This window comes from Streptomyces mabaensis, assembly GCF_053763515.1.
On the sequence record NZ_JBSOPZ010000020.1, the window covers coordinates 1 to 56104 of the forward strand.

Here is a 56104-nt window from a genome sequence, read left to right on the forward strand (position 1 = left end):
CCACCGCGGACACACCGCGCTCGCAGGCAAACCACCCGCCAGCCGCGTCCCCAACCTCACAGGGCAATACAGCTAGGTCGTGCTAGTGGGTACGCTCGATGGCGTGACGATCGCTCAGGATGACCCCAGACAGCCCTACGAACAGGCAGCCCAGACGCTGCGACGAGAGATCACGCAGGGCGTCATCAAGCCCGGCCACAACGTCGGTTCCATCCGGAAGTTGGCTGAGCGTTTCGGAATCTCGCCCACAACGGTTCAGCGCGCCCTCGGCCTCCTCCGCGAGGAGGGGCTGATCACCACCACCGGACGCGGCAACTACGCCAGGGACCCACAGCAGGCCCCCGAGGCCAGCGGCGCCGGCAACGGCGGAGAGCTTTCCGAAGTCCTGCGGCAGCTCGAACATGTCACCTCCCAGCTCTCGGATCTGCGCCACCGGGTGGAGCGGCTGGAAGCCGATCGGTCCGGTCACGCTGTCGAGAACAAGTAGGCCGCATTCCGCGCCAGTTCACAGCGGACAGCGGTTAACAGTCGCTGCGTGTTAACTGTTAACTCCCCACGTCAGCCCAGTTATTGGGGATGATGGGAGTCCGGCGCATCGCCTGACTCTGGGGAAGCGATGAAGACGAAGCTACAGGCAGCCCGCAAGACGCGGGGGTGGTCCCAAGCTGAGCTGATGGACGCGATGGGGGACGCTGCCGAACGACTCGGACTGGAGTTACCTGCGCAGTCAAGCCTCAAGACTCAGGTCTCCATGTTCGAGAACGGGCGACGGGACCCCGGCTCGGACTACCAAGCAATCTTCTGTGAGGTCTACCAGGCCACTCGCGTGGAACTCGGCCTGGCCCTGGAGACGGCGCCATCGCAGCTCGACGCCTTGCCCACTTTGCCGAGCCCGCGCGCGCTCGCCCCCACGGTCACCCCGGAGATTGTCGGCTACCTGCAATCAGTTTGGGTACAGCATGCGCAGGCGGAACCTCTGGTCGGCCCGCGGTTCCTGGTCCCGGCCGTGCAGAGTCAGGTTCCCCTCATTGAGCAACTGTGCATGGACGCATCAGGCCCGATCCGGAATGACGTGCTCCGTGTCGGAGCACGCTACGCCGAGTTCCTGGGTTGGCTGTACCAGGACACCGGGGACTCCCAAGCAGCGATGCTCTGGACGAACCGCGCGCTGGACTATGCCTACGAGTTGGACGACCCGACGCTGAGCGCTTACGTCTTCCAACGGCGCAGCAACATCGCCGCTGAAGCGGGCCAGGCGGGCTACGCCATAGGACTCGCCAACGCCGCACTCAAGCAGGCGCAGAAGCTGCCCCACCAAGTCCACGCCGTTGCGCTGCGAGCGCGTGCCAACTCCTTCGCCTTGCTGGGCGAGGCGGACGACTCCGCCCGAGCCCTCGACGAGGCTCGCACGCTGGCTGACCTGGGCGGCGACGAAGAGGGCCTCGCCCCGTACTGTTCCGTCGCGTACATCGACATGGAAGCAGCGAGCTGCGCCATTCAACTCCGCCGGCCGCAGGAAGCCGTGAAGACGCTGGAACAGAGCCTGACTCACTGGCCTGCCGAGCAGCAGCGGGACCGCGGGCTCTGTCTCGCTCGGTTGGCCACGGCGTACGCACAGCTCGGGGATGTAGAGGGCGCCTACAACGCCGGATCTCAGGCGGTGAGCATCGCGCAGGCGACGGGTTCCGCCCGCATCCTCGCAGAACTGGGGCGCCTTCAGTCGCACCTCGCTCCTTGGCGAAAGCTGGTGGAGATTGCGGAACTGAACCGCCTCGTGGGCACTATGAAAGGGACCTGAGCCGGACTGAAGGAGCGCTGTGAACCTGCTGCCCACGATCACCACCGCTGATGTTCAGGAACAGTCACCGCGTGTGGCCGTGCTCCCGATCGGGTCGTACGAGCAGCACGGCGCCCACCTGCCGCTCATCACCGACACGGCGATCGCATGCATCATCGCCCGGGAGGTCGCCGCCGCGTACCCCGTCCTCATGCTGCCGCCCGTAACCATCGCATGCAGTCACGAACACGGGACGTGGCCCGGCACCGTCAGCATCAGCGCGCGCACCCTGCATGCTGTGATCACAGATATCGCCGACTCGCTCGAAGCCTCAGGGGTGCGAAAGCTCGTACTCGTCAACGCCCACGGCGGCAACTACGTGCTCTCCAACATCGTCCAGGAAGCCAACCTCACCGAACCGCGGATGAGCCTCTTCCCGCAGAGCCGCGAGTGGAATCGAGCGCGCGAGTACGCAGGGCTGACGACAGACGCCCACGCCGACATGCACGCGGGAGAGATCGAGACCTCGATCCTGCTCCATGCGGAACCTTCCCTCGTGCGCCCCGGCTACGAGACAGCGGACCACGACGGCGGCGAGCGGTCGTTCCTCCTGACGCTCGGCATGAAGGCGTACACCGAGACTGGAGTGATCGGCTTCCCGTCGAAGGCCACCCCCGAAAAGGGCAAGGCCGTGCTGACCAAGCTCGTAGAGGGTTTCGCCGAACATCTGCGAGTCCTCGACGTCTGAGATGGCGACGAAGTCCCCCCTTGCAGCCAACTGAGATCCAGACGAGGCCGCAGCGGACGCGCCTGGACGGTCCCGCGCACAGCGCAGGCGCGCGCCGGACAGGGGCACAGCCTGCGATGCCGGCCAGCGTGCGGCCCTCTGATCACGCTCGACCCCAAACCGGGCAGGACACGAGTCAGCCCGCTCCGCCGCCCAGAAGGTTCACTGGCCGCGAGTCTCAGGGTTCCCCTCATAGATCAGCGCCCATCGGCTTTTCCGGTCCCCTTGCCCTCCCTGCAACACGACACGATTCTCATCCTTCAACAGATGCAATGCATACAAAGCTTGTCTTTCAGAAAGACCCGTAACTTCCTGGATATCACTCATGGCAGCAGGGCCGTCCGCCAGGTACTTGACAATCTTCTCTGCATTAGATCTGCGTGCTCCTCTTGCCCTAGGAGTTGCAGCAGGTTCATTGCCAGGGTAAGCAGCACCCGGCACCTCTTCGGCTTCAGGCATCGGCCGGTCAGAGTCCAATGGAAGCCGCTGCTGCTCCGCAGTTCCTCCCGGAATGAGCTTTCCAGCCAACTGATAGACACGCCCGCCACGCTCCCCTACGGCCTCAGCGACTCCTGCATCTACGAGACCAGCGAGAATATTTCTTGCCTCCAACGAGTCCATCGGAAAGGCATCACGCAGGGATTTGTTAGACCAGCGAACCCCGTGGCGCATAGCGACCGCGGCATGGCGCTGGATATCACTCAGCGGCGCCGACGGCCGCAATGATGCCAGCCATTCCAGGTCCGCAGGTGCCAAAAGTGTGTGGTTCGGAACACGTACGGCAAATCGCACGCCTTGATCATGGAACCGAGGAGGAACCATGCCTGCTTCCCTCAGACTCCGCAGAACCGTCGGAATCCCTGAGGCCAGCGCTTCAACGACGCGCTGATCACGGGAGTATCGAACATTTTGACAGATGCGCGTGAGGTAACCGTTACGGGCCGACGTCACCCCTGTCTTACCAAGGCGATCAACCGTCAAACCCCAGAGACCACCGGGGTTACTGAGTACAAGTTGACTGTTCTCCAACTTGAGCGTGATCGCCTCACCCAGAGCATAAGGGCCAAGATCACGATGTATGAGCGCATTCGAAATCAGCTCACGAACCGCCTCGATCGGATATTCTGACTCGTCCCGCCCATGCCCATCATGCCCAAAACGGACACGGGTCCTTGTATTCCTCTGGACCCATCTCAGCGCCTGATCCAACATCAAGGGAATCGGCCCGTCAAACCTTTTAGTGTCGACAGCCCGCGTTCCCACAGGGTCATTCGATCCCGGAACCACACTGGCTTGGATTACAAGATTGGGAAAGTATTGCTGCGGATAGATCCCAAGAGCCAGCAGCCCCGCCATAGTCGGGATTCTTTCGGGCCCCGACACAACTCCAGTACGGAACAAGATTTCAGAATCGTTTAGGCGCGCAAGGGCTGCAGACGTCGACTTGCAGTTATCGACATACGAGGAGATCAACGTCTCGTCAAGATCTTCGACCGTTGCTCCGGGTACGGTGCCTTGATCGAATCGCGGCGTGTCACGGTTCGCGATAAACGCCTGCTCTTCAATTGAAGAGAGTTCATAATCCCCGTCATAAGACCTGAGATAAGCCTTTCCCGTCCCCTTGACCCGGCAAGGCTTCATAGAAGTGGCGAGTTCATCAATCTGGGCCGCGATAATTTTTCGACCTTCAAAATCGAAGCTCCACGCTAGCGGGTTGATCGGCGGGTCGATTCCATTACGAGCCAGTCCGGCAAGAGCGGATTTGCAGGAGGCTACGTCATAGACGCCCACGGAGCCGAAGTTATCGCTCTCATCCAAACCAAAGATGAGCGTGCCGCCGCCAGGGGTATTAGCGAATGCGGAAAGGGTAGGCGCAAGTGTTTGAGGGAAGCCGCTTGCCGCCAGCTTGACCTCAACCTCGGCAAGGTCGCTTCCCTCGCTGCGCAGGTCCGCGATGATGGTCGTCAGCTCAGCCATATCCACGGCTCAAACCTACAAGAAGCCGTTGTAGGTTTGCCAGACCTACAAGAAGCACGGGACCGCGACTACAGGGCGCCTCAGAGTGTCACAACTCGACTACGCCGAGGCAAAGGTTCCACCAAGCAGTGGGCTGGAACGGGCTCCCGCTACTACGCTCCGTCACCGTAGGTGCAGCGTAGCGACGGAGCGTAGTAGCGGGAGCACCAGCAAGGACGAGTGTTCGTCACCTTGAGTAGTCTGTGCTCAGCCCGGTCCAGCAACCGGGCGCCGCTAGCAGCCTCATCTACAAGCAAGAGCGCTGATGTAGGTGTGTAGTCGCATGCGCTTCGTACTCTGCCAGCGGGAGGACGACGGCAAGCGAACCGGCCGCATGCTGTGGAGGCGCCCCAAGCGGCACGTCCGGTGTAAGCGGGCCGACCGGCCGGAGGACGCCTCTGAAGCTCTGCCCGTACCCGCCGATGCAGGGAGAAACGCCCGGACCGATCAAGGTCCGGGGAGCCTGCTCTCCGAGCCCGTACCGCCCTCTTGCCGGCCTTGCACTGGGGGCCAAACGGGGGGCCAAACACGGCGGACATCGCAGAACTCGTCTGGACGGTAACGGACGATGGGCTCAGTGAAAACGCAGGTCCTGTCCAGCGGAGCACATGTCGTGTGGGGGCGTGATCGCGTTCGGGACGAAGAGGTCGTGGGTTCAAATCCCGCCACCCCGACAGTTGAAACACCAGGTCAGGGGCCTGATCCGCGAGAGCGGGTCGGGCCCCTGAGTGGTTCCCGGACATCGTTGGGAGAGATCCGGGACAGGCGAACGCGCTGCACGCCGTGCGATGGCGAATCAGGGGCCTCCCCCTCGCCGGAATCGGTTGCCTCCTCCCGGCGGCGGTCGTCGGTATGTCGCGTCTGTTCACGGTCTGGCCCGGCGAGTGGTCGAGCCATCTGTCAGTCATCGACGACTTGGACGAATGGCAGCGAGGGGGTCGCGGCGAGGGTCTTCAGCGCGAGTCGGTCGGTGCGGGCCGGGGAGCCGAGGCGGTGGACGAGGATCCAGCGGCCGTCGTCGTGTGCTGCGGCCACGGCGGAAGAGCCGCGGGTGGCTCCGTTGTGCCACAGGGTCGATGAGCCGCGGCGCCAGGTGGGGGCCGGGGGTCCCAGCCTGCGGTCGACGAGCAGGCCGACGAGGAGGTCGGCCAGGGTCCGGCAGGTGGACCACAGGCCGCCCGCGGGCAGGATCGGTCCGGTCAGAGTCCACAGGGGCCGTGGCCGGCCGAACAGGTTTCGCGCTATGAGGCGCCGGTCCTCCGGGGGGAGTGCCGTCATCGCGCCTGCCTCCAGCCCCAGGGGGAGGAGGACGTACTCGTCCACCAGGTGCTGGAAGGTGAGTCCCGTGGCGGTAGTGAGGGCATGCCCGAGAACCGCGTAGCCGAAGTTCGAGTACTCCTCATCGCCCAGCCGTCCCGTCGCCAACTGGTCCAGGCGGCCCAGTGATGCACGCAAGGCCGACTCCGTAAAGCCTGCGTACGGGTCGTTGGGAGGACTCGAGAGCCCGGAAAGCAGACGCGGTAGACCTGAGGTGTGCTCGGCGAGATGCCGGAGGGTGATGGCCGTTCCCTTGGGCACCTCGGTCAGGCATTCCTCCAGCGGTGTGTCGAGGCTGAGGGCTCCCTCCTTCGCCAGCCGGATCAGGACCGTTCCGGTGACGACCTTGGTGAGAGAGCCGATCTCAACGAACCGGTCCGCATCGTGGCCATGGGTGACATGGTCACGAATACCGGCGCCGCCGAGAAGGCAGGTCGGGGTCAGCATGTTCCACTGCTCCTGTCAGACGAGTTCACCTTCGGGCACGGCCTCGTTGTCGTCCCGCTGCTTTCGCCGCCTCTTCGTCGGCAGGATCGAAGACGAGACCACAGGCGATCATGATCATCACAAAGCCTGTAGGAAGCGGGTCAGGACCAGGGGGCGGAGCCAGGTGGGGAAGCCGGAGTTGGCGGCGGCTGTCAGGGCCTTGGCGTCGAGGGCGCGGAAGCGCGGGTCCTCGGACCGCTTGAAGGCCGCCTCCGTGTACTGCACGGCGAAGACCTGACCGGCAGTAATGAAGCCGACCACGACCAGGACGGCCGGCTCAAGGATGTACGACGGGGTTCGACCGGCCCCGATGCCGGCGATGTTGAGCGTGGCGAGCGTGGTGAGCAGGGCTCCGATGCCGAGAGCGAGGGCGAACTCCCAGGGCTGTTCCTTGAACGTCTCGCCGGCCCGCTGGGCCGCGCCGCCATGAGTCCAGACCGTGACGGAGATGACGAAGGAACAGGCGGCGAGCAGGAGTTGGAGGGTGACGGCGAGGACGACGGGCGCGATCCCCGGTGTCGGGTGGGGCGGGGAGCGGCGGGTGGGCGACTGGGGTCAGCCGGCGAGGGCCACGGCGGTCAGGGCGAGGGCGGAGGCGCCGAAGACGATCGCGTGACGGGCCTTCTGCAGGAGCTGGACCCAGGAGGGGAAGGCACCCTCGGCGGCCTTGAGGAAGGCGGCGACGTCGACGCGGGCGAGCTCGGGGTCACCCTTGCGGCGGAAGGCCGCGTCGACGGACTTCACCGCGGTCAGGTTGCTGTGGACGATCAGAACGTTCATGACGATCACCGCGCACTGGAAGATCCAGGTCAGGGTGGCGGCCCAGGAGCTCTGGGCCAGGTTGAGCGCGGACAGGACGGTCATCACCGTCGCCACCGCGACCGGGGCCCAGGTCTCGTGGCCTCCTGCGTCGAACCGCAGGCCGTTCTCCTCCAGTACCGCGGGGCGCACGCCCTGCCTGGTCAGCTCGGCGTCCGCGCTGGCCGTGGCGGCCGGGCCGAACCGGTGGCGAACCAGCGGGATGCTCCTTCTCGCGCGGCATGCGGCCACGATAGGACACACAGCCACCATGCCTGAACTTAGTTCAAGGAGCCGTGGTCAGCCTGCTCGGCGCTGGGCGTTTCTGCGCCACAGGGCCAGCAGGGCCGGGGAGTCGCTGGGCGCCGGCCGCGTCGGGCACACGTCGAAGTGGCTGATGCGGCAGGTGTCGGACGGGGTCGCCCTGCCGAGGTTCACCGCCGTGCCGTCACCCGCGATGCGCCAGCGCTTGCCGGCCGGGATCGTGCCGACGGGCCGGTCGCCCGGCTCGATCATCACCCACCGGCCGCGAAGCGTCCGGTGCCACTCGGCTTCCGCCCCGCAAGCGGCGCACGTCGTTGCGCCCGAGGTCCGGGCGTCCGGAACCGTGGTGCTGGTCCGGCCCGCGTACGCCACCGCGTCGGAGACGGCGGCCAGGACATCGCCGAGGAGCACGGGAGCCCGCGGAGTGGCTGCCTCCACCGGCCGCCGGCAGTCGTCGCAGACGAGGAGATGGCCGTCGTCGCTCCACGGCCTCGCGGTCCCGGTGGATCCGCACTCATCACATCGATGCCCCAAGACCACGAACACCACTCCCACGCACACCGCAAGCAGCCGACATCGCCAATTCTTCCATCACTTGACAGTCGTCAACGTTCAACTGTTTACGATTGGCGCCTCGTTCGTCACTTCAGAATCGTTCGTCACTTCAGAGGAGATACATGCGCAAGCGCGCAGCCTTTGGCCTGGTCGCCGCCGCCACCGTGTTGGGTGGCTTCATACTTCCGGCCGCGTACGCCGACGAGACCGTCGGCGACATCCAGATCACCAACCTCGCCGTCAACGGCGGCAAGGACATCGTGGTCGCCACGGCCGACAAGACGGTCACGGTCTCGGTGACCGCCACCGACCCGTCGGGCATCTGGGACGCGGACTTCTTCCTGTGGCGCGGCGCCGACCTGGACAACCCCGACGGCTACATCACGCCGAACGAGGACACCACCGGCGCCGACTGCGTCGCCTCCAGCGCGACCACATCCACCTGCTCGAAGACGTTCACCTTCGAGCCGGACTGGTGGCTCGCCAACGCCGACGCCGGCACCTGGAAGGTCGGTGTCCAGGCGTGGGCCAACGACGACAGCCGGGTCGAGAGGGACGTCTACCGGACCATCCGCCTCCAGCGGCTCTCCCAGTTGACCGTCAACGCGAGCCCGGAGCCGGTCGTCAAGGGCAGGACCCTCTCGGTCACCGGCAAGCTCAGCCGGGCGGACTGGGACACCAACACCTCCCCGGGTTACGCCGCGCAGCCGGTCCAGCTCCAGTTCCGTAAGGCCGCGAGCAGCACCTACACCACCGTCAAGACCGTGAACACCTCCAGCACGGGTGGCCTGAGCACCACGGTCGTTGCGTCCGAGGACGGCTACTGGCGCTGGAGCTACGCCGGCACCACGACCACCGCGGCCGTCAAGGCGACCGGCGACTACGTGGACGTTCAGTAGGCGACGCCTCCGCGCAGAATGGGGGCATGACTGAGATCACCGGTTCGACGCCGTCCCCGACCACCGCCACGCCCATCCCCGACCGGCCCATGCCCGACTGGGAGAAGCGCTTCCGGGCGCCCCGGGTGGGGCTGCCCGAGTGGGCGGAGGACGCGCCGGACCGGTCGCTGTTCGTGTCGAACGCGACCGGGACGTACGAGCTGTACGCCTGGGACCGGGCGACCGGCCGGCAGCGGCAGGCGACCGACCGGCCGAACGGCACGACCGACGGGACACTGTCCCCGGACGGCGAGTGGATCTGGTGGTTCGCCGACACCGACGGGGACGAGTTCGGGGTCTGGATGCGCCAGCCCTTCGCAGGCGGGGACGACGAACCCGCCGTGCCGGGGCTGGCGCCGTCGTACCCCGCCGGTCTGGCGATCGGGCGGCACGGCACGGTGGTGGTCGGTCGTTCGACGGACGAGGACGGCTCGACCATCCACGTCGCACGGCAGGGCGAGGCGCCGGTGGAGATCTACCGGCACCGGGAGTCGGCCGGGGTCGGCGACCTGTCGCACGACGGGACCCTGATCGCGATCGAGCACACCGAGCACGGTGACGCGATGCACTCCGCGCTGCGTGTGCTGCGGCTCGGCGGCACCGCGGTCGCGGAGCTGGACGACAGCAAGGGCGGCACCAAGGAGCTGGGGCTCGAGGTACTGGGCTTCGCGCCGGTGCACGGGGACACCCGGCTGCTGGTCGGACACCAGCGGCGCGGCCGCTGGGAGCCGATGGTGTGGGACGTGGCCACGGGTGAGGAGACCGATCTCGCCGTCGAGCTGCCGGGTGATGTGAGTGCCGAGTGGTATCCGGACGGATCGGCGCTGCTGATCGCGCACAGCTTCGAGGCGCGCAGCGAGCTGTGGCGGTACGAGCTGGCGACCCGTGAGCTCGTACGGGTCGAGACGCCGGCCGGGTCGGTGTCCGGCGCGAGCGCCCGCCCCGACGGCACCGTCGAGTACCTGTGGTCGTCGGCGGCGCTGCCGTCGGAGGTCCGGTCGACCACGGGTGCGGTGGTGCTCGACGCCCCGGGCATGAGGGCGCCGGGGTCCGTGCCGGTCGAGGACGCGTGGGTGGACGGGCCCGGCGGCCGTATCCACGCGCTCGTACAGAAGCCGGCCGGAGCCACCGGACCGTTCCCGACCGTCTTCGAGATCCACGGCGGGCCGACCTGGCACGACAGCGACGCGTTCGCGGCCGGGCCGGCGGCGTGGGTGGATCACGGATACGCGGTCGTACGCGTCAACTACCGCGGCTCGACCGGCTACGGGCGGGAGTGGACGGACGCGCTCAAGCACCGCGTCGGCCTGATCGAGCTGGAGGACATCGCCGCGGTCCGGGAGTGGGCGGTGGCCTCGGGGCTCGCCGACCCGTCGAAGCTCGTTCTGGCGGGCGGCTCCTGGGGCGGGTACCTGACCCTGCTCGGCCTCGGTACGCAGCCGGAGGCGTGGGCGCTGGGGCTGGCGGCCGTCCCGGTCGCGGACTACGTGACCGCGTACCACGACGAGATGGAGGCGCTGAAGGCGATGGACCGCACACTGCTGGGCGGCACGCCGGAGGAGGTGCCGGAGCGGTTCGAGGCGTCCTCGCCGCTGACGTACGTGGACGCAGTGCGGGCACCGGTCTACATCTCGGCCGGCGTGAACGATCCGCGCTGTCCGATCCGCCAGGTCGAAAACTACGTGGACCGGCTGGCGGCGCGGGGCGCGGTGCACGAGGTGTACCGCTACGACGCGGGGCACGGCTCGCTGGTGGTGGAGGAGCGGATCAAGCAGGTACGGCTGGAGATCGACTTCGCGGCCCGGCACCTTCAGGGATCCCGGCTGCAGGGCTGACGGCGGCGCCTTCCCGTCGCCCGTCGGCGCAGCCGTCCCGGGGCCCCGGCCCCGGGCGGGGGCGGGCGGGCCCGTACCTTGGTGGTGTGTACCGGTTTCTGCTGACCCCGCGGTGGTGGGGGATCAACCTCTTCGTCGTGCTGGCCATCCCCTTCTGCGTGTTCATGGGGTCGTGGCAGCTCGGCCGGTTCGAGGACCGCGTCGAGTCGCACCGGGCCGCCGGGGACAAGCCGGCCGCCGACGAGCGGAAGGCGGCCGCACTGGAGTCGCTGCTGCCCGTCGACAAGAAGACCTCCGGGCGGCTCGCCACGGTTTCCGGGCGGTACGGCGAGCAGTTCCTCGTGCCCGAACGGCAACTGGACGGCAGGCGCGGGTACTACGTACTGACCCTGCTGCGCACCGACGGCGGCAAGGCCGTCCCGGTGGTACGCGGATGGCTGCCCGGCGAACCCGCCACGGACCGGGTGCCCGCGCCGCCCGCCGCTGAGGTCACGGTGACCGGTGAGCTGCAGGCCTCCGAGAACTCGGGGACCAAGGGAGTCCACACCCGCGGCGGACTGCCGAAGGGGCAGGTCGGGATGATCAGTGCGGCCGCGCTGGTGAACCTGGTGCCGTACGAGGTGTACGACGCGTGGCTGACGCTGCCCGGGGTACCGGAGAATGCCCCGGGCATGCGGCCGGTGCCGGCGGCGGCCCCGCAGGGCAGCGGGCTCGACCTGAAGGCCTTCCAGAACCTCGGGTACACCGGCGAGTGGTTCGTCTTCGCCGGCTTCGTGCTGTTCATGTGGTTCCGGCTGTTCCGCCGCGAGGCGGAGGCGGCCAGGGACGCGGAGCTCGGCCTGCTGCCCGAGCAGGCGCCGGCGGCCGGGGCTCCTGCGCAGGAACGCGAGCGCGACGCGGCGGTCTGACCGGCGAACGGGCTGAGGGGCGTGCGGCTTGGCTCGGGCCCCCGCCGGACGCCCCCTAGGGCGTGTATCGAAAGTATTCTCAGGAGATCGTCAGGCTGCCCGGCTACGGTGCGGGCATGGTGAATTTCGTGCTGGTTGCAGGTGCACGGCTCGGGGCGTGGGCGTGGGGCGAGGTGGTGCCGTATCTGCGTGCGGCTGGTCACGGCGTCTATCCGTTGACGCTGTCCGGTCTTGCTGACAAGCGGGGTGTACCGGCGGGGCAAGCGACTCACGTCCAGGACATCGTTGCCGAGGTAGAACGCCAGGGTCTGCGTGACGTAGTCCTGGTGGGTCACAGCTACTCGGGCATCCCGGTCGGTCAGGCCGCGGAGCGGATCGGTGACCGACTGGCCCGCGTGGTATTCGTCGACTCAAGTGTTCCAACTGACGGCGAGTCGTTTGTCTCCGCCTGGCCGGACGGCGGGGCGGCAGTGGAGGCATCGATCGCCGAGAACGGAGGGTTTTGGCCGCTCGCGCCAGCTGCTCATTACGACGGCGAAGGTCTCACCGATGAGCAGATCGCACGCCTCGTGCGTGGCTCGACGCCTCACCCAGGTGCCACGCTGACCGAGCCCGCTGTGCTGGCGGGGCCGCTCGGTGAACTTCCGGCGACATACATCCTGTGCGTGATGCCGGGGGCCGAGCCCGACGACGCCGAGCCCGACGACGCCGAGCCCGACGAAGATGTGGCTGAGCTGCTGAACAGCAAGTGCTGGCGGCTGGTCAAGATGGACACCGGCCATTGGCCGATGTTCTCCCAGCCGCGCGAGTTGGCGCAGATTCTCCTCAATGCTGCCGTGGAGTGAGAGCACCTCCATGCCTGCGGGCTTGTTTTGGACGCGCTTGATGTGTGCTGGTCACAGCCATTCGTCGATGGCCGCTATGAGGACGGTCGTCTCATAGCGGACCGCTAGCTTGTCGTATCGCGTGGCGACGGCGCGGTACCTCTTGAGGCGGTTGATCCCACACTCGACCGCGTGGCGCTCACGGTAGTCGACTGGGTCGAACTTCGGCGGCCGGCCGCCGCGCGAGCCACGCTGCTTGCGGTGACGTGCCTGGTCGACCTTGTCCGGGATGGTGCAGCGGATCCCCCGGCGACGCAGGTAAGCGCGGTTCTTGCGGGAGGCGTACGCCTTATCAGCACGCACCCGATCGGGACGGACGCGCGGCCGGCCCGGCCCGATGCGGGGCACGCGGACCTTCCTCAGCACGGGTTCGAACTGCGGCGAGTCGCCGCGCTGCCCGGCCGTTACCACGATCGACATGGGCTTCTGGCCCTGCTCGACGGCCAAGTGCACCTTGGTGGTGAACCCGCCGCGCGAGCGTCCCAGTCCATGATCACCGGGCTCGGTGAAGACACCACCCGGCGGTTCCTTCTGAAGGTCACCCTGCTTCCGGGCTCCAGCCGCGTGCTGATGGGCGCGGCACACCGTGGAATCGACGCTCAGATCCCACACGATCGCACCCTTCGCATCAGCCAGGGACTGGAGCCGGCTGAAGACCCGGTGCCAGGTGCCGTTTCGCTGCCATCGGCGGAACAAGTCATAGATCCTGCCCCACGGGCCGTACTCGACGGGCACGTCCCGCCACGGAACGCCCGTTCGGACCCGGAACCGTATGCCGTCGATCAACTGTCGCCGGGGCCAGACAGGCGGCCGCCCCGCCTTCGTCCCCGTCGGCAGCAACGGCTCCAACACCGCCCACTGTTCATCAGTGAGATCACCCCGCCCCATGAACGAAGATCATTCATGGAGAAAGATCCACTTTCGATACAGGCCCTAGGACGCCTCCAGTACCCCGGTCCGGTAGACCGTGCCCGCGCACGCGTTGGGGATGACGGCGGAGGCGTTCGGTCCGCCCGGGTCCGCGGTGTGCGTCACGGAGACGCTGCCCTCCGCTGTGCTGCCGCCCGGCTCCTCGACGCCGCCCTGCGGAGCCGCGTTCGTACTGGCCTCCGAGGCGCCTGTGGTGCCCGAGGCACCGTCCGTCGGAGTGGGGGTGGGCGAGGGGCCGGTCGTGGGACAGGTCTCCGAGGGCACCCAGGCGAACTGCACCTCGTACGCCATGGCCGGCTTCAGGATCAGTCCGCTGGCCTCCAGCGAGGGGTCGGGCAGTCCGGCCGCCGCGTCGCCCGCGGTGTGGTCGACCACGGTGATCTTCGCGGGGTCGGCCGCGCCGTTGGCCGAGACGGACACGATGCCGTCGCCGCTGACCGTGCAGTCGCTGCCGGAGATGTTGGAGATCCGGAAGGAGCCGTAGACCTTGCCGTCCGCCTCGGGGCCGCGCGCGACCGCTGAGACGACTCCGAGCTGGTCCGCGCCGCAGTCGGGCGAGGTCACGGCCGCGGTGCCGGTGGGGTTGGTCTCGCCGCCCGTGGTGGCGCCGCCGGGGTCCTTCTCCGTGCCCTTCGTCTCGTCCTCACGGCCTGCGTCGTCCTTGGTGGTGGACTGACCGGAGGGTGTGCCGGGCCGCGGCTGCCCCTCGCCGGCACCGGTCTCGTCGCCCGTGCCGCCCTGCGCCTGCTCGCCGTGGCCGGCGATGGAGGGCCGGTCGTCCGCGGCGTCGGAGGAGGCGGCCACGTGCACGAAGGCGGGGATGGCGGTGCCGATGAACAGGGCCGCTGCGGCCATCCCGACGACGACCTGCCGCTTGCGGGCGCGCCGTGCGGGGACGGCGTGCCGCAGGTGGTCGAGCGCGCCTTCGGTGGGCTTGATGTCCTGTACGGCACCGCGGAGCATGTTCCGCAGGACGAGTTCGTCCGCACCGAGGTCGCCCGCGCCCCGGCCGTCCGTACCCGCAGACTCGGCCGTACCCGCCGGCTCGGCCGTATCCGCCGGCTCGGCCGTATCCGCCGGCTCGGTCGTATCCGCCGGCTCGGGGGACGGCCTGGCCGCCGGTGTCGGGGTGGTCTCCGGACCGTTGCTCACTGTGTCGTTTCCAGTCCGGTCGTCCTCGGGCCCGTCCGGGCCGTACCGCTCGTATCTCTGCTTGCTCATGCCGTCGCCTCCATGGCGACGCGCAGTGCCGCGATCCCGCGTGAGCCGTAAGCCTTCACCGAGCCCAGCGATATGCCGAGCGTCTCGGCCACCTGAGCTTCCGTCATGTCCGCGAAATACCGCAGCACGAGCACCTCGCGCTGCCGGCGCTGCAGCCCGCGCATGGCCTTGATCAGCGCGTCGCGCTCCAGCTGGTCGTACGCGCCCTCCTCCGCGCTCGCCATGTCCGGCATCGGCTTCGAGAGCAGCTTCAGCCCGAGGATGCGGCGGCGCAGCGCGGAGCGAGAGAGGTTGACCACGGTCTGCCGCAGGTAGGCAAGGGTCTTCTCCGGGTCGCGCACACGGTTGCGCGCGGAGTGCACCCGTATGAACGCCTCCTGCACGACGTCCTCGCACGAGGCCGTGTCGTCCAGCAGCAGTGCGGCGAGGCCGAGGAGCGAGCGGTAGTGCGCGCGGTAGGTCTCGGTCAGATGGTCAACTGTGGTGCCCGCAGCCATGACGTCCTCAGCGCCCTCGCGCTGTGACGGTATGCGGGCGGGCCGCGTGGCGGGCATGGGGGCGATCACCGGCATCCCGCCGGGCGCACGAGGGCGCCGGAGCGGACGCACGGTCGCGCCCCGCACCGGGACGGCCGCAATGTCGAGAATGCCGAGAACTTCTGCCACGCCTGTTGGACACGTGTCCCCCCGTCAGGGTTGTACGCGCAAGGCATCGCTTTTGACGATGCGTTGAAAGCCCTCATGCGTACCCGTTCTTCCCCAATGCCCCAGTTGTGCCGTGCGTCGAAGTGGCGACCGCAAAGACGCTCCCCGCCCAACTGCCGGTTGCGGTTGGCGGGGAGCGAATCGTCGAACACGATGACGGTGTAGTACAAGTGGTTCAGACCAACACCTTGATCACAGTCTTTCCAAGCCTGCGATCACGAGACCTTCACAGATCTTACGAAGACTTCCGGTCAGCCCGCCGAGATTTCGGCGGCCACCAGTTCTGCGATCTGAGCCGTGTTCAGAGCGGCACCCTTACGCAGATTGTCCCCGCACACAAAAAATTCGAGCGCGCGGGGGTCGTCCAAGGACCTCCGGATCCGCCCGACCCAGGACGGATCGGTCCCCACCACGTCCGCGGGCGTGGGGAAATCGCCCACTTCGGGGTCGTCGAAGACCACGACACCCGGCGCGGTGGAGAGGATCTCGTGTGCGGCGGCGACCGTCACGTCCTTCTCGAAGCGCGCGTGCACGGTCAGCGAGTGGGTGGTGATCACCGGGACCCGTACACAGGTCGCCGTCACCCGCAGGTCCGGCAGATCCAGGATCTTGCGGGACTCGTTGCGGATCTTCAGCTCCTCGGAGGACCAGCCGTCCGCCTCCAGTGAGCCCACCCACGGCACCACGTTCAGCGCCATGGGCCCCGCGAAGGGGCCCGTGTCGTCGCCCACCGCCCGCCGCACGTCGCCGGGCGTCCCGCCCAGCTCCGTACCGGCGACCAGGGAGATCTGCCGGCGCAGCGTGTCGACACCGGCCCGGCCGGCCCCGCTCACCGCCTGGTACGAGGAGACGATCAGCTCGTCCAGCCCGTACTCGGCGTGCAGCGCGCCGACCGCCACGATCATGGCCAGCGTCGTGCAGTTGGGATTGGCGACGATGCCGCGCGGGCGCATCCGTACGGCGTGCGGGTTGATCTCGGGGACCACCAGCGGTACGTCCGGATCCATCCGGAAAGCCGCTGAATTGTCCACGACGACCGCGCCCTTCGCGGCGACGACCGGCGCCCACTGGGCGGCCACCTCGTCGGGCACGACGAACACCACGACGTCGCCGGTGCCGATGCCCTCGAAGGCGTCCTCGCCGAGCGCGACGACCTCGGTCTCCACGCCCCGTACGACCCGCTTGCCGCCCGCCGAGCGCGGCGAGGCGATCAGCCGGATCTCACCCCAGACATCGGCGTGCTGGGACAGGATCCCGAGCAGCACCGCGCCGACGGCTCCGGTCGCCCCGACGACGGCGAGCGTCGGGGCGGACCGGGCTCCGGTCATCGGCCGGTGCCTCCGTAGACGACGGCCTCGTCGCTGTCGCTGTCCAGGCCGAAGGCGGTGTGCACGGCGCGGACGGCCTCGTTGACGTCGTCGGCGCGGGTGACCACCGAGATACGGATCTCGGAGGTCGAGATCAGCTCGATGTTCACGCCCGCGTCCGAGAGCGCCTCGAAGAAGGACGCCGTGACACCCGGGTTGGTCTTCATGCCCGCGCCGACCAGCGAGATCTTGCCGATCTGGTCGTCGTAGCGCAGCGACTCGAAGCCGATCCCGTCCTTCGCCTTCTCCAGGGCGTCGATGGCCTTGCGGCCCTCGGCCTTGGGAAGGGTGAAGGAGATGTCGGTCAGGGCGGTGGTGGCCGCCGAGACGTTCTGGACCACCATGTCGATGTTGATCTCGGCATCCGCGATGCTGCGGAAGATCGCCGCGGCCTCGCCCGGCTTGTCCGGCACCCCGACGACGGTGATCTTGGCCTCGGAGACGTCGTGGGCGACTCCGGAGATGATGGCGTGCTCCACCTGCTGGTCCCCTTGCGGCTCGTTGCTGACCCAGGTGCCGCGCAGTCCGGAGAAGGACGAGCGGACGTGGATCGGGATGTTGTATCGGCGTGCGTACTCCACGCAGCGGTGCAGCAGCACCTTGGAACCGGAGCTGGCGAGCTCCAGCATGTCCTCGAAGGAGATCCAGTCGATCTTCTGGGCCTTCTTCACGACCCGCGGGTCGGCGGTGAAGACACCGTCCACGTCGGTGTAGATCTCGCAGACCTCGGCGTCCAGCGCGGCGGCCAGGGCGACGGCGGTCGTGTCCGACCCGCCACGGCCGAGGGTGGTGATGTCCTTCTTGTCCTGGGACACACCCTGGAAGCCGGCGACGATGGCGATGTTGCCCTCGTCGAGGGCGGTGCGGATCCGGCCCGGCGTGACATCGATGATGCGCGCTTTGTTGTGGACCGAGTCGGTGATGACGCCGGCCTGACTGCCGGTGAACGACTGGGCCTCGTGGCCCAGGTTTTTGATCGCCATGGCCAGCAGGGCCATGGAGATCCGCTCTCCCGCGGTCAGCAGCATGTCGAATTCGCGTCCGGCAGGGATCGGGGATACCTGCTCGGCGAGATCGATCAACTCGTCCGTCGTGTCGCCCATCGCGGATACCACGACGACCACCTGGTGGCCGTTCTTCTTGGCATCGACGATTCGCTTGGCGACGCGCTTGATGCCTTCGGCATCGGCTACGGAGGAGCCTCCGTACTTCTGCACGACAAGGCCCACGTGCGCTCCTCGCTCAGTCCGTATCTTCCGGGGCCAGCCCCGGGCGGCCGCAGTCCTGCGGTCGGCTCAGTCTATCGAGCGGGCAGAAACCGCCCCACGCGTATTGCATCGTGAGATGTCCCGCTCACGGTGCAGTCGCGGGGAAGCGCCTGCCCGCTCGGTGGGATCCCCTGCCCCATACCGGCGCGCCCAAGCGGAACGTGGCCCATGTCACGCGCGAGCGGCTCCGGCGCGCAGGCGGCCCGACGCGGCCGCCTGTCCGTACTAGCGGGACTCCCGCAGGCCCAGTGGGGCTCCGATCTCCTCCGCCATCACCCGGCCCGCCTGCTCGGCGAGGTCGTCCTCGGTGATGTCCTCGTCCGTGTCCAGGCCGTCAAGGGCCTGGAGCGGCTGGTCCAGGCGGACGTGCGCGACCAGGGCCTGGAGCGCGCGCAGGGCGGCCGAGGCGGTCGAGCCCCAGTTGGAGAGGTACGAGAACTGCCACCACCACAGCGCCTCGGTGGTGCGGCCCGCGCGGTAGTGGGCGAGACCGTGGCGCAGATCGGTGACGACATCGGCCAGGTCGTCGGAGATCCGGCAGGGGACGGGGGCCTTGCGCGGCTCGTACGGGTCGAACACCTCGGAGTACACGTCGACCGGGTCGAGCATCCGCGCGAACCGCTCGCGCAACTCGTCGACGTCCGGCTCCGGGCCGAGGTCCGGCTCGTACCGCTCGTCCGGGACGATGTCCTCGTGCGCGCCCAGCCGGCCGCCGGCGAGCAGGAGCTGGGAGACTTCGAGGAGCAGGAACGGGACCGCGCTGTCCGGTTCGTCGCCCTTGGCCACTTCCGTGACCGCGACGATGAAGGACTCGATCTGGTCGGCGATCTGGACCGCGAAACTGTCCGGGTCCTGCGACACGGCGTGCAAGTTTGCGTCAGACATCGAGAAGTCGTCTCCCCTCGAAGGCACGCCCGAGCGTGACCTCATCCGCGTATTCAAGGTCGCCGCCCACGGGCAGGCCGCTGGCGAGCCGGGTGACTTTCAGGCCCATCGGTTTGATCATGCGGGCGAGGTACGTGGCCGTGGCCTCGCCCTCCAGGTTCGGGTCGGTGGCGAGGATCAGCTCCGTGACCGTGCCGTCGGCCAGCCGGGCCAGCAGCTCGCGGATCCGCAGGTCGTCCGGGCCGACGCCCTCGATGGGGCTGATCGCGCCGCCGAGCACGTGGTACTTCCCGCGGAACTCGCGGGTGCGCTCGATCGCGACGACGTCCTTGGGCTCCTCGACCACGCAGATGACCGCGGGGTCGCGACGGACGTCCGCGCAGATCCGGCACTGCTCGGCCTGCGCGACGTTCCCGCAGACCGCGCAGAAGCGGACCTTGTCCTTGACCTCGAGCAGCGCGTGCGCGAGGCGGCGCACGTCGGTCGGCTCGGCCTGGAGGATGTGGAAGGCGATCCGCTGCGCGCTCTTGGGACCGACGCCGGGCAGCCTGCCCAACTCGTCGATGAGGTCCTGGACCACGCCTTCGTACAACGGAACGCCTTTCTCGTACTGCTCGTTTGTCGTACTGCTCGTTCGGGGTGGTGCGTATTCGTGTGCTGCGTACGGTAGTTGCCGGACGCCCCGCTCAGAAGGGGAGGCCCGGCATTCCGCCCAGACCCTGGGTCAGCGGACCGAGCTTGTCCTGCTGAAGCTGCTGCGCGTTCTCGTTCGCGGCCTGGACCGCGGCGAGCACCAGGTCGGCGAGCGTCTCGGTGTCCTCCGGGTCGACCGCCTTCGGGTCGATCACCAGGGCGAGCAGCTCGCCGGAACCGGTGACGGTGGCCTTGACCAGGCCGCCGCCCGCCTGGCCCTCCACCTCGGTCTGGGCCAGTTCCTCCTGGGCCGCGGCGAGGTCCTGCTGCATCTTCTGGGCCTGCTGGAGCAGCTGCTGCATATTGGGCTGGCCACCACCGGGAATCACGGTTCACTCCGAGGCTGTTCGACGACGTCTGTATGGGTGTTCTTCGGTGAAACCGAGCCTACGTGCTCACCGGGCACCGCGCCCTACACCGTAAGGACCAACTCTTTCGAGTGAGAGGCCGGGGACTCCTCTACCTGATCAAGACCTCCGTGTGGGCGGAAATACCGGGATTTCCGGCCCATGGCCCACCATTCGGCGGTAGGAAGTGCATGCGCACCAGTACGCACACGCGCACCACCACACGTCAGCGCAGGCAGAGGGAGTGCCGGGTGAGTCAGCCGGACATGCAGCCCGAGAGGCCGCCGCGGGAACCCCGGGAACCCTGGGAGTCCCGGGAGTCCCGCGAACCCAGGGGCCCCCGGGAGGAGGGCGCGCCGAAGGCGGCCGACCTGACCGGCCGGCCCTTCCCCCTCGGGGACTGGGGCGAGCCGGCGGAGCGCCTCGACGAGCTGTACCGGTGGGTGGAGGGGGACGCCCTGCGGACCGCCGAGTGGTACCTGACCGACCGTGCCTGGAAGCGGCGGGGTGCGCGCGCTCTGCGGCTGGGGACGGCGGCCGGGGCGGTCGCGGGGGCCGCGCTGCCGCTGCTCGATCTGACCGGCACGCTGGACGGGGCGTCGGGTTTCGGTTATCTGTCGCTGCTGCTCGGGGCGGCCTGTATGGCCTGCGACCGGTTCTTCGGGCTGACCTCGGGGTGGATAAGGGACGTGGCCACCGCGCAGGCGGTGCACCGGCGGTTGCAGGCGTTGCAGTTCGACTGGGCCTCGGAGAGCGTGCGCGAGGTGCTCGGCCCCACCGAGGGCACCGCGAGCGAGGCCGCCGAGCGCTGTCTGACCGTGCTGCGGCGCTTCTCGGAGGACATCAGCGAGCTCGTCCGCTCCGAGACGGCGGACTGGATGGTGGAGTTCCGGGCGGGCCCCGCGCCGCTGATGATGCAGTCGCTGAGTACGGGTGGGTCCCGTACGGAGAGTGGACAGCCCTCCGGCCGCTTCGCGCTGCCGCCGGGGACGCGGCCCAGCATGCCGCGGCAGCGCCCGCCGGAGTCACCCCGGTGAGCGCTGCGCACGGGCGCGTCAACTGAAGATGATCATCGAGCCCTGACCCAGACTGCGGGTCGCGGCCGCGTGCAGGCCCAGCCAGACGTGCCGCTCACGGGCGAAGGGGCTGTCGTCGTACGGAATGGGGCCCGCCGGTTCCTCCAGCGAGGTGGGGCGCTGCGGGGGCGCGGGGGCGGCCGGCGGTTTGGCCGGGTCGATGCCGATGGCGGGGGCGACGAACTCCAGCTCCCGCAGCAGGCCCTGGGTGGAACCCAGGGGGCCGCCGCCGGCCAGCAGTTCCTCGTTGCCGAGGGGGGAGGCGAAGTCGACCGGGACATAGGCGCCGGCGTGGTCGTAGTGCCAGACCAGGTGGGACTGCTGGGCCGTCGCCTCGAACATCTCCAGCAGCTGTTCGTAGTCCCCGCCCAGCTCGTCGACGGGCGTCACGGCCAGCCCGCAGATCTGCAGCAGGTACGCGCGGCGCAGGAAGTGCAGCGCGTCGTAGTCGAAGCCGGCGACCGGGGCGACGTCGCCCGACAGGCCCGGCATGTAGGCGAAGACGGGAACGGACGGCAGCCCGGCCTCGCCGAGTGCCTTGTCGTACGCGGCGATCTCTTCGGCGAAGGGATTGTCGGGGCTGTGGCACAGCACGTCGACGAGGGGGACCAGCCACAGGTCACAGGCCAACGGGGCTCCTATCGGGGGCCTCGGGGGTGGTCCCCCGGGAATGTCGCAGCGTTCGCGTCGTGCGCTGGTCGGGACAGCGTAGTGCTCCGCACACGCTGCGCGAAGAGGGCGGCGGCCCTCGCTTGGACCACGCACGACCGACACGCGAGCAGGTGAGACGCGTGCTGGGCCCGCGGGCCGGGGCGGGGCTTGCGGGCCGTTGGGTCAGGTCGTGCTCACGGGCGGGGCGGGTTCCAGACCCGCCGCCCACGCCAGCGCGTGGTCGTTGTACGCCCGTACGACCAGACGTACCGCCTCCCCGTCGCCCCGGTTCACCGCGTCCACCAGCTCGCCGTGGCCGTTCCACAGCACCTCGTCGAGCCGGCTGTGGCGGCGCAGGTACGGGACGGCGAACACCCAGCACTGGACGCGCATGCGGTGCAGGAACTCGGAGATGTACACGTTCCCGGCGAGCGCGCCGAGCTCGCGCCAGAAGCGCAGGTCGTAGCCGACGAGGATGTCCAGGTCCCCCGCCCGGGCGGCCCGCCCGGCCTCCTCGGCCCGCCGCCGTACGGACACCAGCGCCGCGCCGCGCCCGGCGCCCCCCGCGTGCTCGGTGATCCGCCGGAAGATCCCGTCGACGACCAGCGACCGGGCCTCGACCATGCCGCGGTAGTCGTCGACGGAGAAACTGTGCACCCGGAAGCCGCGGTGTTGGTCGGAGTCGAGCAGCCCCTGCGCGGACAGATCCACGAGCGCCTCCCGCACGGGGGTCGCGGACACCCCGTACTGCTCGGCGATCTGCTTCACCGTGAATTCCTGCGCGGGCCGCAGCCGCCCCGCGAGCAGTTCCTCGCGCAGCGCGTCCGCTATCTGCTGCCGCAGGGTGTTGCGGGTGACAGCTCCGCTGCCGGCCATGGGGTCCGTCTCCTTCGTGGGTTCGGGACACCATAGGCCAGGCAGCGGAATCGGTCTGTGACGCGATGCGCAGTGCCGTCAGGGGGCCGGCAGGAGTGCCGGCAGGGGCGCGGCCAGGGGTGCGCTCAGGCCGTGTGCGCGTCCGCCGCCGTCAGGGCGTCGTCCAGCAGGGCCAGGCCCTCCTTCGCCTCCGCCTCCGTGATCGTGCAGGGCGGCACGACGTGGGTGCGGTTCATGTTCACGAAGGGCCACAGGCCGCTCTTCTTGCAGGCCGCCGCGAACTCGGCCATCGGCGCGTTGGCCGCCCCGGAGGCGTTGTACGGGACCAGCGGCTCGCGCGTCTCCTTGTTCCGTACGAGCTCCAGCGCCCAGAAGACACCGAGGCCGCGCACCTCGCCCACCGACGGGTGCCGCTCGGCGATCTCGCGCAGGGCCGGGCCGATGATGTCCGTACCGATGCGGGCCGCGTTCTCGACGATGCCCTCCTCCTCCATCACGCCGATGGTGGCGACGGCGGCGGCGCAGGCCAGCGGGTGGCCCGAGTAGGTCAGGCCGCCGGGGTACGGCCGCTGGTCGAAGGTGGCGGCGATCTCCGCGGAGATCGCGACGCCGCCCAGCGGGACGTAGCCGGAGGTGACGCCCTTGGCGAAGGTCAGCAGGTCGGGGGTGACGTCCCAGACGTCGGCGGCGAACCACGTACCCGTACGGCCGAAGCCAGCCATCACCTCGTCGAGGATGAAGACGATGCCGTACCGGTCGCACAGCTCGCGCACGCCCGCGAGGTAGCCGGGCGGCGGGGTCATGATCCCGGCCGTGCCCGGAACGGTCTCCAGGATGATCGCGGCGATCGACTGCGGGCCCTCGAAGGCGATGGTGTCCGCCAGGTGCTGCAGTGCGCGCTCGCACTCCTGCTGCTCGGTCTCCGCGTGGAAGGGCGAGCGGTACAGGAACGGGCCCCAGAAGTGCACGACACCTGCCGAGGCGGTGTCGGAGGGCCAGCGGCGCGGGTCGCCGGTCAGGTTGATCGCGGCGGCGGTCGCGCCGTGGTACGAGCGGTAGGTGGAGAGCACCTTCGTACGGCCCGTGTGCAGACGGGCCATGCGGATGGCGTTCTCGACGGCCTCGGCGCCGCCGTTGGTGAAGAAGATCTTGTCGAGGTCACCGGGAGTGCGCTCGGCGATGAGGCGTGCGGCCTCGGAGCGCGTGTCCACGGCGAAGCCCGGCGCGAGGGTGCAGAGCCTGCCGGCCTGCTCCTGGATCGCGGCGACGACCTTGGGGTGCTGGTGACCGATGTTGGTGTTGACCAGTTGGGAGGAGAAGTCGAGGTACCGGTTGCCGTCGTAGTCCCAGAAGTACGAGCCCTCGGCGCCGGCGACGGCCAGGGGATCGATCAGGCCCTGGGCGGACCAGGAGTGGAACACGTGCGCGCGGTCGGCGGCCTTGACGGCGGCGCCCGCTCCGGGATCGGCGTGAGGGGTCATGGCCACAGGCTAAGAGTCCACAGGGTGGACAGGACATCGGCGTCATGTACGGGGGTCGGGGGCTCGCCGCGACAGTGTGTCGGCCGAGTGCGCCGCGGCCTCATCTTGACAGCATGCTGTCTTTTTGACAGGATACTTACATCGGCATACGGGGGCCGCAACCAAGGAGCTGCCATGACCAGCAAGACCGTCTACCTGGCCGTCTACCCCACATTCGCCGACTGGGAGACCGGGCACACCACCGCGCACCTCACCCAGACGGGCTACGAAATCCGGACCGTCGGAGCCTCGCTCGACCCCGTCAGCACCATGGGCGGCGTCCGCATCCAGCCCGACGTCACGCTCGACGACGTCCGCCCCGAGGACGGCTCACTGCTGATCCTGACCGGCGCGCAGCTCTGGGACATGGGCGACGAGCTCGCCCCCTTCGCCCGCAAGGCGCGCGAGTTCCTGGCGGCGGGCGTCCCGGTGGCCGCGATCTGCGGGGCCACGGCCGGGCTGGCCCGCGAGGCACTGCTCGACGACCGCCCGCACACCAGCGCCGCGGCCGGCTACCTGGCGGCCACCGGCTACCAGGGCGCCGGTCACTACGTCGAGGCGGACGCGGTCACGAGCGGCGACCTGATCACGGCGGGCCCGACCGAGCCGGTGGCGTTCGCCCGCGAGGTGTTCGGCAAGCTCGGGGTGTACGAGGGGGAGGTGCTGGACGCCTGGTACCGGCTCTTCCACAACTCGGACCCGAGCGCGTACGAAGTCCTCATGGCCGCGGAAGGGGCAGGCGTTGAGTGAACCGACGAGAGATGCAGTGACAGACCGGATACAGCAGGACCTGCTCAGCCGGACGGCGCTCGACGTCTTCCGGCTGAACGGCCAGTTCCTCTCCGTCTCCGAGGAGCTGGCCCGGCCCGCCGGGCTCACCGCGGCCTGGTGGCAGGTCCTCGGCGCCGTACTGAACGAGCCGCTGCCCGTCGCCGGGATCGCCCGCGCGATGGGCATCACCCGGCAGAGCGTCCAGCGCATCGCGGACCTGCTGGCGGACAAGGGCCTCGCCGAGTACGTACCGAACCCGGCGCACCGCCGGGCGAAGCTGCTGCGCCCGACCGAGGCCGGCCGGGCGGCGATACGCAGGATCGGCCCGGGCCACGCGAAGCTGGCGGCGCGGCTCGCGGGCCTGCTGGGCGAGGACGCACTGGCCGAGACGGTACGGGTGCTCGAGCGGCTGTCGAAGGCGATGGAGGCGGTCGGCGAGCCGGCGGCCCCGACGGCGGGGGCGGGGGCCGGGGCCGGGGCGGGAAGAGCTTCGTAGGTCGGTTCCTGACCTGTGGGGCGAGCGGTGCGCGGCACTATCCTCGACCCGTTGAGCTTGTCGTGCACGGGGGCACGGGAGCCCGGGGGAGGGACTGCACAGCCATGGAGAAGACGGGACCCGGCGACCCGCAAACTATTGGCGCCTACCGGCTGTTGGCCCGGCTCGGCGCCGGCGGCATGGGCCAGGTCTATCTGGCCCGCTCCGACCGCGGCCGTACGGTCGCGGTCAAGCTGGTACGTGAGGAACTCGCCGCCCAGGAGGAGTTCCGCGCCCGCTTCCGGCAGGAGGTCCAGGCCGCGCGCCGCGTGGGCGGCCAGTGGACCGCGCCCGTCCTCGACGCCGACACCGAGGCGCCGGTGCCGTGGCTCGCGACGGGGTACGTCGCCGGGCCCAGCCTCCAGACCGTCGTCTCCGCCGACCACGGCCCGCTGCCCGAGCGCTCGGTACGCTTTCTCGCCGCCGGACTCGCGCACGCCCTGCGGGACATCCACGCGGCAGGCCTCATCCACCGCGACCTCAAGCCGTCGAACGTCCTGGTCACGATCGACGGACCGCGCGTCATCGACTTCGGCATCGCCCGCGCCCTGGAGACGGTCACCGACGGCGGCCTGACCCGTACCGGCGCACTGGTCGGCTCCCCCGGCTTCATGGCCCCCGAGCAGGTGCGCGGCACCCCGGTCACACCGGCGTGCGACGTGTTCTGCCTGGGTTCGGTACTGGCGTACGCGGCGACCGGCACCCTGCCCTTCGGCGCGGCCGACAGTGGGGCCCACGCACTGATGTACCGGATCGCGGAAGAGGAACCGGACCTCTCCAGGCTGCCGGAATCGCTGCGGGATCTGGTGCGCGACTGCCTGCGCAAGGACCCGGCCGCGCGCCCCACGACGGCCGACATCCTCGCCCGGGTCGGCGCCGACGACACGGTGAGCGACGGCCGGGCCCGGGAACCCTGGCTGCCGGCCGCACTGGTGGCGCAACTCGGCCGCCACGCGGTGCGGTTGCTGGAGACCGAAGACGCGGGCCCGCAGCCGCCGTCCCAGCCGGCCCGGCCGCCCCAGGCGGCGCCTGCCGTGCACGCGATGCCCACGGTCATCGGCCCGCCGGCACCCCGGCCGGCACCCCCGTCGCCCCCGCCGTACGGGTACGGCCCCACGCCCGCGTACGGCCCGCCCCCGACCCCGGAACCCGCGCCGCGCCGCGACCGCTCGACAGCGGCGCTGGTCGCGGTGGCGCTGGTGGTCGCGCTCGCGGCGGGCGGCGGTGTGTACGCGGCGATGAGCAAGGCGGGCGGCGACGACGGGAAGAGGGAGCCGACGGCCTCGGGGACAGGAACGGGCACGGGCACAGGCACGGGCACAGGCACAGGCACGGGGACGACCGACCCGAAGCCGGGGTCCGCGACCCCGGCTGCGTCACCGGACCAGGAGGGTTCGGGTGCCGTACCGGCCGAGTACATCGGCACGTGGCGGGCCACCTTCGGCGGCGCGGACGGCCTGAACACCCGCGTCCTGACGATCAGCCAGGGCGACGTGGGCGATACGGTGATGCACCTGACGGGCCAGGGCCCGAACCACGACTGCCGCTGGTCCGCCACCCTCCGCGCCCCGGGCCCGCCGCTGAAACTAGGCCCCTCGACGGTCACGTTCGGGGACGCGGCGACGTGTTCGCCCGGCGAGTGGAGCCGGCTGGACATGCCGGACGGACGGACGCTGGTACGCGAGCTGGTGGGCAGCGGCGGCGAGCCGGTCACGTACACGAAGGTGGGCTGAGACAGCGGACTCCCCCGCGTTCCGCGCGGACCTGACCGGACGGGTACAGGCGCTAACCGGCGAGGTCGATGGCCGCCGTCTCGATCAGCTCGACGACCGGGACGGGTTGCGAGGCCAGCGACGCGTGGCCGGCGTCGAGTTCGATGAGCTTGCGGGGTTCCATCCGGGCGGCCATGCGCCGCTCGTTGTCGGGATGGATCATCCGGTCCTGGCCCGATACCTGGTACCAGGTCGGCTTGGTCCGCCAGGCCGGCGCGGTCACGGTGTCCCCGAAGGTCGAGGCCAGCGGGGCCTTCTGGGTGACGGCCATGACCAGGGCGTCGTCGGCGCTCAGGTCCTGGCAGAAGCTCTCGTGGAACTTGTCCTGCTTGACCCACAGGTAGCCGTCGGAGTCGGGGGCGAGGTTCTCGAACGCCGCAGGCGGCATCTCCTGGCTGAGCTGTCCGGGACTCTCTCCCGCGTCGGGCGCGAACGCGGCGATGTAGACCAGTCCGGTGACGTTCGGCAGGTCACCCGCCTCCGTGATGACCGCACCGCCGTAGGAGTGACCCACGAGCAGGACGGGCCCGTCCACCTGCCGGACCATCTTGCGGGTGCGCTCGGCGTCGTCGGCCAGGGAGGTCAGCGGGTTCTCCACCGCGAGCAGCGACCCGAAGCCGCGGTTGTGCAGCTCGACAATGACCTTCGACCAGTGGGCGGCTCCGCCCCAGAACCCGTGCACCAGAACGACCGTGGGCTTGTCAGCCATCGCTACGCACCATTTCGCTCAGTGGGTTGGTGTTGCTTTCCCTCCCACGCTAAGCAGAGCGTGGCGACGCGGCCACCGCACGCGCTCGGATCCCATCGCGCGGTAAGAGGCTGCAAACGGCTGTAAGAGAGCGCGTCTCCCGGACACATACAGGGTGTGAGGCACTCTGGCGCGGCTTCGTATTCCGGGGGAGGACGGGCGCTTGGATGAGTGGGGCAGGTTCGAAGCGGTCTATCGGGACACCTGCGTGCCCGTCCTCCGGTTCCTGCGGCGCAGGCTGCCGTACGAGGCGGCGGAGGACGCGCTGTCCGAGGTGTATCTGACGGCGTGGCGCAGAAGGGCCGAGGTCAGAGGTGAACCGCTGCCGTGGCTGTACGGGATCGCGCGCCTGGTCGTGGCGAACACGGTGCGGTCGACCGGCCGCAGGCACCGGCTGCGGGAACTGCTGGTGGCGGCCGGTGACGACCGTCCGGTGCCGGCCGCGGAGCAGAGCGCGGTGGACCGTATCGCGGCCGCCGACGCCCTGGACCGGTTGCCGGAGACGGCGCGGGAGGCGTTGGTGCTGGTCGCGTGGGACGGGCTGGACGTCCGGCAGGCGGCACGGGTGGCCGGCTGCAGCACGGCCGCCTTCTCCGTACGCCTGCACCGTGCCCGCAAGTTGCTGGAAGCAGCCTTGAACGAGTCCGGATCGAGCGGGAAGGGAGCTGACGATGGGCAAGGACGTGGAACGGGTGAGGGCACTGCTCTCGGCCCACGATCCGGCAGCCGGAGTACATCGGGTACCGGAGCGGACGGAACGTGAAGTGGCCGCGAGGCGGGCTGACATGACACCGGCGGAGGCGGAGGCACCACGGCGGGTCCGGAAACCAGTGCTGTGGGCGGGTGCGGCGCTCACGGCGGGCGCGGCCGCCGCGGCGCTCTTCGTCCTGCCGGCCGGGGACGGCGACGGCCCTGGTGACGGCGGTCGCGGGCCGGTTGCCGTCCCGGAGGCCGATGACGTGCTGCCGTCGGTGACGGGTACCGACTGGGTCACGTACGCGGATCAGGTGGTGGTGGTCCGGCCGGTCGCGGAGAAGGAGATTCCGCCGAGCGCGGACGAGCGGGAGGCCGGCGAGGGGTACATCGGCCGTTCCGCGACTCTGGAGGTGGACCGGGTCCTGTGGAGCCGGGGCGGAGCGCCCACCGCTCCGGCGTCGGTGACGCTGGATGTCGCCGGGTGGACGTTCCAGGGCGACCAGCGCCGGGAGTTCGCCGTCCACGACAGCCCCCGGCTGGAGAAGGGCCACACGTACATCGTGGCGCTGGCCCGTCTCCAGGACGGTACGTGGTCGGCGCTGGGCAGCAGCGCGGTACTGCCCTACGACAACGAAACCATCGGCAAGGGTGAATCCGAGGGCACCAACCACCCCACCCCGCCGGGCGGGCATGAGGCGGGCAGCGTCGAGGAGCGAGTGAACGGAAAGCCGGCCCGGTCGCTGGTGGACCTGCTGAAGGGAACCGCACCGGATCCGGCGGCAGCACCGTACGCGAGCCTGCCGCCGGAGGAGCGCTACGCCAAGGCGCAGTGATCGCAGAAACGCAGCGGTGCCCCACCTCTGGATGCAGAGGTGGGGCACCGCGGTGTTGGTACGGCGGTGAGCAGCAGGCTCAGTTCTTCGCCGGTGCCGGTGCAGATTCCGGTGCAGATTCCGGTGCGGGTGCAGATGCCGGTTTCGCGGCCTTCAGCACGGAGACGAGCGCGTCGGCGGTACGGCCACTGGTCAGGCTCTCCACGCTGTTGTCGGCATCGGGTGCTGCCAGCGCTTCGGCCGACTGCGGACCAGGGGCCGGCGGGGTGTGGATCGTGCCTTCGGATTCACCCTTGCCGATGGTTTCGTTGTCGTAGGGCAGTACCGCGCTGCTGCCCAGCGCCGACCACGTACCGTCCTGGAGACGGGCCAGCGCCACGATGTACGTGTGACCCTTCTCCAGCCGGGGGCTGTCGTGGACGGCGAACTTCCGGCGCTGGTCGCCCTGGAACGTCCATCCGGCGACGTCGAGGGTCACAGATGCCGGAGCGGTGGGCGCTCCGGCCCGGCTCCACAGAACCTGGTCGACGGAGAGGGTCGCGGAACGGCCGATGTACCCTTCGCCGGCCTCCCGCTCGTCCGCGCTGGGCGGGATCTCCTTCTCCGCGACCGGCCGGACCACCACCACCTGATCCGCGTACGTGACCCAGTCGGTATTCGTCACTGACGGCGACACGTCATCGGCGTCAGCGATCACCACGCCGTCCGCTTCCGTACGGGGCTCGGAACCGGGGGTCCCGAGCCATGTCCCGACCAGTGACCCGGCCACGACCGTGGCGGCCAGAGCGCCGAGCATTCTGCTGCGCGTGATCTTCACTGTCAGGCCCCCTCAGTACGCCGAGTTGATCATGGACTTGTTGTGCGCTCCCAGCGAGGCGACCGCCGACGGCGTCACCATGCAGGCCAGCCGGGAGTCGTCCTGGCGCAGTCGGGGGGAGGCGTTCTGGCCGTGTGTCAGCCCGACGGCGTGACCCGTCTCGTGGCACGTGGTGCTGGCGGGCGGGTTGCTGGAGGCGAAGCGGACGTAGTGCTGGTCGCACTTGTTCCCTCCGACCGAGTCGTTGCACCAGGCGATACCCCGGCTCCCCGACGGCGTGGAACCCGACTGGTAGATGATGTCCGTCTCTGATCCACCGCTGTAGCTGGGGCTACCGGGATAGCTCACATTGAGATCGGTGGGGTTGTACTGGCCGTTGAGTGCGTTCTTCACCTTTGTCTTTCCCGCACTCGACACGCTTCCCTGGAGCCAGACGGTAAGGGCGTTGTTGTCCGTCCTGCAGAAGCCGTCGCCCATTTCCCCGTCCGTGCACGACCACGGCGTGTTCGCCGTCGGGTACATGCTGTCGGTGATGGCCGCGGATGCCGTGGTGGCACCTATTCCGGCGAGTGCAATGGCCGCGAAGGCCGCAACGGACGTGCGGATTCCGCGAGTTCGTCTGATCACTTGCTCCCCCTTGCGTAACTGGATCGTTGATCCTTTACGCCGAGCATCCGCCTTCCCGAACCGCCGGATTGGCTGCTGTTCCCCCAGCAGCACGAAGGTGGATTCTCGGCCGCAAGGGAACTCAATCGCGAACAAACGAGCGAAAGAACAGGGGAATCAGTCACTCCAGGAGCCAGTTTTCGCCTCAGAGGTCACGCGTGTGCGGCAGGCCGTTCACCGCGCTGCGGAGCAGCAGCGGATGTACGAAGCGGTCGGCGCGGCGGGGAGGGCAGCGCCAGCTCAGCGGCCAGGTCCGGCCGCTGAGCGCGGGCACGGGGATGTACGAGATCCGGTCGTGCCCCGCGGTGAGCCGGGTGACCGCGGGAGGCCAGGGCCGGTGGGCGGTACTGCCGGCCGGGACGAGGAAGTACATCGACCGGCGCCCGTTGTCCTCGGCCACGATGGGCCCGGGGTCCCCGCCGGTGAGCCCCTCCAGCACGTCGGCGAGCTGCCGCCCGAGGAGGCCGTCCACGCGGAGGGCGTCGAACTGGACGCCGGCCTTCCGGAGTTGAAAGCCGGAGGCGGGGACCCAGGGGATCTTCTGGTGACTTTCCGTATTCACAAGGACAGTTTCGGAGGGTGGGGCTAGCGTTTTCCATGACCCTGCGTCGACCACCGGATACGGTGCGAAATCGGCGCTGACTGTTTGAGACCGGTTGAGTCCGGTTGAGTCGGGTGGAGTCGGGGTGGTGACCGCTGTGGCGCGAGCGGAGAACAAGGAAGTGGCGGGGGCGACTACGCGGTATGTCGCGGAGATCGCGAGGATGATGCGCGAGAAACAGAACCTGACGCAGAAGGAGGTGGGCGAGCAGACCGGTTTCACCGGCTCGGCGATCAGCGCGATGGAAACGTGCGCGCAGCCGGCGAGCGACCAGATGCTGGTGAAGCTGGAGGAGGTGATCGGGAGTGGGCTGGGGTTGTTCGAGACGGCGCGTCCGTACGTACTGATGGACAAATACCCAGCGCGCTTTCGGCACTTCAGCCGGCTTGAGGCGGAGGCGCTGACGATCTCGTCGTACGAGACGCATGTCGTCGACGGGTTGTTCCAGACGGAGGAGTACGCACGGGCGCTGATCCAAGGCGGTTTTCCGCCGGTCCCCGACTCCAAGGTCGAGGAGCTTGTAGAGGCCCGAATGCTGCGCAAGGCGCTCTTCGGCCGGGATCCGCTTCCGCTGATCGAGCTGATCCTCGAAGAGTCGGTGCTGCGGCGGCCATTCGGCAGCTTGGAGATCATGCGCGGCCAGCTGCGGTCGCTCGCCGAGGACGCTCTACGGGTCAATGTCACCGTGCAGGTGCTGCCGCTGGACAGGGGACTGAGCGGTTCCTATGCGGGTGCTCGGGGTCCGATGAAGCTCGTGGAGACCAAGGACCACCACCACGTGGTCTACATGGAGATCGAGGACGAGAGCATTCTGGTCAGCGAACCCCCTGCCGTCTCCCGACTCTCGCACCGATATGCGAAGATCCGCGCACAGGCCCTGAGCCCTGACGAATCCCTGGGCCTCATTGAGCGGTTGGCGGGAGAGCGGTCATGAGCAGCGCCTTGCAGTGGTTCAAGTCCAGCTACAGCGACGACGGCGGTGGGAACTGCGTCGAGATCGCCTTCGACTGGCGGAAGTCGAGCTACAGCGACGGCGGTGGCGGTGGCGGTAACTGCGTAGAGGTCGCCGCGTGCCCCCACACCATCCATGTCCGGGACTCCAAGAACCCGGAGGGACCCGCGCTTGCCCTCCCGCCAGGCGCCTGGACGGCGTTCCTGGGCTGGGCATCCTGATCCAGGAGCGAGTGGTTCGGGTGGGGGGCCGCCCGACCGGTGATGATGGCGGCTCCGGGCCGGGCGTCAAGGGCGCTCCCTGCGGTCGCGTCGCTGCGCGATGGCCTACGGCCACCCTTGACCCCCGCCCCTCCACCGCTACTGCTTGTTGAGGGGGCGGCCCCCGGAGCGGGGCCCCGGGATCCACCGGCTGCTGGTCCCGGTCCGCTGCCGGCCGCAGGCCGGTGGGTGGTTGCTGGGCGCGGCAGGTCCGGGATGGGCCCGGCCCGGCTCAGCGGCCGCCGGGCCGGACCGTGTGTGGAAGGCGGTGGATCAGCAGGTGCGTCCGACGTACCATGCGCCGTCGATCTTGTCCGCAGATCCGAGCCAGGTGACGCCCGGGGCCACGCAGCGCTCGTAGTTGGGGCCCCACACCTCGACCTCGATCACTACGCGCGAGCCGTCACTCGTGCAGTGGTTGTAGTAGGAGTCGCTGGAAGTCGCGTAGTAACCGCAAGGGTTGAGCGCCGCGGCGGAAGGGCAGGCGTGTGCCGCGGTGGACAGTCCGAGGATGAGGCCCACGGCACCGACGGTGGCCAGCAGGGAACGGCGAACACTCATGGGGAGCTCCTTGGTGAAGACGATCTGACTCGTACGAGCCATAGCGATCTTGGTGACAACCACTCACTGTCACCGCTGTACGCACCGTCGATCACTCGCACAGGCAGCGGAGATCACCCTGCTGGCGCAGAGCTCCAGTTGATGCCGTCAATCGTGTCTGGCTTGCCGGGGTTTGCGGCTGCCTGCGGGCCCCCTCGGCCGCTTGGTGTCAATCCACCTCGGATTGGGCGTTGCCGTAGTCCAACAGACGGTCGTCGGCCGCTATGCCGAGGCCTGCAGCCCCCGAACCTGGTGCGTGTCTTGCCCCATCTGCCGGGCTGAGGTCACCGACGACAGCGCAGCCAGCGTCCCGGCTCAGGTGGGGCCCCGCTCCCCGGGGCCGCCCGACACTCATCTGCACCAGCGGGACGCGGCTGTCTGTCAAGGGGGGCCGTAGGCCATCGCGCAGCGACGCGACCGCAGGGAGCGCCCTTTACAGGCAGACGCGGCCCGCCATACTCACAAAGCGGGCGGCCCCGGGTTTCGCCGCACCCCTCGCCCCCGGGCACAGTCACGCGCCCCCGGCCCGCCTGCTCCCCTGCGGGCCTCGCTCTCTCTGCCGTAACGTGGCCGTGGCTCTCAAGGGAGGAACGAGATGACCGCCGAACACATCGACCCAAGTGTCCCGATCATCGGCAGACCGGACCGGAACCCTGCCGCGCTCCGGGTGGCTCTGGCTCAGGTTGCCCCTCACCGGCTGGCCGAGATGGAACAGCAGAAGGACGACGCAATCGCCCTTGCTGCCCGGACGGGCACTCTGGGGCCCATTCTGCAGTTCCTCGAGACCTGGGCCGTTGTGGTGGAGATCGCCCGGCATCCCGCGGCCGCCACACGCCTCAGAGCCGCCGAATACGCCGCACAGGTGCTCGACAAGAGCGACCCAGCCTGGCGTGACGCGATGAACGAGATCCACAGCGTGTTCGCGGGGGCACAGAGGGCGGTAGCGGATGGGTGACTGGCGCTGGGAGTACGACCCCAGCGAGTCGCACGTCGTCGGCGGAGAGACGCCGGCTCCTGCCGCCTTCGTCGCCGAGGTCGAGAAGCGCGCCGCTGAGATCGTGCGGGCCGCCGAAGCTCTCCATCTCGACGGTGCATCATTCCAAGGCGTATCCGACGGCGTGCAGACCGCCTTCGTCCCCGGTGGCATGTTCCTCTACCTGAGCGTGGCCCGCCACGAATGCGTCTACATCCTGCAAGTCAGCGCCTGGCCCGCCTGACCCGACGGCCGGAGGCCGTGGTGCGTGTGCCCCACGGCCTCCCGCTCTTTGCGCCCTGCTAGATGAACGAGTTGATCTCGATCGTCTCCGTGCGGCCCGGGCCCACGCCGATCGCCGAGATCGGCGCTCCCGACATCTCCTCCAGCGCCTTCACGTACGCCTGCGCGTTCTTCGGCAGGTCCGCGAAGGTCTTCGCCTTGCTGATGTCCTCGGTCCAGCCCGGCAGGTACTCGTACACCGGCTTCGCGTGGTGGAAGTCGGACTGGCTGTACGGGAGCTCCTCGACGCGCTTGCCGTCGATCTCGTACGCCACACAGACCGGGATCTGCTCCCAGCCGGTCAGCACGTCCAGCTTGGTGAGGAAGAAGTCGGTCAGGCCGTTGACCCGGGTCGCGTACCGCGCGATCACCGCGTCGAACCAGCCGCAGCGGCGGTCGCGGCCGGTGGTCACACCGCGCTCGTGGCCGATGCGGCGCAGCGCCTCGCCGTCGTCGTCGAAGAGTTCCGTCGGGAAGGGTCCTGCGCCTACGCGGGTGGTGTAGGCCTTCAGGATGCCGATGACCCGGCTGATCTTCGTCGGGCCCACGCCCGCGCCCGTGCACGCGCCGCCGGCGGTCGGGTTCGAGGAGGTCACGAAGGGGTACGTGCCGTGGTCGACGTCGAGCAGCGTGCCCTGGCCGCCCTCGAAGAGGACGACCTTGCCCTCGTCGATGGCGTTGTTCAGGATCAGGGTGGTGTCCGCGACGTACGGCTTCAGCTGGTCGGCGAAGCCCAGCAGCTCCTCGACGATCTTCGAGGACTCGATCGCGCGGCGGTTGTAGAGCTTCGCCAGGATCTGGTTCTTGAAGTCGAGAGCCGCCTCGACCTTCTGGGTCAGGATCGACTCGTCGTAGAGGTCCTGGACCCGGATGCCGACACGGTTGATCTTGTCGGCGTACGTCGGGCCGATGCCGCGGCCGGTCGTACCGATCTTCCGCGAGCCGAGGAACCGCTCCGTCACCTTGTCGACCGTCGTGTGATACGGCGTGATCAAGTGAGCGTTACCGCTGATCAGGAGCTTGGACGTGTCCACGCCTCGCTCGTTCAGCCCGCTCAGCTCGGAGAGCAGGACGGCCGGGTCGACGACGACTCCGTTGCCGATCACCGGAGTGCATTCCGGCGTGAGGATTCCGGAAGGGAGGAGATGGAGCGCATACTTCTGGTCGCCGACGACGACCGTGTGGCCGGCGTTGTTACCGCCCTGGTAGCGCACCACATAATCCACAGATCCACCGAGGAGGTCGGTGGCCTTTCCCTTGCCCTCGTCACCCCACTGAGCACCGAGCAGCACAAGTGCGGGCACAGGCGTACACCCCTTCCGGGCGGGGCATGTCCAAGGTCAGGGGGCGTACGACGATGTACACCGCAGAACTGAGCCGTCGGACCGGTACCCCGGAATAGACCAAGCCCCTGGCGCAATAGCGCAAGGGGCTCTTGCACAAAGATGCTACCCGAGGAAGGACCGAGGTGTCGGCCCCAGAGCCCACCATCAGCCACGCAGGACCTCTCGACCCCCTGCTGGTGCTCGTCGACCCGGTCGCGCGCCGCCTCGACGGCGAGTCCGTACGGATCGCGAAAGACGTCCTGTGCGCGGGCGCGTCCGCGAAGGTCTGCCTCCCCGACGGACCCGAGGAATTCGCGCGGGCACTCGCCCGCCGGGGCAGTCGCCGGCCCGTGATCGTCGGTGACGACCGGACCCTCGCACGGACGGTCTCCCTGCTGCACCGGGAACGCGAGCTGGACTGCGGCGCGCTGTCCCTGGTGCCGGTGGGAGCCGCCTCCGCGCTCGCGCTGGCCCGTTCCCTAGGCGTCCCGACGAGTACGGTCGCCGCCGCCCGCGCCGTGCTGGACGGCGCGGAACGGCGCCTGGACCTGCTGGTGGACGACAGCGACGGCGTGGTGCTCGGCGGCCTGCGCATCCCGGCGCTCACGGCGCGGTCCGCGCCGGCCGGGCCGGTGTCGGTGTGGCAGGCCTGCCGGTCACTGGTACGGACCCTGGTGCGGCCTGCGCCGCCCGCCCCCGGGCAGCCCGCCGGTACGCACCGGCTGCGCGTGGAGGCGGACGGAGTGCTGCTGAGCGACCTGGACCAGCCGGTCGAGGATGTGTCGCTGTGCTCCCGGGCCGGCCTGGCCGAGGTGGTCGTACGCCCGCCCGAGGCCGATCCGGTCCTGGCGCAGGCGCTGACCGTGACGGTCTCCGGGGCCGATTTCCGCTACCGGGCGGACACGGCGGTGGCCGGGCCGGTCCGCACGCGGACGTGGACGGTACGGCCGGGGGCCTGGTCGCTGACCGTTCCGGGCTGACCGAGCTCGGCACCGCGGCCGTCAGACCTCGACCAGCAGCTCCCTGAGCCCGCGGATCACATAGCCCGGCTGCCACTCCGGCTCGGCGGCCGGCCGCAGCCCCGGCGCCTCGCGCAGCAACGTACCGAAGGACGCGGCCAGCTCCAGGCGGGCGAGCGGAGCGCCGAGGCAGAAGTGGATACCCGCGCCGAAGGTGATGTGCGGATTGTCCGTACGGGCCAGATCGAGGGTGTCCGGGTGCGCGAACCGGGCGGGGTCGCGGTTGGCCGAGCCGAAGAGCAGCGCGACCTCGGAGCCGCGCGGGATCACCGTCCCGCCCACCTCGATGTCGTCCAGCACCCAGCGCCCGAACATCTGCAGCGGGGTGTCGAAGCGCATCAGCTCCTCCACAGCTGTGGACAACAGCGCGTCCGGCGCGGCGCGCAGGGCGGCGAGCTGGTCGGGGTGGCGGAACAGGGTCCACCAGCCGTTGGCCGTGGTGTTCACGGTCGCCTCGTGGCCCGCGTTCAGCAGCAGGACGCAGGTGGAGACCATCTCCTGCTCGCTGAGCCGGTCGCCCTCGTCGTGCGCGGAGATCAGCGCCGAGACCAGGTCGTCGCCGGGCGCCTTGCGGCGTACGGCGATCAGCTCGCGCAGGTACGCGGAGAACTCGACGGACGCGCGGACGGCACGGGCCGCGGCCTCCTCGGTGGGGTTCAGCTCGAACATGCCCACGATGTCCGCCGACCAGGGGCGCAGCAGGGGGCGGTCGGACTCGGGGATGCCGAGCATCTCGGCGATCACGGCGACGGGCAGCGGCTCGGCGACGGCCTCGACGAGGTCGCCGCCGCCGTCGGCGACGAGGTTCCCGACCAGCTCGGCGGCCAGCCGCTGGACGGTGGGGGCGAGCCGCTCGACCGTACGCGGGGTGAACGCCTTCGACACCAGCCGCCGGATGCGGGTGTGGTCCGGGGGCTCCAGGTCCAGCAGCCCGTTGCCGTTGAGGACGTGGAACGGCTCGTGCGCGGCGGGCGGGGGCGTACGCCCGAACTCCTCGTGCGTGAAGCGGTGCAGGTACGTCCGGCCGAGCCGGCGGTCGCGCAGCAGGGCACTGACGTCGGCGTAGTGCGGGATCAGCCACTGGCCGGTGGGCGCGAAGCGGTGCGCCCGGCCGCGGGCGCGCAGCTCGGCGTACGCGGGGTAGGGATCGGCCACGAACCGGGGTGACCAGGGATCGAAGGCTGCCATGCGGGGACGTTACCGCCGGCTGCGGCGGTACGGCTCGTCGGGCCCGCGGCCCGGAGGCACGCCGGGGCGGCGGGGGCGGCGGACCAGGCCGGCGCGCCGCCCCCGGAAGGCTCAGCAGCTGTGGTTGACCCAGCGGTTCGCCTCGCCCTGGTCGTTGGCGACGCTGTCCCAGGTGTTGCCCCAGCCCTTGTCCAGGCAGAAGGACTTACCGCCGTATCCGTTGTCGTGGTAGACGACGACGGAGGTGTAGGAGGTCCCGGTGCCGTTGTTGAACCACGAGGAGTCCTCGTGGGCGATGAACCGGTTGGCGGTGTCCGACCAGATGGGGTTGTCGTACTTGAACTTGGCGATGCCCCAGCCGGCCTGGTCGTAGTTGATCCCCTTGTAGACACAGAGGTAGCCCGCGTCGCAGTTGCCCGGGTTGCGCTGGCTGTAGGTGGGGTTCGTGCCGTCGGCGTGAGCGGTCGCGGCGGCGAAGGGGAGGACGGAGGCGGCGAGAGCCAGCCCGAGAACGGCACGCATCGACTTGCGCATAGGTGGTCCTTCGGTAGGTGACTGCTGATGGGGTGACTGCCTCCGCAAGAGCACCGGAGGCCCGTGCCCGCGTGGAGCGGGCACGACGTTTTCGGTGGGTGGCCCGCCGGACAGGCCCTAGGCGGGCCGGGTGAGGGACTCGGCCTTGGCGAGTGCCCCGGCGACCGCGTCGGTGAAGTGACGGGCCTGCCGGGCGAACCGCTTGCTCGCGGCCGCCTCGACCTGCTCGCGCTGGATCCGGGTCCCCGTACGGGCCAGGGTTTCCCGCCGGTTGCACTCGGCGTCGGCCACCGCGACCCGTACCTCCCGCGTACGCGCGGCGCCCGGGGACTCCGAGCGGCGCTGGGCGGCCACCGCTTCGATGGCCTCGGACGAGCTCCGGTAGGGGAGGCCCCGGTCGCTCATGCAGGTGCGCCAGTTGGCGAGCGCCTTGGTGTACTCCGGCTTGGCGACCACCTGGTCCCAGGTGATGTACTCCAGGTTGACGATGATCGCCTTGGCCTCGGTCCACCGGCGCAGATCGCCGTACAGCTGCCGCCGGGCATCGGCCTGGCAGCCGTCGGCGCTGGTGAAGACCTGCCCACGGCCGGGTACGTCGACGACGATCGAACCGCGGTCGGTCCCGTCCAGCGCTCGGGTGAACTCGGTTCTGCGCTGCGGGGTCAGCGCGGCCAGGTACCGGGCCTGCGGTCCGGTCTCTGCCCGCGCCTTGCCGCCGGCGCGGTCACCCGTGCCCGCCGTCTCGGCCAGTCCGTAGCCGTGGGCGCGCGCCCAGGCCACGTCGTCGAGGCCGAAGGGCCGGTCGGGCATCTCGCTGCGGGCCTCGGCCGGGGCGGGGTCGAGCGTGTAGCGGAAGCCCTTGTCCTTCATGCAGGCCGCGATCAGCCGCTGCTCGGCCGTGCCGAGGAGTTCCTTCTCGGTGTCGGTCAGCTCGGTACGCAGCTCACCGGCCACCGACTTGGCCGGGTCGGCGGGCCGGCCGGCCGGAGGGTCCGCCGAGCAGGCGGTGACGAGCAGCAGCCCCGCTGCTGCCGCGAGCGTCAGAGGTACGTCCTTTCTGCGCATGCGGACGCCTACCGGCACTCGTTGGGCACGTTGCCCGTCTCGTTGCCCTTGAGGTAGATCGCGCTGACGTAGCCCACGCCACCGGCGTTCAGGCGGAGTTCGACCCACTTGTCATTGCTGTAGCCCGAGTCGTTGACGACTTCGCCGCGCTTCCAGCAGTTCGCCGGGTAGGTCTGGTTCGGGTAGACCTTGCTCACCGGGTCGCAGCCGGTCGACGCGCAGGTGCGTACGTTGGCCTCGGCCCACGCCGTCACCGTGGTGACACCGCCACCGCCGCCCGGGGTGCAGGGCAAGCCGACACCGCGGTCACGCAGGTAGGGGACCGGGTCGATACCGCGTACCGACGTGGAGGAGTTGGGCCGGATCCGCAGGTGCAGGTGGTTGCCGGTGGAGTCGCCCTCGCTGCCCATGAGCGCGATGCGCTGGCCGGCGGCGACGTCCGCGCCGACGGCGACGTCCCGGTGGTACATGTGGCCGTACTCGCTGACCGTGCCGTCCGGGTGCTGGATCCGGATCCACTGCCCGTAGCCCTGTGCCGGGCCGGAGTTGATGACGCGTCCGGGGCCGACGGCGTAGATCGGGGTGCCGCGGTTGTTGGCGATGTCCACACCGTCGTGGCCCGCGTGGTACCACTGCGAGATCTGTCCGGCGGCCGGACAGGCGCCGGCGTACGCGGCGGCGGCAGCGGAGGCGGCCTGCGGGGCGGCGGGGGTTCGTGGGGCGGCGGCGTGGCCGGGAGCGGCCGCCGCGAGCGGCAACAGCACTGCGGCGGCGGCCGGCAGACCGGCGCGCAGGACGGGACCGAGCGGACGTGTGCGCACGAGAGGTTCCTCCCTCTTCTACCGGTTCCCTTTTCCGGGCCGGGAGTTCGTTACCGGCGGTCGGTCGCCGTCGTGGCTCGGCCGGTGTCCGGAACGTATCGGCGGGGCGCGGGTGAACGGCATCCGGAAACTTCCGGAATGACATGGGCCGGGCGCCGGGATTAGGAAGGCCGGGCACCACTCCCCGTTGTCGCACCGCTGTCTCACCGCGGTCCCGCCGCTTCTTTCAGCCGAGTTGAGGGGTTCTCCGTGAACGAAGTACCCGTACGCCGCCGCGCACGGCGATGGCCGCTCCTGCGGATGCTGAGCGTCCTCGTGGTGGGAGCAGGTCTCCTGGCACCTTCGGCCGCGGCCGAAACGCGCACCGATTCCGGTAGGGATTCCGCCACAGGCCCCTCTGCCGAGGTTCCGTTCGACGCGGCCGGCGAAATCCGGACCAGCTGGCGGCTCGATCTGGTCAGCCGGAAAGCGGATCAAGCCAATATCGCGCGCAACGCGGGTTCCATATCGGTCAAGGACCGCAAATTCCGCACGCGTTCCGCTCCCGGGAATGCCTTCGCCGACTACACGACCCCGGCGCAGAGCCTGGGACGCCAGGCCGCCGCGTTCACGGTCACGGCGGAGGCGACCGTGCCGCCCGCCGGCCGGCTCCTGGTCGAGGTCCGCGGCGCGAACCACCGGGACACGTGGACGCAGTGGAGCGAGGCGGACGCCGCGGGGCGGGTCCGGCTGGCGCAGCCGGTGTCGGTGGTGCAGGTCCGGCTGACGCTGCTGGGGGTGCCCGGCGGGCAGGCGCCCACCGTCTCCGGGCTGGTGCTGAGGGCCGCCCGCGACCAGCCGGCTCCGTCCGCGCGGCGGAGCGTGGTCGCGGACGGGCCGACGTACCGTCTCTTCGCCACCCGTGAGGGACTGGTCGGCGGCACGACCGCCAACGGCCATGTCATACGGGAGCGCGACCACTTCGTCGCCCTGCCGTCCCGCCGGATGCTGGCGTCCAAGGGAGGGTACGAGTACCAGGCCCGGCTCTGCTACCGCGGCCGCTGCGAGACCGCCCCGGTGTGGGACGTAGGCCCGTGGAACACCAAGGACGACTACTGGAACCCGTCGTCGCAGCGCGAGATGTGGCGGGACCTGCCGCAGGGCACGCCCGAGGCGCAGGCCGCGTACCAGAACGGGTACAACGGCGGGCGGGACGAGTTCGGCCGCCGGGTCGCCAACCCCGCGGGCATCGACGTGGCGGACGGGACGTTCTGGGACGGGCTCGGCATGACCGACAACGACTGGGTGGATGTGACGTTCCAGCCGGCCGGCGGCGGCTCGCGGTCCGTGACGGCCTGGACGGAGGCGAATGTGCGCTCCTGTGCCTCGACCGACTGTGACCCGGTGAGCAAGGTCTACCCGAACCAGACCTACCCGGCGAATTGCTGGAAGCGTGGCCAACTGGTTTCGTCCGACGGATACACCAGCGACAAGTGGGTCGAACTGCGCCTCAATGCCGGGGGCGTCGGCTATGTCAGCGGCATCTTTCTGAAGGGTGACGAAACAGGTGGTGTAACCACCGAATGCCGGGCATGAACCTCTAGCGCATCGCGCCTTCCCGGTCCGATTCCCAGGGCCTCGCTCAAGCCGAACTCCATGTAAAATTCGCCCTCGTAGCCGTCGTCCGTGCTCTTTGACCATGAGGCGGGCGACGACGGGGTGCACAAATGCGTGGGGGAACACGACATGAGCGGTGTACTTGTACATGTGCCGCCCTCGGAGGGGGACGAACCGGTCACTCTTCGACTCGGCCCGGGCGAAAGCGCACGATTCGGCAGGGGGTCGCCGGAACGGCCGGTGGAATTGCGGCTTTCGGATCCATCCGTCTCACGGCTGGCCGGGGAAATCCGTGTCACCGAGGACCACTGGCAACTCAGCAACTACAGCACCACCCACAGCTACCTGGTGGAGAACCCGGAAGGCGCCGGCGAGTATCTGAGGATCCCGCCGCGCCGTTCCGGGGCTCCCATTCCCTTCGAGTTCGCGCGGGTCGTGCTGCCGACGCGCGGCGCGGGCGTGAGCTTCCAGGTCTTCGCTCCCGACCACGTCTATGTGGACGGGGACGGTCCGCAGAGCCCGTGGGGCACCAGGACTCTCACCGCGTTCTCCCTCGACGAGACGTCCACCTACTTCCTGGTGCTGGTCGCGCTGTGCGAACCCCGGCTGCGGGACGAGTCGGCCGTCGCGGTGCCGACCACACCGCAGGTGGTGGACCGGCTGCGCAACCACGCGGGCTTCGCGCGGCTGACCGCGCGCGCGGTCAGTTCGCACATCGACTACCTGGCCGCCGAGAAGCTCCGGGTCCACGAACCTGAGCAGGGCACGCGGCTGCACGGCAAGCGTGAGGCGGTCGTCGCGGTGGCGCTGCGGTTCGGGCTGGTCCGGGAGGAGCACCTGAAGCTGCTGCCGCCCCGCGCGCCGGGTGCATCGGCCGGGGCCGTCTCATGACCGGGACGCCCGGACCCGAGGAGTACGGACCCGAGGAGTACGGCCCGGAGCACACCGATGGCATCGACGGTCCCGGCGGCGACGGCGCCACCGGCCGTTTCGCGCCCGGCGGGCGGGGGCTGCACGTGCCCGGCGGCTACCGGGTCGGCGACTGGGAGGTCACCGAACCGATCGCCACCGGCGGTTGGGGAAGCGTCTTCAAGGGCCGCCGCGCGCCCGACGCCCGCGTACCGGACGGCGGCGGGGACGGCGGTCCCGACAGCGGCCGGGACAGCGAGCCCGAGGTCGCCCTGAAGTTCCTGCCCACCGCCGGTCTCGCCCCCTGGCAGGCACGCCAGATCGTCGAGACCGCCCGCCGGGAGGTCGACTTCGGCCGCCGGGCCGACCACCCCCGGCTCATCCGGCTGCTGGACTCGGCCGTGGTCAGCGACCCGGACGGCGGCGCGCTGGACGGCGCCGTGGTACTGGTGATGGAGCGGGCTGCCGGCAGTCTCCAGGACCTGCTGCACGCGGCCGACGGCCGGCCGCCGGAGGAGGCGCCGCGGCTGCTCGCCGAGGTCTGCGAGGGGCTGGCCCATCTGCACGGCCTGGGCTGGGTGCACGGCGACCTCAAGCCGGACAACGTACTGATCATGGCGGACGGTTCCGCCCGGCTGTCGGACTTCGGCCTCACCAGCGAGCTCGACGGTACGCGCGGGACGCACGGCTACATGCCCCCGCTCGGCTCGCCCGACTACCTGCCGCCCGAGCGCTGGAACGCGCCACTCGGTGAACGGGGCGTACTCGTACGGCCCACGGCCGACATCTGGGCGCTGGGCATCATGATCCACCAGCTCTTCACGGGGGGATCGTCGCCCTTCCCCGGGGCCACTCCCACCAGCCGGGGCGCCGCCGTACAGGAGTACGCGAGCGGCCGGGCGCCGCTGCGCATGCCCGCGGAACTGCCGTCGGCCTGGCGGGAGATGGTGGCGGACTGCCTTGCCCCGACCCATGAGGCCCGCGCGGAGCACTCGGCGCAGTCGCTGCTGGAGCGGATCCGCGCCGCCGGGCAGGAGACCCTGCAGCGGCCGGTCCCCCGGCCGCGCCGGTCCCGGCGTCACCGCTGGGCTGCCGGGCTGGCCACGACCGGCGTGGTCGGCTGCCTCGGCGCCGCCGCGTGGTGGCAGTTCGGCTCCGCCGCGGGGTGGTGGCCGGGCGGGTCCGACACGCCGCCTTCCGTGGTCGGGAGCGAGCCGCCGGCGGGACCGCGGGCGCAGGTGACGGTGTTCAACGTCGAGCCCCAGTGCGCGGCCGCGAAGACGCGCGAGCCGAAGTGCAGCATGGGCCTGGCGAGGGACCCGCTCGTGCAGTACACGATTGACAACGTTGTACCGACCCGGGTCTGGCACGGGGACGTCCTGACCACCGACTGCTCCCTTCCCTCCGGCCAGCCGGTCACGGACGAGGTGGGGAAGAAGTCCACCCACTGGTTCCGGATCCGCCTGTCGGGCAGGGAGAAGGGAGCGGACGGGGCGCAGGCGCCGAGTGCCGAGCCGGAGGAGTCCCTCGCCTGGCTGCCGGGGGTGCGCACCAAGGACCGTCCCGAAATCCCCACCTGCACCCCGTAGTTCTCCCTACTCGCCCGGCCCGCAGTCGCGGATCACCGTGCCGCTGTTGTCCTTTGCCTCGTCGTTGCCCCACCGCTGGAGGTAGTACGCCGAGACGTACGCCCGCCCGCTCCCGCCCGGATTCACCACGTCGAGGTCGGTGCGCAGCCAGTAGTGGTTGAAGGAGCTGCCGTCGCCGACCCGGTCGCCCTTGACCTTGCAGAACACGTAGTTGGTACCGGCGCGCAGCGTGCCCTGGGGGGCGCACTCCGGGGTGTTCTTCCCGACGCAGTGCGGCGAGGCGTATCCGGTGGCGTCGGCGAAGGTGTCCACCCAGTACTTCTGCGGGGCCGGGGTGCCGCCACCGCAGGCGTTGGTGCTGGTGACGCGGGGGAACGGCCCGCTCGGGGAGAGCCGGTACTCGGTGCCCTGGATGACCGGGTGCACCATCTCGTCGGTCTCGCCGTCGTGGTCGCCGTTGGAGTCGAAGAGCTGCTCATAGTGCAGGTGCGCCGTACTGGTGCCGACCAGCCCGAGCCGGCCGAGCGGCGCGCCGGCCTGGACCTGCTGGCCGAGGACGACGTCCCGGCGGTCCATGTGCAGGTAGACGGTGAACCACCCGTTGCCGTGGTCGATCTCCAGACCGCCCGGCTCGAAGAACTCGTGTACGCGGCCGGGCGCCGAGGCGACCACCTGCCCGCCGAGCGTCGGCCCGCCGACCCGGTACATGTCCAGCTTCTTGTCCTCGGGGTTGTGGCCCGCGTACGTCTGCAGCTGCCAGACCTGGCCGCAGGCGAAGGGCAGCCGGAAGTCGGGCCGTGCGGCCGTCGCTTCCTCGGTGGTGGCGTACGCGGGCGCACTGCCCAGCGTCAGCAGGGACACGGCGACCATCGCCACAAGCGCCCACAAGCGTCTCATCGGACCTCCTTCGGCCTGAACGGCCTTACGGCCTGTCAGGCCCTCGGTGGCCCACCCTCCCGGGGCAGCCGCGTCCCGCGGAGCCCGTCGCGTTACGGGTTGACGGCAGCCGGGGGAAGGGTTATTGGCGAGGTGTCACAGGCTCGGGCGCGGGACGACTCCGCCCGCCACCGCCCGCTGGCGCGGGGCCGCCGTGCCCGTCCAGCAGGTGCCCCGGCGGGCGAGCAGGCGGCGCAGCCACAGCTCGGTGGAGACGAGTTCCGCGATGCCGTCCAGCGGGACCGCCTCGCCCTCGGCCGCCGCGCGCAGCGCCTTGCGGACGACCCGCGCCTCGATGAGGCCCGCGTCCGCCAGCAGCGGCGCGTCGAAGAGCGCGATCAGGTCGCCGACCGCGGCGCGCAGGCCCGCGCGGACGGCCGCCGTCGAGGCGGCCTGGGAGGTGGCGCCCCAGCCGGGCGGCAGATCGCGCACCCCCGCGCCGGACAGGACCGTGCGCAGGATCTCGGCGCGGGCGCCCGGCTGGACCCGCAACGCCTCCGGGAGGGCGCGCGCGGCCCGTACCACCTGGTTGTCCAGGAACGGCGCGTGCAGTCGCTGGCTGCGGACCTCGGCGGCCTGCTCGAAGACCCGGTGGTCGGCCGCGTGCCGGGCCAGCGCGGCGCGGGCGCGGGCCTCGCCGGGCCGGAGGACCGAGGCGGGGCGGGTCGCCGACGCGTGCAGGCGAACCGATACTTCAGCCAGCGCCTCACCGGTCAGCCAGCGCGCCGCCGGGCCGGGCCGGGACCACGCGAGGGCGGCCACGGAGGCGTCGACGACCCCCGCCGTCTCGTCGAAGTCGTAGGTGCGCAGGCGGGTCGCGGCGTCCTCGATCCCGGCGCGGTAGGACGTACGGGCCAGCCGCCGCGCCGCCCGGTAGACGGTCAGCGGGACGAAGAGGGAGTGCGCCGAGGGGCCGTCGGCCCTGGCGAGCGCGGCGACCGGGCGCAGCAGATGGCGCCGGCGGCGGTCCATCAGCAGGTCCGCCAGCCGCGCCGGGTGCGCGTCCAGGACCTGCCGGGCGCCGTGGCCGACGAAGTGGTCCGCGCTGCCCGCCGCGAGCCGGCGGCGGTGCCGCTCCGCGGTGATCAGGGACGGGCCCGGCTCGTCGGTGAGCGGGCCTTCCAGCTCCGCGTACGGCAGCGCCTCCTCGGCGGCCGCGACGACGACGTGGTGCAGCCGCGGGTTGGCGGCGATCGCGCGGGCCCGCTCCAGCTCCGCTTCGCGGCCCCGCGTCGCCAGGTCGTTGAAGGTGACGGCGAGCAGCCGCTCGCCCGCTCCCGTGCCGTGGCCGAGGATCGTGCCCGGTACGCCGGGCAGCCCGGCGGCCAGCAGCGCCAGCGTGCCGGACGCGCTGCCGCCGGACAGGTCCGCGCCGATGCCGGGGGCCGGCCCGCCGCGGGCGGCGCGGCGATCGGCGGGGCCCATGCCCGGGACCGGGCCGGGGTCGTACGGCAGGGGCTCGGGCGCGTGCCGGGGGGCGGTGAGTCTGGCCCGTACCGCCTCGACCAGCGCTTCGCGCACGCCGTCGACCGCGCGGGCGGCTTCGACCTGGGGCGCGGCGACGGCGAGCGAGGCGACCGGTTCGTACCCGGTGATCTCGCGCGAGCCCTCGCGCAGGATAAGCGCGTGGCCGGGCGGGATGCGCCGGACGCCGGCGTACGGCGTGCCGTCGCGCAGCGCCTCCGGCACGTCGGGGCAGGCCAGCAGGGCCGCCAAGTGGCCGATGTCCAGCTGGGCTTCGATGAGGTCGGCGAGCGGCAGGGCGGCGGTGGCGTACGCGGTGCCGTTCGCCCACGGGGTGTAGAACACCGGCCGCGCACCTGCCAGATCGCCTACGACGGTGATACGGCGGCCGACCTGGACGACGGCCGTATAGCTGCCGGACCAGTTGGTGAGGTGGCGCAGGGCTCCGCCGCGGGCCGCGAACAGGCCCACCCGCAGCTCCTCGTCACTCGCCCCGCAGCAGCCGAGGACGGCGAGCCGGGTGAAGGTGTCGACCGTGACGGTACGGATCTCGTCCGGGCGCCAGTCCCCCACCGCCCACAGCGGATCCGGGTCGCCCCACAGGAGTTGGGAGCCGACGGGGTGCACGGTGCGGGCTTCGGAGTCGCCGCCGGCCCCGTCCGGCCCCACCGCCCCAGCTGTACCGAAACGTGCGGCGATACTGCTCCACCCCACCAACCACCGCATCGCCGCCTCCACAGGCTGTGGACAACTTCATCACCGCACGCACCGAAGTAGTTTCGGACCATGCTGCCACGACCATGGCGTACGGGAGGGGCTCGGGCGCGCGCGTAAGCACGCGAATGCGCCCCCGGGAGACGGTATTTGGCGATCCGCGCCATAGGCGGCATTCAGCCATTCTGGTTCGTTCGCGTGTGGCCGGTGAACGCACGGCCGACGCACAGTCCGGGAGGCGCTGTTCGCCTCCCGGACCGGTCCGCCGCCCGCGGGGATTGAGACGGCGGTGTCCCCCAGCCCACTGGATCCCATGCAGTGGGCCGACCCACGCACCGCACATGGAAGCGCTCCCGCTCCGGCCGGACCAGAGCGCACGGGCGGGCGCACGGCCACACACCGGGAGCACGGTGCCGCTGCCGCACCCACGCGAGCGAACAACAATCTCGCCATACGGACCATTGCCTCTTAACGCTTGGGATGCGGCGAACTACGCTGGGTTTACGAATGCCGGGTGCCTATGCCCCGGCGGCCGTCTGTGTGTCGAGGGGTGTGGCGCATGTCCAGGGAGCTCCGTGAGCCGAATGAGAAGCTCGGCACCGTCCTCGCCCTCGCGGGTATCAGCAACGCAGGACTCGCGCGGCGAGTCAACGACCTCGGCGCGCAGCGTGGCCTGACGCTGCGTTACGACAAGACCTCGGTGGCCCGGTGGGTCTCCAAGGGAATGGTGCCGCAGGGCGCCGCGCCGCATCTGATCGCGGCGGCGATCGGCGCCAAGCTGGGCCGGCCGGTCCCGCTGCACGAAATCGGCCTGGCCGACGCCGATCCCGCGCCGGAGGTGGGCTTGGCGTTCCCGCGCGATGTCGGGGCGGCGGTGCGCTCGGCCACCGACCTGTACCGGCTGGATCTGGCGGGCCGCCGGGCCGGCAGCGGCGGCATCTGGCAGTCGCTGGCCGGATCGTTCGCCGTCACCGCGTACGCGACGCCGGCCTCGCGATGGCTGATAACGCCCGCCGACAGCTCGGTCGCCCGGGAGGCGCCGGGGGCCGGCGGTGCCGTGGGCGGGGGCGGGGCGCCGGGCGTGCCGTCCGGGCCGCCCGGCGGCGAGGCGGCGGCCGGATCCGACGCGTCGCCGCAGCGGGTGGGCCACAGCGATGTGGCGAAGCTGCGCGAGGCCGCGGAGGACGCGCGGCGCTGGGACTCCAAGTACGGCGGCGGGGACTGGCGTTCGTCGATGGTCCCGGAGTGTCTGCGGGTCGACGCGGCGCCGCTGCTGCTCGGCTCGTACACCGACGAGGTCGGCCGGGCGCTCTTCGGCGCGACGGCCGAACTGACCCGGCTGGCCGGCTGGATGGCCTTCGACACCGGCCAGCAGGAGGCCGCGCAGCGGTACTACATCCAGGCGCTGCGGCTCGCGCGCGCGGCGGCGGACGTGCCGCTGGGCGGGTACGTCCTGGCGTCGATGTCCCTCCAGGCCACCTACCGGGACTTCGCCGACGAGGGGGTCGACCTCGCGCAGGCCGCGCTGGAGCGCAACCGGGGCCTGGCCACCGCGCGCACCATGAGCTTCTTCCGGCTGGTGGAGGCGCGGGCGCATGCCAAGGCCGGCGACTCGCAGGCGGCGGGCACCTCGCTGAAGGCCGCGGAGGGCTGGCTGGAGCGGTCGCGGGAGGGCGACGCCGATCCGTCCTGGCTGGGCTTCTATTCGTACGACCGCTTCGCGGCGGACGCGGCCGAGTGCTACCGGGATCTGAAGGCGCCGCGGCAGGTGCGCCGCTTCACCGAGCAGGCGCTGTCCCGGCCGACGGAGGAATTCGTCCGCTCGCACGGCTTACGGCTGGTGGTGAGCGCGGTCGCCGAGCTGGAGTCGGGAAACCTGGACGCGGCGTGCGCGGCGGGCACGCGGGCGGTGGAGGTCGCCGGGCGGATCTCCTCGGCGCGTACGACGGAGTACGTACGGGATCTGCTGCACCGGCTGGAGCCGTACGGCGACGAGCCGCGCGTCGCGGAGCTGCGGGAACGGGCGCGCCCGCTCCTGGTGGCGCCTGCCTGAATCTTTCGCCCGGTTCCCGTACTGGTTTGAGGGCATTGTCAGTGGGCCAGTGCACTATCGGGGTGGGAGGTGGAGCGATGAGCGACGGCTGCGACGTGGTCGTGATCGGCGGCGGGATCGTCGGCCTGTCGACGGCGTACGCGATCACGCGCCTCGCGCCGGGCACCCGGGTGACGGTGCTGGAGAAGGAGCCGGGACCCGCCCGGCACCAGACCGGGCGCAACAGCGGTGTGATCCACAGCGGAATCTACTACCGGCCGGGGTCCCTGAAGGCTCGGTTCGCCGTCCAGGGCGCGGCCGAGATGGTCAAGTTCTGCGCCGAGCACGACATACCGCACGAGGTCACCGGCAAGCTCATCGTCGCGACCGAGCGGGCCGAGCTGCCCCGGCTGCACGCCCTGGTCCAGCGCGGCCGGGAGAACGGGATTCCGGTCCGTGAGCTGGGCCCGGCCCAGCTCGCGGAGTACGAGCCGCATGTCCGGGGCCTGGCGGCGATCCGGGTCGGCACGACCGGGATCGTCGACTACGGGCGGGTGGCGGCCCAGCTCGCGGACCTGCTGACGGCGGCGGGCGCGGACGTGCGGTACGGCGCGGAGGTCACGCTGATCGGGCGTCGCGCGTCGGGCGTCGCGGTCCGGACCGCGGACGGTGCGGTGCTGCGCGCCCGCGCGCTGGTCAACTGCGCGGGGCTGTACTGCGACCGGATCGCGCGGCTGGCGGGCGACGACCCGGCCGTGCGGATCGTCCCGTTCCGCGGCGAGTACTACGAACTGGCCCGGCCCGAGCTGGTGCGCGGCCTGGTCTACCCAGTGCCGGACCCGGCCTTCCCGTTCCTCGGGGTGCACCTGACCCGGGGCATCGACGGCGGCGTCCACCTCGGGCCGAACGCGGTGCCGGCGCTGGCGCGCGAGGGGTACGACTGGTCGGCCGTACACCCCCGCGAACTGGCCGGCACGCTGGCCTGGCCCGGGTCGTGGCGGATAGCGCGCCGGCACTGGCGGTACGGCGCGGGTGAGCTGCACCGCTCGCTGTCGAAGCGCGCGTTCACCGAGGCGGTGCGCCGGCTGCTCCCGGAGGTGACGGAGCCGGACCTGCACCCCGCGCCGGCGGGCGTCCGCGCCCAGGCGGTCCTGCGCGACGGCACGCTGGCGGACGACTTCCTGATCCAGGAGGCCCCCAGAACCCTCCACGTCCTGAACGCCCCCTCCCCTGCGGCGACGGCATCCCTGCCGATCGGCCGGGAGGTGGCCCGAAGGGCCCTGGCGGCGATGGGGTAGGGCGGGCGGCGGGGGGGGCGCCTGGGGGCGGCGGGGCTGGAGGCGGCGAGGGCGGGCGGGGCGGAGGCAGTCGGGCACCGGCAGGCCGCACGGGCGGGCCGGGGTAGCCGGACCGGGACGGACGGCCGAAAGGCACCGGGGTCCGGACCGGGGCGGACGGACGGCCGAAAGGCACCGGGGTCCGGACCGGGGCGGACGGACGGCCGAAAGGGGCTGGGGTCTGGACCGGGGCGGACGGACGGCCGAAAGGGACCCGGCCTGGCCCGTGGCACCGGGGCGCAGGCAGTCGGCAACGGGGCAGGCGTCGGGGACGGCCGGGACGGCGTGTCGTGGGGGCGCCGTAGAATCGGGGCATTGTGTCTGAGTCCCTTAACGCCACCACCCCCCAGGCCGGCCGGCTCCTCCGCGACCGGAGCGTGCCCCGCTTCCCCGACGGGCCCGCGCCCGACCCCGCCGGCTCGCACCACGAGCGGCGGATCCGCAGCTTCCAGCCGCGGCGAAGCCGCGTGACCACGAGCCAGGGGGACGCGCTCCAGCGGCTGTGGGGCCAGTGGGGACTCGACATCGACGGACGGCACGTCCTGGATCTCGACGAGCTCTTCGGCGGGCTGCCCGTCGTCCTGGAGATCGGCTTCGGCATGGGCGAGGCCACCGCGCAGATGGCCGCCGACGACCCGGACACCGGAATTCTGGCCGTCGACGTGCACACCCCCGGCCAGGGCAACCTGCTCGGTCTCGCGGAGCGGAACGGACTGTCCAACATCCGGGTGGCCAACGGCGACGCGATCATCCTGCTGCGGGAGATGCTGCCGCCGCGCTCGCTCGACGGGCTGCGGGTGTACTTCCCGGACCCCTGGCCCAAGAAGCGCCACCACAAGCGCCGGCTGATCCAGCCGGAGTTCCTCTCGCTCGCGGCGACCCGGATGAAGCCGGGCGCGGTCCTGCACTGCGCGACCGACTGGGAGCCGTACGCCGAGCAGATGCTCGAGGTGCTCAGCGCCCACCCCGGCTTCGAGAACACGCAGGCGGACGGCGGCTACGCGCCCCGCCCCGCGTTCCGCCCCCTCACCCGCTTCGAGGGCCAGGGGCTGGACAAGGGGCACGTTGTACACGATCTGCTGTTCCGCCGTACGCAGAACTGATACGTCCTCGCGAGGTGCCGCTGCGCCTCGTTAGGGTCGGCGAATGTCCTCTCCTGCGGACCCCGTCCCGGTCCCGGCCTGTGAACGGCGGCCGCTGTTCGACGCCGTTCCGGAGCGCGCGCACTGGCGCTACCGCCCGCGCCGCGCGTTCTGGCGCGGCAGGACGGTCCGCGCGGCGGCGGTGACCACCCTGCTCGCCCTCTCGGCCCTGTTGATCCTCGCCCTCGTACGCGAACAGACCGGCACCCAGGGCTTTCTGGTCGGCCTCGGCCTCTCGGTCCTGCCGGTGCCACTGCTGCTGGCCGCGTTCCGCTGGCTGGACCGGGTCGAGCCGGGCCCCTGGACAAACCTGGTCTTCGCCTTCGCGTGGGGTGCCTTCGCGGCCGCGCTCGTCGCGATAGTGGCGAACAGCTTCGCCACCCGCTGGCTCGCCATGGCCACCGCGGACCCGGCCGGCGCGGACCACCTCGGGGCCACCGTCATCGCTCCGGTCGTGGAGGAGAGCGCGAAGGCGGCCGCCGTGCTACTGGTCTTCGTCTTCCGCGGACGGGACTTCACCGGGATCGTCGACGGGGTGGTCATAGCCGGCTTCACCGCGACGGGCTTCGCCTTCACCGAGAACATCCTCTATTTGGGCAACGCGTTCGGCGAGGACCTGGAGACCGGCGGCTCGGGTCTCACCTCGATGACGGCGGCGACCTTCTTCGTCCGTATCGTCATGTCGCCCTTCGCGCACCCGCTGTTCACCGTGCTCACCGGCATCGGCTTCGGCGCCGCGGCGATGGCGGCCGAGGGTCGCCGGCCGCGCAGGATCGTTCTTCCGCTGCTGGGGCTCGGCCTCGCGATGCTGATGCACGCCCTCTGGAACGGCTCCTCGGCCTACGGCGAGCACGCCTTCTACCTCGTGTACGGGGCGTTCATGGTGCCCGTCTTCGGGCTGCTGACCTGGCTGGCGGTCTGGACCCGGCAGGGCGAACTGCGGACCGTCGCCGACGAGCTGCCCGCGTACGCGGCGGCCGGCTGGCTGGGCCCCGCCGAGCCACCGGCGCTCTCCTCGATGCGGGCCCGCGGCGTGGCCCGCGGCATGGCGGCCCGGACCGGCGGACCGGCCGCGGCACGCGCGGTCGCCGAGTACGAGGCCTTCGCGACGTCGCTGGCCTTCCTGCGGCACCGGGCCCGCCGCGGCGCGGCCGGCCCGGACTTCACCGCCCGCGAGCAGGAACTGCTGCACCACCTGTGGCAGCGGCGCGCGGTGGCGGGCCCGGCGCTGGCCCACGCGGCCCTAGCAACGGGCCGGCTGCCCGTACCGATCCCGCGCCCGCACGTCACCGTGTACGGGCACGGCCCGGGCGGCCACGGTCCGTACGGCAATCCGTACGGCGCGTACGGGCACCCCGGCCGGTAACCGCCCGCTCAGACCGTCAGGCCCTTGCCGCGCAGCCAAGCCAGCGGGTCGACCGTGTCGCCGCCCACGCGCACCTCGAGGTGCAGGTGCGGGCCGGTGACGTTGCCGGTCGCGCCGACGCGCCCGATGGTCTCGCCGTTGGTGACCTTGCCGGAGGTGACGGACATCGAGGAGAGGTGGCAGTACCAGATCTCCGTACCGTCCTCGAGCTCCAGCACGATGCGGTAGCCGTAAGACCCGGACCAGCCGGCCGACTTGATGGTGCCGCCGTGCACGGCCTTGACCGGCGTACCGGTGGGGGCGGCGAAGTCGAGGCCGGTGTGCTGGCCGGAGGACCACATCGAGCCGGACTGGCCGTAGTGCGAGGTCAGGGTGTACGAGGAGGTGGGGAGGGAGTAGCCGGCCGCCAGCTTGGCGAGTCGCTCGGCCTCCGCCTCGGCCCTGGCGGCCTCCTCCGCGGCCTTCTTCTCCGCGGCCGCCTTCGCCGCCTCGGCCTCCTGCTGCTTCTTCGCCTCCGCGGCGGCCGCCGCTTCCGCGGCCTTCTCCGCGGCCGCACGGGCCTCGGCGTCGGCGGCGTCCTGCTGGTGCTCGGCCTGGAGCAGGATGCGGGCGCGCAGCGCCTCGCCCGCGTCGGTGGTGCCCTGCTGGGCCTCCGCCGCGCTGACGCCGGCCATGGTGAGCGGGGCGTCGACGGAGGTGTCCCGGTCCTCGTCGCTGTCGTCACCGGATATCAGCGCGCCCACGCCGGGCAGCGAGGCGGCGTCCGGCAGCGAGGACGTGATCGAGTCGGGGAGGGAGATGGTGACGGCCGGCTTGTCCTGCGCGGTGGCGATGCCGCCGGCGCCGACCGCGGCGATGACGCCGACTCCGAGCACCGTGGAGCTGCGGGCGAGTCCGCCGCGCTGCTTGGCGACGCGGTGCCGGCCGCGTACGGGACGGACGGAGTCCTCAGTGGGGTTCCATTCCTCCCACGTCCCCCCTTCGACGCCGAAACCTTCGGTGCCTCCCGGAAACGACTGCGTCATGGACCGGGTTACTTCGGGGGCAGGGGTGTTGGACGCCACGGAGGCGTGCTCCTTTCCTTCCTTCTCGCCTACCGGGTTAGCTGACGGGTTCGGAGCAGGAAGGTCTCCTACGGGCCGGTTTCAGCCCGATTCACCCCAAGTTGGTGGTTCCCCGGTTCCCTTGCGGAATTCGGCGCACGCGCACGGTGCCGTCTCTTGCGACGGCTGGGACGACCGCGCTGCGTTATCGAACGTTAATAGACACCGGGGCGCTATTCCAAGCTGTTCCTGTTGATCGTTAACGCTCTCCACCGGGACTTTCCGGGACAGGAAGGGGTGATACCGGGCGAGTTGACCGCCGCTCATAAACCACCCTCACCCTGATGGTTCGTCAATTGTTATGCGGAGGGCTCCGCTTCGATTACGGAGGGTGTCCGTGCCCTTCCGGTCACGCCTGCCGGACTACCGGGACGGTGGTACGCCGGTCCGGCTGCCCCTCCAGCGGGCGGCCGACCGCGAGCAGCGCCATGTCGTCCGTCGAGCTGCCCCCGGTGTACCGCCGCACATCGGTGACGAGCGCGGTCAGCAGCGCTTCCGGCCCGGGAAAGATCCGGCCACGCAGCCGCTCCTGCGGGTCGTAGAAGACGCCAGCCCCGTCCCGCGCCTCGGACAGCCCGTCGGTGTAGAGGAGCAGCGTTGCCCCGGCCGGAAACCCGCTCTCCTCCCCGCGGTCGGGCCAGCTGGCCAGGTCGCCCATGCCGAGCGGCAGTGCCGGTTCGGCGGGCTTGAGCGTCTCCAGCGTCCCGTCGGCGTGCAGCAGCAGGGGGTCCGGATGCCCCCGGTTGACCAGCCGCAGCACGTGCCCGCCGCGCGGGATCTCCGCCAGCACGGCGGTGGTGAAACCCTCCACCGCGTCGAGGCTGTCCCGGCGGGTCCCCTCGCGTGTCAGGGCCCGCTCCAGCCGCTGCGCGACGCCTTCGAGCGAGGACTCCTGCTCGGCGGCCTCGCGGAAGGCCCCGATGAGGATGGCGACCGCCTCCACCGCGTCGAGCCCCTTGCCCCGTACGTCGCCGACGACCAGGCGTACCCCGTACGGCGTGTCCTGTACGGCATAGAGATCGCCGCCGATGAACGCGTCCGCCTGCGCCGCCTCGTACCGGGCGGCGATGTGGAGTCCGCCGATCCGGTCGGCCGGCGCGGGGAGCACGGCCCGCTGGGCCGCCTCCGCGATCCCGCGCGCGGAGGCGAGCTGTTCGCCACTGAGACGTACCACCCGGTTGGTGAGCAGCGCCAGACCGGCCACCGTCAGCACGGTGGCCAGCTCGGTCAGCGACGCCGCCTGCCACATCGTCCCGTTGTGGAGGTGCAGGGCCAGCACGGCGAGGCAGGCGGTCACGCCGGTCAGGAACGTGGTGCCGAGCGAGAACAGCGGCGCGGCGATGAGCGGCGCGGCC

General features: G+C 70.6%; 55 protein-coding genes and 1 riboswitch (1 of these 56 cut by a window edge). Of the genes, 25 read left to right on the top strand and 30 right to left on the bottom strand.

Annotation, left to right across the window (positions count from 1 at the left end):
* Positions 1 to 103: 103 nt before the first annotated feature.
* The 3 genes from ACWV17_RS19155 (at position 104) to ACWV17_RS19165 (ending at position 2525) form a co-directional block, all read left to right on the top strand.
* Positions 104 to 487, top strand: a complete 384-nt coding sequence (locus ACWV17_RS19155) for a GntR family transcriptional regulator (protein ID WP_455360696.1) — start codon at positions 104 to 106, stop codon at positions 485 to 487.
* Positions 488 to 673: 186 nt separating this feature from the next.
* Entirely contained in the window at positions 674 to 1798 is a 1125-nt protein-coding gene (locus tag ACWV17_RS19160) for a tetratricopeptide repeat protein (protein WP_455360697.1), read from the top strand.
* A 19-nt stretch (positions 1799 to 1817) separates the two neighbouring features.
* A complete protein-coding gene (locus ACWV17_RS19165) occupies positions 1818 to 2525 on the top strand; it encodes a creatininase family protein (RefSeq protein WP_455360698.1) in 708 nt (235 codons plus the stop codon).
* Positions 2526 to 2726: 201 nt separating this feature from the next.
* On the opposite strand, the gene ACWV17_RS19170 is transcribed toward ACWV17_RS19165, so the two are convergent.
* The 5 genes from ACWV17_RS19170 to ACWV17_RS19190 all read right to left on the bottom strand — a co-directional run bounded on the left by ACWV17_RS19170 (position 2727) and on the right by ACWV17_RS19190 (position 7883).
* Positions 2727 to 4541 carry an ATP-binding protein gene (locus ACWV17_RS19170; protein ID WP_455360786.1) on the bottom strand — a complete coding sequence of 605 codons (1815 nt, stop codon included), beginning with the start codon at positions 4539 to 4541 and terminating at the stop codon, positions 2727 to 2729.
* A gap of 939 nt (positions 4542 to 5480) precedes the next feature.
* Positions 5481 to 6344, bottom strand: coding sequence for a serine hydrolase domain-containing protein (locus ACWV17_RS19175; protein ID WP_455360699.1), 864 nt, complete (start codon positions 6342 to 6344; stop codon positions 5481 to 5483).
* Positions 6345 to 6461: 117 nt separating this feature from the next.
* Positions 6462 to 6644: a hypothetical protein gene (locus tag ACWV17_RS19180; RefSeq protein WP_455353817.1), complete on the bottom strand. Its 183-nt coding sequence runs from the start codon at positions 6642 to 6644 to the stop codon at positions 6462 to 6464.
* A gap of 294 nt (positions 6645 to 6938) precedes the next feature.
* Positions 6939 to 7433, bottom strand: coding sequence for a hypothetical protein (locus tag ACWV17_RS19185; RefSeq protein WP_455360700.1), 495 nt, complete (start codon positions 7431 to 7433; stop codon positions 6939 to 6941).
* 48 nt (positions 7434 to 7481) lie between these two features.
* Entirely contained in the window at positions 7482 to 7883 is a 402-nt protein-coding gene (locus ACWV17_RS19190) for a DUF6083 domain-containing protein (protein WP_455360701.1), read from the bottom strand.
* 239 nt (positions 7884 to 8122) lie between these two features.
* Between ACWV17_RS19190 and ACWV17_RS19195 the strand changes: the two genes are divergently transcribed.
* From ACWV17_RS19195 to ACWV17_RS19210, 4 genes are all read left to right on the top strand, one after another.
* Positions 8123 to 8899 carry a DUF5707 domain-containing protein gene (locus tag ACWV17_RS19195; protein WP_455360702.1) on the top strand — a complete coding sequence of 259 codons (777 nt, stop codon included), beginning with the start codon at positions 8123 to 8125 and terminating at the stop codon, positions 8897 to 8899.
* A 26-nt stretch (positions 8900 to 8925) separates the two neighbouring features.
* Complete coding sequence (locus ACWV17_RS19200) at positions 8926 to 10773, top strand: prolyl oligopeptidase family serine peptidase (protein WP_455360703.1); 1848 nt, start codon at positions 8926 to 8928, stop codon at positions 10771 to 10773.
* 86 nt (positions 10774 to 10859) lie between these two features.
* Positions 10860 to 11681, top strand: coding sequence for an SURF1 family protein (locus tag ACWV17_RS19205; protein ID WP_455360704.1), 822 nt, complete (start codon positions 10860 to 10862; stop codon positions 11679 to 11681).
* Positions 11682 to 11797: 116 nt separating this feature from the next.
* Positions 11798 to 12526, top strand: coding sequence for an alpha/beta fold hydrolase (locus ACWV17_RS19210; protein ID WP_455360705.1), 729 nt, complete (start codon positions 11798 to 11800; stop codon positions 12524 to 12526).
* A gap of 51 nt (positions 12527 to 12577) precedes the next feature.
* Here ACWV17_RS19210 and ACWV17_RS19215 read toward each other — a convergent pair whose 3' ends face one another.
* The 8 genes from ACWV17_RS19215 to ACWV17_RS19250 all read right to left on the bottom strand — a co-directional run bounded on the left by ACWV17_RS19215 (position 12578) and on the right by ACWV17_RS19250 (position 19962).
* Entirely contained in the window at positions 12578 to 13453 is an 876-nt protein-coding gene (locus ACWV17_RS19215) for an IS5 family transposase (protein WP_455360706.1), read from the bottom strand.
* 45 nt (positions 13454 to 13498) lie between these two features.
* On the bottom strand, positions 13499 to 14716 hold the full coding sequence (locus ACWV17_RS19220; RefSeq protein ID WP_455360707.1) for a hypothetical protein: 1218 nt from the start codon (positions 14714 to 14716) through the stop codon (positions 13499 to 13501).
* The gene (locus tag ACWV17_RS19225) at positions 14713 to 15288 is read right to left on the bottom strand and encodes a SigE family RNA polymerase sigma factor (RefSeq protein ID WP_455353848.1); all 576 of its coding nucleotides are present in this window, start codon (positions 15286 to 15288) and stop codon (positions 14713 to 14715) included. Before ACWV17_RS19225 ends, ACWV17_RS19220 begins: the two co-directional genes overlap by 4 nt.
* A 383-nt stretch (positions 15289 to 15671) precedes the next feature.
* The gene (locus ACWV17_RS19230; protein WP_455353824.1) at positions 15672 to 16748 is read right to left on the bottom strand and encodes an aspartate-semialdehyde dehydrogenase; all 1077 of its coding nucleotides are present in this window, start codon (positions 16746 to 16748) and stop codon (positions 15672 to 15674) included.
* Positions 16745 to 18016, bottom strand: a complete 1272-nt coding sequence (locus tag ACWV17_RS19235; protein ID WP_455353825.1) for an aspartate kinase — start codon at positions 18014 to 18016, stop codon at positions 16745 to 16747. Before ACWV17_RS19235 ends, ACWV17_RS19230 begins: the two co-directional genes overlap by 4 nt.
* 264 nt (positions 18017 to 18280) lie before the next feature.
* A complete protein-coding gene (locus ACWV17_RS19240; protein ID WP_455353826.1) occupies positions 18281 to 18940 on the bottom strand; it encodes a DUF5063 domain-containing protein in 660 nt (219 codons plus the stop codon).
* Positions 18933 to 19532 (bottom strand): recombination mediator RecR, encoded by a 600-nt coding sequence (gene recR, locus ACWV17_RS19245; protein WP_455353827.1) that lies wholly within the window; start codon positions 19530 to 19532, stop codon positions 18933 to 18935. Before recR ends, ACWV17_RS19240 begins: the two co-directional genes overlap by 8 nt.
* A gap of 94 nt (positions 19533 to 19626) precedes the next feature.
* Entirely contained in the window at positions 19627 to 19962 is a 336-nt protein-coding gene (locus ACWV17_RS19250) for a YbaB/EbfC family nucleoid-associated protein (protein ID WP_455360708.1), read from the bottom strand.
* A 269-nt stretch (positions 19963 to 20231) separates the two neighbouring features.
* Between ACWV17_RS19250 and ACWV17_RS19255 the strand changes: the two genes are divergently transcribed.
* Positions 20232 to 21017, top strand: coding sequence for an SLATT domain-containing protein (locus ACWV17_RS19255; protein ID WP_455360709.1), 786 nt, complete (start codon positions 20232 to 20234; stop codon positions 21015 to 21017).
* A gap of 18 nt (positions 21018 to 21035) precedes the next feature.
* Here ACWV17_RS19255 and ACWV17_RS19260 read toward each other — a convergent pair whose 3' ends face one another.
* The 3 genes from ACWV17_RS19260 to ACWV17_RS19270 form a co-directional block, all read right to left on the bottom strand.
* Complete coding sequence (locus ACWV17_RS19260; RefSeq protein WP_455360710.1) at positions 21036 to 21686, bottom strand: hypothetical protein; 651 nt, start codon at positions 21684 to 21686, stop codon at positions 21036 to 21038.
* A gap of 204 nt (positions 21687 to 21890) precedes the next feature.
* Positions 21891 to 22583: a GntR family transcriptional regulator gene (locus tag ACWV17_RS19265; protein ID WP_455360711.1), complete on the bottom strand. Its 693-nt coding sequence runs from the start codon at positions 22581 to 22583 to the stop codon at positions 21891 to 21893.
* A 125-nt stretch (positions 22584 to 22708) separates the two neighbouring features.
* The gene (locus tag ACWV17_RS19270; RefSeq protein WP_455353832.1) at positions 22709 to 24064 is read right to left on the bottom strand and encodes an aminotransferase class III-fold pyridoxal phosphate-dependent enzyme; all 1356 of its coding nucleotides are present in this window, start codon (positions 24062 to 24064) and stop codon (positions 22709 to 22711) included.
* A 174-nt stretch (positions 24065 to 24238) separates the two neighbouring features.
* On the opposite strand from ACWV17_RS19270, the gene ACWV17_RS19275 reads away from it, so the two are divergent.
* The 3 genes from ACWV17_RS19275 (at position 24239) to ACWV17_RS19285 (ending at position 27142) form a co-directional block, all read left to right on the top strand.
* Entirely contained in the window at positions 24239 to 24853 is a 615-nt protein-coding gene (locus ACWV17_RS19275; RefSeq protein WP_455360712.1) for a DJ-1/PfpI family protein, read from the top strand.
* A gap of 16 nt (positions 24854 to 24869) precedes the next feature.
* Positions 24870 to 25370, top strand: a complete 501-nt coding sequence (locus ACWV17_RS19280) for a MarR family winged helix-turn-helix transcriptional regulator (protein ID WP_455360713.1) — start codon at positions 24870 to 24872, stop codon at positions 25368 to 25370.
* Between the two features lie 104 nt (positions 25371 to 25474).
* Positions 25475 to 27142 (top strand): serine/threonine-protein kinase, encoded by a 1668-nt coding sequence (locus ACWV17_RS19285; RefSeq protein WP_455360714.1) that lies wholly within the window; start codon positions 25475 to 25477, stop codon positions 27140 to 27142.
* 52 nt (positions 27143 to 27194) lie between these two features.
* Here the strand turns inward: ACWV17_RS19285 and ACWV17_RS19290 are convergent, their stop codons facing one another.
* A complete protein-coding gene (locus ACWV17_RS19290) occupies positions 27195 to 27890 on the bottom strand; it encodes an alpha/beta hydrolase (RefSeq protein WP_455353837.1) in 696 nt (231 codons plus the stop codon).
* A gap of 202 nt (positions 27891 to 28092) precedes the next feature.
* Here ACWV17_RS19290 and ACWV17_RS19295 point away from each other — a divergent pair, with 202 nt between their 5' ends.
* Positions 28093 to 28692, top strand: coding sequence for an RNA polymerase sigma factor (locus tag ACWV17_RS19295; RefSeq protein ID WP_455360715.1), 600 nt, complete (start codon positions 28093 to 28095; stop codon positions 28690 to 28692).
* A gap of 22 nt (positions 28693 to 28714) precedes the next feature.
* Positions 28715 to 29458 carry a hypothetical protein gene (locus ACWV17_RS19300; RefSeq protein ID WP_455360716.1) on the top strand — a complete coding sequence of 248 codons (744 nt, stop codon included), beginning with the start codon at positions 28715 to 28717 and terminating at the stop codon, positions 29456 to 29458.
* A 79-nt stretch (positions 29459 to 29537) separates the two neighbouring features.
* Here ACWV17_RS19300 and ACWV17_RS19305 read toward each other — a convergent pair whose 3' ends face one another.
* The 3 genes from ACWV17_RS19305 to ACWV17_RS19315 all read right to left on the bottom strand — a co-directional run bounded on the left by ACWV17_RS19305 (position 29538) and on the right by ACWV17_RS19315 (position 31503).
* On the bottom strand, positions 29538 to 30275 hold the full coding sequence (locus ACWV17_RS19305) for a hypothetical protein (RefSeq protein ID WP_455360717.1): 738 nt from the start codon (positions 30273 to 30275) through the stop codon (positions 29538 to 29540).
* Positions 30276 to 30287: 12 nt separating this feature from the next.
* On the bottom strand, positions 30288 to 30668 hold the full coding sequence (locus ACWV17_RS19310) for a hypothetical protein (RefSeq protein ID WP_455357498.1): 381 nt from the start codon (positions 30666 to 30668) through the stop codon (positions 30288 to 30290).
* 418 nt (positions 30669 to 31086) lie between these two features.
* A complete protein-coding gene (locus ACWV17_RS19315; protein WP_455360718.1) occupies positions 31087 to 31503 on the bottom strand; it encodes a hypothetical protein in 417 nt (138 codons plus the stop codon).
* Positions 31504 to 31630: 127 nt separating this feature from the next.
* Here ACWV17_RS19315 and ACWV17_RS19320 point away from each other — a divergent pair, with 127 nt between their 5' ends.
* Both ACWV17_RS19320 and ACWV17_RS19325 read left to right on the top strand, forming a co-directional pair.
* Positions 31631 to 32476 carry a helix-turn-helix domain-containing protein gene (locus ACWV17_RS19320; RefSeq protein WP_455360719.1) on the top strand — a complete coding sequence of 282 codons (846 nt, stop codon included), beginning with the start codon at positions 31631 to 31633 and terminating at the stop codon, positions 32474 to 32476.
* Complete coding sequence (locus ACWV17_RS19325) at positions 32473 to 32715, top strand: DUF397 domain-containing protein (protein WP_455360720.1); 243 nt, start codon at positions 32473 to 32475, stop codon at positions 32713 to 32715. Before ACWV17_RS19320 ends, ACWV17_RS19325 begins: the two co-directional genes overlap by 4 nt.
* Positions 32716 to 33027: 312 nt before the next feature.
* Here the strand turns inward: ACWV17_RS19325 and ACWV17_RS19330 are convergent, their stop codons facing one another.
* A complete protein-coding gene (locus ACWV17_RS19330; protein ID WP_455357501.1) occupies positions 33028 to 33315 on the bottom strand; it encodes a DUF6355 family natural product biosynthesis protein in 288 nt (95 codons plus the stop codon).
* Positions 33316 to 33949: 634 nt separating this feature from the next.
* Here ACWV17_RS19330 and ACWV17_RS19335 point away from each other — a divergent pair.
* A complete protein-coding gene (locus ACWV17_RS19335) occupies positions 33950 to 34309 on the top strand; it encodes a DUF6247 family protein (protein ID WP_455360721.1) in 360 nt (119 codons plus the stop codon).
* On the top strand, positions 34302 to 34571 hold the full coding sequence (locus ACWV17_RS19340; RefSeq protein WP_455360722.1) for a hypothetical protein: 270 nt from the start codon (positions 34302 to 34304) through the stop codon (positions 34569 to 34571). The genes ACWV17_RS19335 and ACWV17_RS19340 overlap by 8 nt, the downstream gene beginning before the upstream one ends.
* Before the next feature lie 58 nt (positions 34572 to 34629).
* Here the strand turns inward: ACWV17_RS19340 and ACWV17_RS19345 are convergent, their stop codons facing one another.
* Positions 34630 to 35913 (bottom strand): adenylosuccinate synthase, encoded by a 1284-nt coding sequence (locus ACWV17_RS19345; protein ID WP_455357502.1) that lies wholly within the window; start codon positions 35911 to 35913, stop codon positions 34630 to 34632.
* Between the two features lie 164 nt (positions 35914 to 36077).
* Here ACWV17_RS19345 and ACWV17_RS19350 point away from each other — a divergent pair, with 164 nt between their 5' ends.
* Positions 36078 to 36914, top strand: coding sequence for a diacylglycerol kinase (locus ACWV17_RS19350; RefSeq protein ID WP_455357503.1), 837 nt, complete (start codon positions 36078 to 36080; stop codon positions 36912 to 36914).
* Between the two features lie 21 nt (positions 36915 to 36935).
* On the opposite strand, the gene ACWV17_RS19355 is transcribed toward ACWV17_RS19350, so the two are convergent.
* The 4 genes from ACWV17_RS19355 to ACWV17_RS19370 form a co-directional block, all read right to left on the bottom strand.
* Complete coding sequence (locus ACWV17_RS19355) at positions 36936 to 38141, bottom strand: cytochrome P450 (protein ID WP_455360723.1); 1206 nt, start codon at positions 38139 to 38141, stop codon at positions 36936 to 36938.
* A gap of 111 nt (positions 38142 to 38252) precedes the next feature.
* Complete coding sequence (locus ACWV17_RS19360) at positions 38253 to 38675, bottom strand: peptidase inhibitor family I36 protein (RefSeq protein WP_455360724.1); 423 nt, start codon at positions 38673 to 38675, stop codon at positions 38253 to 38255.
* 117 nt (positions 38676 to 38792) lie between these two features.
* Positions 38793 to 39740, bottom strand: coding sequence for a hypothetical protein (locus ACWV17_RS19365; RefSeq protein WP_455360725.1), 948 nt, complete (start codon positions 39738 to 39740; stop codon positions 38793 to 38795).
* Positions 39741 to 39748: 8 nt separating this feature from the next.
* Complete coding sequence (locus tag ACWV17_RS19370; protein WP_455360726.1) at positions 39749 to 40561, bottom strand: peptidoglycan DD-metalloendopeptidase family protein; 813 nt, start codon at positions 40559 to 40561, stop codon at positions 39749 to 39751.
* A gap of 249 nt (positions 40562 to 40810) precedes the next feature.
* On the opposite strand from ACWV17_RS19370, the gene ACWV17_RS19375 reads away from it, so the two are divergent.
* From ACWV17_RS19375 to ACWV17_RS19385, 3 genes are all read left to right on the top strand, one after another.
* A complete protein-coding gene (locus tag ACWV17_RS19375; protein WP_455360727.1) occupies positions 40811 to 42136 on the top strand; it encodes an SH3 domain-containing protein in 1326 nt (441 codons plus the stop codon).
* A gap of 150 nt (positions 42137 to 42286) precedes the next feature.
* A complete protein-coding gene (locus ACWV17_RS19380; RefSeq protein WP_455353154.1) occupies positions 42287 to 43048 on the top strand; it encodes a serine/threonine protein kinase in 762 nt (253 codons plus the stop codon).
* Complete coding sequence (locus tag ACWV17_RS19385) at positions 43045 to 44655, top strand: serine/threonine-protein kinase (protein WP_455360728.1); 1611 nt, start codon at positions 43045 to 43047, stop codon at positions 44653 to 44655. The genes ACWV17_RS19380 and ACWV17_RS19385 overlap by 4 nt, the downstream gene beginning before the upstream one ends.
* A gap of 6 nt (positions 44656 to 44661) precedes the next feature.
* Here ACWV17_RS19385 and ACWV17_RS19390 read toward each other — a convergent pair whose 3' ends face one another.
* Both ACWV17_RS19390 and ACWV17_RS19395 read right to left on the bottom strand, forming a co-directional pair.
* Positions 44662 to 45552: a M23 family metallopeptidase gene (locus ACWV17_RS19390; RefSeq protein WP_455360729.1), complete on the bottom strand. Its 891-nt coding sequence runs from the start codon at positions 45550 to 45552 to the stop codon at positions 44662 to 44664.
* 135 nt (positions 45553 to 45687) lie between these two features.
* Positions 45688 to 47781, bottom strand: a complete 2094-nt coding sequence (locus ACWV17_RS19395; protein WP_455353151.1) for an asparagine synthase-related protein — start codon at positions 47779 to 47781, stop codon at positions 45688 to 45690.
* Positions 47782 to 48328: 547 nt separating this feature from the next.
* Between ACWV17_RS19395 and ACWV17_RS19400 the strand changes: the two genes are divergently transcribed.
* From ACWV17_RS19400 to ACWV17_RS19415, 4 genes are all read left to right on the top strand, one after another.
* Positions 48329 to 49822: an MFS transporter gene (locus ACWV17_RS19400; RefSeq protein WP_455360730.1), complete on the top strand. Its 1494-nt coding sequence runs from the start codon at positions 48329 to 48331 to the stop codon at positions 49820 to 49822.
* Positions 49823 to 49899: 77 nt separating this feature from the next.
* On the top strand, positions 49900 to 51099 hold the full coding sequence (gene lhgO, locus ACWV17_RS19405; protein WP_455360731.1) for an L-2-hydroxyglutarate oxidase: 1200 nt from the start codon (positions 49900 to 49902) through the stop codon (positions 51097 to 51099).
* 356 nt (positions 51100 to 51455) lie between these two features.
* Complete coding sequence (gene trmB, locus ACWV17_RS19410) at positions 51456 to 52241, top strand: tRNA (guanosine(46)-N7)-methyltransferase TrmB (protein ID WP_455360732.1); 786 nt, start codon at positions 51456 to 51458, stop codon at positions 52239 to 52241.
* 43 nt (positions 52242 to 52284) lie between these two features.
* The gene (locus ACWV17_RS19415) at positions 52285 to 53646 is read left to right on the top strand and encodes a PrsW family intramembrane metalloprotease (protein WP_455360733.1); all 1362 of its coding nucleotides are present in this window, start codon (positions 52285 to 52287) and stop codon (positions 53644 to 53646) included.
* An 8-nt stretch (positions 53647 to 53654) separates the two neighbouring features.
* On the opposite strand, the gene ACWV17_RS19420 is transcribed toward ACWV17_RS19415, so the two are convergent.
* Entirely contained in the window at positions 53655 to 54671 is a 1017-nt protein-coding gene (locus ACWV17_RS19420; RefSeq protein ID WP_455360734.1) for a M23 family metallopeptidase, read from the bottom strand.
* 50 nt (positions 54672 to 54721) lie between these two features.
* Positions 54722 to 54856, bottom strand: a riboswitch (cyclic di-AMP (ydaO/yuaA leader).
* Between the two features lie 242 nt (positions 54857 to 55098).
* Positions 55099 to 56104, bottom strand: partial view of a PP2C family protein-serine/threonine phosphatase gene (locus tag ACWV17_RS19425; RefSeq protein ID WP_455360735.1) — the 3' portion only. The gene runs 164 nt beyond the window's last position; only the last 1006 of its 1170 coding nucleotides appear in the window; the start codon falls outside the window, past its right edge — the gene reads right to left on this strand; the stop codon is at positions 55099 to 55101.

Excerpts from the sequence above, each read along its gene's own strand:
- ACWV17_RS19385 (WP_455360728.1), top strand. The coding sequence starts at position 43,045 with ATGACCGGGACGCCCGGACCCGAGGAGTACGGACCCGAGGAGTACGGC.
- ACWV17_RS19365 (WP_455360725.1), bottom strand. The coding sequence starts at position 39,740 with ATGCGCAGAAAGGACGTACCTCTGACGCTCGCGGCAGCAGCGGGGCTG.
- lhgO (WP_455360731.1), top strand. The coding sequence starts at position 49,900 with ATGAGCGACGGCTGCGACGTGGTCGTGATCGGCGGCGGGATCGTCGGC.
- ACWV17_RS19240 (WP_455353826.1), bottom strand. The coding sequence starts at position 18,940 with ATGTCTGACGCAAACTTGCACGCCGTGTCGCAGGACCCGGACAGTTTC.
- ACWV17_RS19160 (WP_455360697.1), top strand. The coding sequence starts at position 674 with ATGGACGCGATGGGGGACGCTGCCGAACGACTCGGACTGGAGTTACCT.
- ACWV17_RS19355 (WP_455360723.1), bottom strand. The coding sequence starts at position 38,141 with ATGGCAGCCTTCGATCCCTGGTCACCCCGGTTCGTGGCCGATCCCTAC.
- ACWV17_RS19415 (WP_455360733.1), top strand. The coding sequence starts at position 52,285 with ATGTCCTCTCCTGCGGACCCCGTCCCGGTCCCGGCCTGTGAACGGCGG.
- ACWV17_RS19270 (WP_455353832.1), bottom strand. The coding sequence starts at position 24,064 with ATGACCCCTCACGCCGATCCCGGAGCGGGCGCCGCCGTCAAGGCCGCC.
- ACWV17_RS19380 (WP_455353154.1), top strand. The coding sequence starts at position 42,287 with ATGAGCGGTGTACTTGTACATGTGCCGCCCTCGGAGGGGGACGAACCG.
- ACWV17_RS19230 (WP_455353824.1), bottom strand. The coding sequence starts at position 16,748 with ATGACCGGAGCCCGGTCCGCCCCGACGCTCGCCGTCGTCGGGGCGACC.
- ACWV17_RS19420 (WP_455360734.1), bottom strand. The coding sequence starts at position 54,671 with ATGACGCAGTCGTTTCCGGGAGGCACCGAAGGTTTCGGCGTCGAAGGG.
- ACWV17_RS19400 (WP_455360730.1), top strand. The coding sequence starts at position 48,329 with ATGTCCAGGGAGCTCCGTGAGCCGAATGAGAAGCTCGGCACCGTCCTC.
- ACWV17_RS19330 (WP_455357501.1), bottom strand. The coding sequence starts at position 33,315 with ATGAGTGTTCGCCGTTCCCTGCTGGCCACCGTCGGTGCCGTGGGCCTC.
- ACWV17_RS19300 (WP_455360716.1), top strand. The coding sequence starts at position 28,715 with ATGACACCGGCGGAGGCGGAGGCACCACGGCGGGTCCGGAAACCAGTG.
- ACWV17_RS19285 (WP_455360714.1), top strand. The coding sequence starts at position 25,475 with ATGGAGAAGACGGGACCCGGCGACCCGCAAACTATTGGCGCCTACCGG.
- ACWV17_RS19325 (WP_455360720.1), top strand. The coding sequence starts at position 32,473 with ATGAGCAGCGCCTTGCAGTGGTTCAAGTCCAGCTACAGCGACGACGGC.
- ACWV17_RS19175 (WP_455360699.1), bottom strand. The coding sequence starts at position 6,344 with ATGCTGACCCCGACCTGCCTTCTCGGCGGCGCCGGTATTCGTGACCAT.
- ACWV17_RS19340 (WP_455360722.1), top strand. The coding sequence starts at position 34,302 with ATGGGTGACTGGCGCTGGGAGTACGACCCCAGCGAGTCGCACGTCGTC.
- ACWV17_RS19335 (WP_455360721.1), top strand. The coding sequence starts at position 33,950 with ATGACCGCCGAACACATCGACCCAAGTGTCCCGATCATCGGCAGACCG.
- ACWV17_RS19220 (WP_455360707.1), bottom strand. The coding sequence starts at position 14,716 with ATGAGCAAGCAGAGATACGAGCGGTACGGCCCGGACGGGCCCGAGGAC.
- ACWV17_RS19195 (WP_455360702.1), top strand. The coding sequence starts at position 8,123 with ATGCGCAAGCGCGCAGCCTTTGGCCTGGTCGCCGCCGCCACCGTGTTG.
- ACWV17_RS19290 (WP_455353837.1), bottom strand. The coding sequence starts at position 27,890 with ATGGCTGACAAGCCCACGGTCGTTCTGGTGCACGGGTTCTGGGGCGGA.
- ACWV17_RS19395 (WP_455353151.1), bottom strand. The coding sequence starts at position 47,781 with ATGCGGTGGTTGGTGGGGTGGAGCAGTATCGCCGCACGTTTCGGTACA.
- ACWV17_RS19360 (WP_455360724.1), bottom strand. The coding sequence starts at position 38,675 with ATGCGCAAGTCGATGCGTGCCGTTCTCGGGCTGGCTCTCGCCGCCTCC.
- ACWV17_RS19265 (WP_455360711.1), bottom strand. The coding sequence starts at position 22,583 with ATGGCCGGCAGCGGAGCTGTCACCCGCAACACCCTGCGGCAGCAGATA.
- ACWV17_RS19275 (WP_455360712.1), top strand. The coding sequence starts at position 24,239 with ATGACCAGCAAGACCGTCTACCTGGCCGTCTACCCCACATTCGCCGAC.
- ACWV17_RS19170 (WP_455360786.1), bottom strand. The coding sequence starts at position 4,541 with ATGGCTGAGCTGACGACCATCATCGCGGACCTGCGCAGCGAGGGAAGC.
- ACWV17_RS19390 (WP_455360729.1), bottom strand. The coding sequence starts at position 45,552 with ATGAGACGCTTGTGGGCGCTTGTGGCGATGGTCGCCGTGTCCCTGCTG.
- ACWV17_RS19215 (WP_455360706.1), bottom strand. The coding sequence starts at position 13,453 with ATGGGGCGGGGTGATCTCACTGATGAACAGTGGGCGGTGTTGGAGCCG.
- ACWV17_RS19225 (WP_455353848.1), bottom strand. The coding sequence starts at position 15,288 with ATGCCGGTGATCGCCCCCATGCCCGCCACGCGGCCCGCCCGCATACCG.
- ACWV17_RS19210 (WP_455360705.1), top strand. The coding sequence starts at position 11,798 with ATGGTGAATTTCGTGCTGGTTGCAGGTGCACGGCTCGGGGCGTGGGCG.
- ACWV17_RS19200 (WP_455360703.1), top strand. The coding sequence starts at position 8,926 with ATGACTGAGATCACCGGTTCGACGCCGTCCCCGACCACCGCCACGCCC.